52 protein-coding genes (2 of these 52 only partly in view) are annotated in these 57,671 nt (G+C 63.0%); 24 read left to right on the forward strand and 28 right to left on the reverse strand.

All coding sequences use genetic code 11. The annotated features are described in order from the left end of the window. From D3242_RS26035 to D3242_RS26045, 3 genes are all read right to left on the reverse strand, one after another. A protein-coding gene (locus D3242_RS26035; RefSeq protein ID WP_019860299.1) for a D-ribose ABC transporter substrate-binding protein crosses the window boundary here: on the reverse strand, positions 1–391 show its start. 551 nt of this gene lie to the left of the window's left edge; 391 of the gene's 942 nt are visible here — the first part of the coding sequence; its start codon is at positions 389–391; its stop codon lies off the left edge, out of view. Positions 392–665: 274 nt separating this feature from the next. Next, positions 666–1,493, reverse strand: a complete 828-nt coding sequence (locus tag D3242_RS26040; protein WP_027047227.1) for a phosphogluconate dehydrogenase C-terminal domain-containing protein — start codon at positions 1,491–1,493, stop codon at positions 666–668. Between the two features lie 278 nt (positions 1,494–1,771). Next, complete coding sequence (locus D3242_RS26045) at positions 1,772–2,890, reverse strand: NAD(P)/FAD-dependent oxidoreductase (RefSeq protein ID WP_064986208.1); 1,119 nt, start codon at positions 2,888–2,890, stop codon at positions 1,772–1,774. A gap of 113 nt (positions 2,891–3,003) precedes the next feature. Between D3242_RS26045 and D3242_RS26050 the strand changes: the two genes are divergently transcribed. The 5 genes from D3242_RS26050 to D3242_RS26070 all read left to right on the forward strand — a co-directional run bounded on the left by D3242_RS26050 (position 3,004) and on the right by D3242_RS26070 (position 9,730). Next, positions 3,004–3,909, forward strand: coding sequence for a LysR family transcriptional regulator (locus D3242_RS26050; RefSeq protein WP_064986211.1), 906 nt, complete (start codon positions 3,004–3,006; stop codon positions 3,907–3,909). A gap of 89 nt (positions 3,910–3,998) precedes the next feature. Continuing rightward, positions 3,999–6,077: a hydantoinase/oxoprolinase family protein gene (locus D3242_RS26055; protein WP_064986213.1), complete on the forward strand. Its 2,079-nt coding sequence runs from the start codon at positions 3,999–4,001 to the stop codon at positions 6,075–6,077. Between the two features lie 4 nt (positions 6,078–6,081). Further along, entirely contained in the window at positions 6,082–8,067 is a 1,986-nt protein-coding gene (locus D3242_RS26060; protein WP_064986214.1) for a hydantoinase B/oxoprolinase family protein, read from the forward strand. Beyond that, the gene (locus D3242_RS26065) at positions 8,064–8,366 is read left to right on the forward strand and encodes a (2Fe-2S)-binding protein (RefSeq protein ID WP_019860290.1); all 303 of its coding nucleotides are present in this window, start codon (positions 8,064–8,066) and stop codon (positions 8,364–8,366) included. Before D3242_RS26060 ends, D3242_RS26065 begins: the two co-directional genes overlap by 4 nt. After that, on the forward strand, positions 8,363–9,730 hold the full coding sequence (locus tag D3242_RS26070) for an FAD/NAD(P)-dependent oxidoreductase (RefSeq protein ID WP_064986482.1): 1,368 nt from the start codon (positions 8,363–8,365) through the stop codon (positions 9,728–9,730). The genes D3242_RS26065 and D3242_RS26070 overlap by 4 nt, the downstream gene beginning before the upstream one ends. 38 nt (positions 9,731–9,768) lie before the next feature. Here D3242_RS26070 and D3242_RS26075 read toward each other — a convergent pair whose 3' ends face one another. Beyond that, complete coding sequence (locus tag D3242_RS26075) at positions 9,769–11,094, reverse strand: NAD(P)/FAD-dependent oxidoreductase (protein ID WP_019860288.1); 1,326 nt, start codon at positions 11,092–11,094, stop codon at positions 9,769–9,771. 223 nt (positions 11,095–11,317) lie between these two features. Here D3242_RS26075 and D3242_RS26080 point away from each other — a divergent pair, with 223 nt between their 5' ends. Next, the gene (locus tag D3242_RS26080; RefSeq protein ID WP_038644676.1) at positions 11,318–11,794 is read left to right on the forward strand and encodes an Lrp/AsnC family transcriptional regulator; all 477 of its coding nucleotides are present in this window, start codon (positions 11,318–11,320) and stop codon (positions 11,792–11,794) included. Positions 11,795–11,837: 43 nt separating this feature from the next. Here D3242_RS26080 and D3242_RS26085 read toward each other — a convergent pair whose 3' ends face one another. Beyond that, on the reverse strand, positions 11,838–12,779 hold the full coding sequence (locus D3242_RS26085; protein WP_064986216.1) for a LysR substrate-binding domain-containing protein: 942 nt from the start codon (positions 12,777–12,779) through the stop codon (positions 11,838–11,840). 72 nt (positions 12,780–12,851) lie between these two features. Between D3242_RS26085 and D3242_RS26090 the strand changes: the two genes are divergently transcribed. After that, positions 12,852–14,927, forward strand: a complete 2,076-nt coding sequence (locus D3242_RS26090; RefSeq protein ID WP_064986218.1) for an NADH:flavin oxidoreductase — start codon at positions 12,852–12,854, stop codon at positions 14,925–14,927. A 9-nt stretch (positions 14,928–14,936) separates the two neighbouring features. Continuing rightward, positions 14,937–15,413, forward strand: coding sequence for an Lrp/AsnC family transcriptional regulator (locus D3242_RS26095; protein ID WP_019860284.1), 477 nt, complete (start codon positions 14,937–14,939; stop codon positions 15,411–15,413). Here D3242_RS26095 and D3242_RS26100 read toward each other — a convergent pair whose 3' ends face one another. The 7 genes from D3242_RS26100 to D3242_RS26130 all read right to left on the reverse strand — a co-directional run bounded on the left by D3242_RS26100 (position 15,414) and on the right by D3242_RS26130 (position 23,805). Then, positions 15,414–17,069, reverse strand: coding sequence for an ABC transporter ATP-binding protein (locus D3242_RS26100; RefSeq protein WP_064986219.1), 1,656 nt, complete (start codon positions 17,067–17,069; stop codon positions 15,414–15,416). Further along, entirely contained in the window at positions 17,066–17,911 is an 846-nt protein-coding gene (locus D3242_RS26105; RefSeq protein WP_064986221.1) for an ABC transporter permease, read from the reverse strand. Before D3242_RS26105 ends, D3242_RS26100 begins: the two co-directional genes overlap by 4 nt. 2 nt (positions 17,912–17,913) lie before the next feature. Then, the gene (locus D3242_RS26110; protein WP_019860281.1) at positions 17,914–18,864 is read right to left on the reverse strand and encodes an ABC transporter permease; all 951 of its coding nucleotides are present in this window, start codon (positions 18,862–18,864) and stop codon (positions 17,914–17,916) included. A gap of 86 nt (positions 18,865–18,950) precedes the next feature. After that, positions 18,951–20,561, reverse strand: a complete 1,611-nt coding sequence (locus D3242_RS26115; RefSeq protein WP_019860279.1) for an ABC transporter substrate-binding protein — start codon at positions 20,559–20,561, stop codon at positions 18,951–18,953. A gap of 63 nt (positions 20,562–20,624) precedes the next feature. Then, on the reverse strand, positions 20,625–21,317 hold the full coding sequence (locus D3242_RS26120) for an HAD-IA family hydrolase (RefSeq protein WP_394811854.1): 693 nt from the start codon (positions 21,315–21,317) through the stop codon (positions 20,625–20,627). Between the two features lie 264 nt (positions 21,318–21,581). Then, entirely contained in the window at positions 21,582–22,955 is a 1,374-nt protein-coding gene (locus tag D3242_RS26125; protein ID WP_019860277.1) for an aspartate aminotransferase family protein, read from the reverse strand. A gap of 10 nt (positions 22,956–22,965) precedes the next feature. After that, positions 22,966–23,805, reverse strand: a complete 840-nt coding sequence (locus D3242_RS26130; protein ID WP_064986484.1) for a GNAT family N-acetyltransferase — start codon at positions 23,803–23,805, stop codon at positions 22,966–22,968. Between the two features lie 310 nt (positions 23,806–24,115). Here D3242_RS26130 and D3242_RS26135 point away from each other — a divergent pair, with 310 nt between their 5' ends. Both D3242_RS26135 and D3242_RS26140 read left to right on the forward strand, forming a co-directional pair. Further along, on the forward strand, positions 24,116–24,784 hold the full coding sequence (locus tag D3242_RS26135) for a haloacid dehalogenase type II (protein WP_038652131.1): 669 nt from the start codon (positions 24,116–24,118) through the stop codon (positions 24,782–24,784). 16 nt (positions 24,785–24,800) lie between these two features. Next, positions 24,801–26,075, forward strand: a complete 1,275-nt coding sequence (locus tag D3242_RS26140) for an NAD(P)/FAD-dependent oxidoreductase (protein ID WP_064986224.1) — start codon at positions 24,801–24,803, stop codon at positions 26,073–26,075. An 82-nt stretch (positions 26,076–26,157) separates the two neighbouring features. Here D3242_RS26140 and D3242_RS26145 read toward each other — a convergent pair whose 3' ends face one another. The 6 genes from D3242_RS26145 to argE form a co-directional block, all read right to left on the reverse strand. After that, on the reverse strand, positions 26,158–27,615 hold the full coding sequence (locus D3242_RS26145) for an NAD-dependent succinate-semialdehyde dehydrogenase (RefSeq protein WP_064986226.1): 1,458 nt from the start codon (positions 27,613–27,615) through the stop codon (positions 26,158–26,160). 17 nt (positions 27,616–27,632) lie between these two features. After that, complete coding sequence (locus D3242_RS26150) at positions 27,633–28,676, reverse strand: tartrate dehydrogenase (RefSeq protein WP_064986228.1); 1,044 nt, start codon at positions 28,674–28,676, stop codon at positions 27,633–27,635. A 10-nt stretch (positions 28,677–28,686) separates the two neighbouring features. Continuing rightward, the gene (locus D3242_RS26155) at positions 28,687–30,150 is read right to left on the reverse strand and encodes an aldehyde dehydrogenase family protein (protein ID WP_064986230.1); all 1,464 of its coding nucleotides are present in this window, start codon (positions 30,148–30,150) and stop codon (positions 28,687–28,689) included. A gap of 149 nt (positions 30,151–30,299) precedes the next feature. Further along, positions 30,300–30,653 (reverse strand): cupin domain-containing protein, encoded by a 354-nt coding sequence (locus tag D3242_RS26160; RefSeq protein WP_027047222.1) that lies wholly within the window; start codon positions 30,651–30,653, stop codon positions 30,300–30,302. Positions 30,654–30,675: 22 nt separating this feature from the next. After that, positions 30,676–31,599 (reverse strand): 2-hydroxyacid dehydrogenase, encoded by a 924-nt coding sequence (locus tag D3242_RS26165; protein WP_064986231.1) that lies wholly within the window; start codon positions 31,597–31,599, stop codon positions 30,676–30,678. Positions 31,600–31,610: 11 nt separating this feature from the next. Then, the gene (gene argE / locus D3242_RS26170; RefSeq protein WP_064986233.1) at positions 31,611–32,735 is read right to left on the reverse strand and encodes an acetylornithine deacetylase; all 1,125 of its coding nucleotides are present in this window, start codon (positions 32,733–32,735) and stop codon (positions 31,611–31,613) included. 238 nt (positions 32,736–32,973) lie between these two features. Here argE and D3242_RS26175 point away from each other — a divergent pair, with 238 nt between their 5' ends. The 7 genes from D3242_RS26175 to D3242_RS26210 all read left to right on the forward strand — a co-directional run bounded on the left by D3242_RS26175 (position 32,974) and on the right by D3242_RS26210 (position 42,302). Continuing rightward, positions 32,974–33,876 (forward strand): GNAT family N-acetyltransferase, encoded by a 903-nt coding sequence (locus D3242_RS26175; RefSeq protein WP_064986234.1) that lies wholly within the window; start codon positions 32,974–32,976, stop codon positions 33,874–33,876. A 721-nt stretch (positions 33,877–34,597) separates the two neighbouring features. Next, positions 34,598–37,039 carry an ATP-binding response regulator gene (locus D3242_RS26185; protein WP_064986236.1) on the forward strand — a complete coding sequence of 814 codons (2,442 nt, stop codon included), beginning with the start codon at positions 34,598–34,600 and terminating at the stop codon, positions 37,037–37,039. Positions 37,040–37,044: 5 nt separating this feature from the next. Further along, complete coding sequence (locus D3242_RS26190; RefSeq protein WP_080643975.1) at positions 37,045–37,431, forward strand: response regulator; 387 nt, start codon at positions 37,045–37,047, stop codon at positions 37,429–37,431. Between the two features lie 257 nt (positions 37,432–37,688). After that, the gene (locus D3242_RS26195; protein ID WP_019860258.1) at positions 37,689–38,081 is read left to right on the forward strand and encodes a response regulator transcription factor; all 393 of its coding nucleotides are present in this window, start codon (positions 37,689–37,691) and stop codon (positions 38,079–38,081) included. Continuing rightward, positions 38,081–39,838, forward strand: a complete 1,758-nt coding sequence (locus D3242_RS26200; protein WP_064986238.1) for a YaiO family outer membrane beta-barrel protein — start codon at positions 38,081–38,083, stop codon at positions 39,836–39,838. Before D3242_RS26195 ends, D3242_RS26200 begins: the two co-directional genes overlap by 1 nt. Positions 39,839–39,840: 2 nt before the next feature. Continuing rightward, positions 39,841–40,878 (forward strand): HEAT repeat domain-containing protein, encoded by a 1,038-nt coding sequence (locus D3242_RS26205; protein WP_064986239.1) that lies wholly within the window; start codon positions 39,841–39,843, stop codon positions 40,876–40,878. Further along, entirely contained in the window at positions 40,875–42,302 is a 1,428-nt protein-coding gene (locus D3242_RS26210; protein ID WP_064986241.1) for a glycosyltransferase family 2 protein, read from the forward strand. Before D3242_RS26205 ends, D3242_RS26210 begins: the two co-directional genes overlap by 4 nt. A 15-nt stretch (positions 42,303–42,317) precedes the next feature. On the opposite strand, the gene D3242_RS26215 is transcribed toward D3242_RS26210, so the two are convergent. The 9 genes from D3242_RS26215 to D3242_RS26255 all read right to left on the reverse strand — a co-directional run bounded on the left by D3242_RS26215 (position 42,318) and on the right by D3242_RS26255 (position 52,062). Continuing rightward, positions 42,318–42,620, reverse strand: coding sequence for an Hpt domain-containing protein (locus tag D3242_RS26215; protein ID WP_080643801.1), 303 nt, complete (start codon positions 42,618–42,620; stop codon positions 42,318–42,320). 118 nt (positions 42,621–42,738) lie between these two features. Then, positions 42,739–43,380, reverse strand: a complete 642-nt coding sequence (locus tag D3242_RS26220) for an ATP-dependent DNA ligase (RefSeq protein ID WP_223217874.1) — start codon at positions 43,378–43,380, stop codon at positions 42,739–42,741. 344 nt (positions 43,381–43,724) lie between these two features. Beyond that, positions 43,725–44,063 (reverse strand): slr1659 superfamily regulator, encoded by a 339-nt coding sequence (locus D3242_RS26225; protein WP_019860251.1) that lies wholly within the window; start codon positions 44,061–44,063, stop codon positions 43,725–43,727. Positions 44,064–44,081: 18 nt separating this feature from the next. After that, positions 44,082–44,642: a slr1658 superfamily regulator gene (locus D3242_RS26230; RefSeq protein ID WP_019860250.1), complete on the reverse strand. Its 561-nt coding sequence runs from the start codon at positions 44,640–44,642 to the stop codon at positions 44,082–44,084. A gap of 2 nt (positions 44,643–44,644) precedes the next feature. After that, the gene (locus D3242_RS26235; RefSeq protein WP_064986245.1) at positions 44,645–47,011 is read right to left on the reverse strand and encodes a SpoIIE family protein phosphatase; all 2,367 of its coding nucleotides are present in this window, start codon (positions 47,009–47,011) and stop codon (positions 44,645–44,647) included. Continuing rightward, the gene (locus tag D3242_RS26240) at positions 47,008–48,186 is read right to left on the reverse strand and encodes a class I SAM-dependent methyltransferase (RefSeq protein WP_019860248.1); all 1,179 of its coding nucleotides are present in this window, start codon (positions 48,184–48,186) and stop codon (positions 47,008–47,010) included. Before D3242_RS26240 ends, D3242_RS26235 begins: the two co-directional genes overlap by 4 nt. Positions 48,187–48,188: 2 nt before the next feature. Beyond that, a complete protein-coding gene (locus D3242_RS26245; protein ID WP_027047220.1) occupies positions 48,189–48,704 on the reverse strand; it encodes a hypothetical protein in 516 nt (171 codons plus the stop codon). Between the two features lie 175 nt (positions 48,705–48,879). Then, a complete protein-coding gene (locus D3242_RS26250) occupies positions 48,880–50,619 on the reverse strand; it encodes a putative bifunctional diguanylate cyclase/phosphodiesterase (protein WP_020628984.1) in 1,740 nt (579 codons plus the stop codon). Positions 50,620–50,919: 300 nt separating this feature from the next. Continuing rightward, complete coding sequence (locus tag D3242_RS26255) at positions 50,920–52,062, reverse strand: helix-turn-helix domain-containing protein (protein ID WP_064986247.1); 1,143 nt, start codon at positions 52,060–52,062, stop codon at positions 50,920–50,922. A 230-nt stretch (positions 52,063–52,292) separates the two neighbouring features. On the opposite strand from D3242_RS26255, the gene D3242_RS33355 reads away from it, so the two are divergent. Together D3242_RS33355 and D3242_RS33360 are read left to right on the forward strand one after the other, a co-directional pair. Then, a complete protein-coding gene (locus tag D3242_RS33355) occupies positions 52,293–52,595 on the forward strand; it encodes a hypothetical protein (protein WP_069091344.1) in 303 nt (100 codons plus the stop codon). Between the two features lie 111 nt (positions 52,596–52,706). Continuing rightward, positions 52,707–52,958 (forward strand): hypothetical protein, encoded by a 252-nt coding sequence (locus tag D3242_RS33360; protein ID WP_147377491.1) that lies wholly within the window; start codon positions 52,707–52,709, stop codon positions 52,956–52,958. An 80-nt stretch (positions 52,959–53,038) separates the two neighbouring features. On the opposite strand, the gene D3242_RS26260 is transcribed toward D3242_RS33360, so the two are convergent. Further along, positions 53,039–53,797, reverse strand: a complete 759-nt coding sequence (locus D3242_RS26260; RefSeq protein WP_064986248.1) for an IclR family transcriptional regulator — start codon at positions 53,795–53,797, stop codon at positions 53,039–53,041. A 212-nt stretch (positions 53,798–54,009) separates the two neighbouring features. Here D3242_RS26260 and D3242_RS26265 point away from each other — a divergent pair, with 212 nt between their 5' ends. The 5 genes in view from D3242_RS26265 to D3242_RS26285 are tightly spaced (at most 60 nt apart) and all read left to right on the forward strand, a layout consistent with a single transcriptional unit that may run on beyond the window. Next, positions 54,010–54,849, forward strand: coding sequence for a cyclase family protein (locus tag D3242_RS26265; protein WP_064986486.1), 840 nt, complete (start codon positions 54,010–54,012; stop codon positions 54,847–54,849). After that, positions 54,849–55,232 (forward strand): cupin domain-containing protein, encoded by a 384-nt coding sequence (locus D3242_RS26270; RefSeq protein WP_064986249.1) that lies wholly within the window; start codon positions 54,849–54,851, stop codon positions 55,230–55,232. The genes D3242_RS26265 and D3242_RS26270 overlap by 1 nt, the downstream gene beginning before the upstream one ends. A 60-nt stretch (positions 55,233–55,292) precedes the next feature. Then, entirely contained in the window at positions 55,293–56,093 is an 801-nt protein-coding gene (locus D3242_RS26275; RefSeq protein WP_064986251.1) for an SDR family NAD(P)-dependent oxidoreductase, read from the forward strand. Between the two features lie 3 nt (positions 56,094–56,096). Beyond that, complete coding sequence (locus D3242_RS26280; RefSeq protein ID WP_038644723.1) at positions 56,097–57,062, forward strand: 3-hydroxyacyl-CoA dehydrogenase family protein; 966 nt, start codon at positions 56,097–56,099, stop codon at positions 57,060–57,062. Then, positions 57,025–57,671, forward strand: the 5' portion of a protein-coding gene (locus tag D3242_RS26285; RefSeq protein WP_064986254.1) for an ABC transporter substrate-binding protein. 652 nt of this gene lie beyond the right edge of the window; the window shows 647 of its 1,299 coding nt (coding positions 1–647); its start codon is at positions 57,025–57,027; its stop codon lies off the right edge, out of view. The genes D3242_RS26280 and D3242_RS26285 overlap by 38 nt, the downstream gene beginning before the upstream one ends.

The following is a 57,671-nucleotide window of genomic DNA, read 5'->3' on the forward strand; positions in this document are numbered from 1 at the left end:
TGGAGACGATTTGCGCCACGGCGACGCCCGTGGCGTTGATCTCGCGGTCGATCAGGAAGGAGGGGATGCCGGCGTCCTTGGCCTTCTGCACCGCGGCGACGGTGGCGTCGGCGCCGGCATTGTCGAGGATGATCGCCTTGGCGCCACGGCCGATCGCCGTGTCGATGAGTTCGGACTGCTTGTTGGCGTCGTCGTCATGCACCAGCACCAGCGCTTCGTAGCCGAGCTCCTTGGCCTTTGCCTCGGCGCCGACGGCCTCCGCCTTGAAGAACGGATTGTCGTGCGAGGGGGTGATGATGGCGATCAGGTCGGCCGCGAAGGCCGGTGCCGCCGTGCCAAGTGCCAGCACGCCGGCGAAAGCCGCAAGCGTCATTCTGCGAGTAAGTTTCATGAAGTCCTCCCTTTGAAAGCTCGTGCCTTTATCGAGCAAGGCTGATGCATTGAATTGGTCAGGCTGCGGATGGCGCCGGATTCAAGAGCCGCGTGCCTGCTCCTCCCCCCCGCCGTCCTCCACTCGTCCAGGTTTCCCAGCAAACCTTGTTTGATCCGAGTTCGCGGCCAGCTTAGCCAACTGGTATGATGAGTCAACCACTATTTCAGATGATCTGTATATGAGTGGTCGATGTTTCGTCCGTCTCCCGCAAGGGGAGAAGGGAAGGCGCGTTTCACGTGATCCGCTGGATGCTGGCGGCGATTTCTTCCGGTTCGAAGACGCGCTTCCAGTCGTCGCGCATCAGCACCGGCTTGCCGAACTCGATGGCCTTGTTGCAGGCATCCGAGAACACACCCTTGGTCTCGCCGAAGATGACGGCGCCGAGCACATTCATGTGGCCGAGCAGGAAATCGAGCGCGGCCTGCCGGTCGACGCCGCGCGCCACGACCTCGTCGAGGGCCTCCTTCATGACGACGAGCAGCGAGGCGCACACCGTTTCCGAAAGGCCTGGCTCGAGCAGGGCCATGTGCTCGACCGTGACGCGGTGCGAGCGCATCACCGGTGCCCAGATGATCTGGGCGATCCTCTCGCCCTTGGCGTAGTCTTCCTCCGGCCCTTGCATCAGCGCGCTGACGAAATGCTGCTTGGCCGCGACGCCTCCGAAGAAGTCCTTCTTGGCGGTCATCTCGGTCTCGTCGTTGAAGATCGGCGGATGGCAGGGATGGGTCACAAAATAGGTAAGGTCGGGACGATCGGGCAGATGCCCAGCAAAGGGCGCCGCAGCATCGAGCACGATCACCATCGTGCCAGGGGCCAGCTTGCTTTCGATGCTGGCGGCGACCTTGCCGATATGTGTGTCCGGCACCGCCAGGATCACGACCTCAGCACCATTGAGCGCCTCATCGACGCCGACCGCATCGACGCCCAGACCGGTTTTCAGCCGCTCCTTGCCGGCCTCGCTGATCTCGACATGGCGGATCGTGTAGTCCGATCCGCGAAAATTGGTCGACAGACGGTAGCCCATTTTCCCGCCCGCACCAAAAAGCGCAATCGTTGTCATCTGGCTTGCTCCTTGAACCTGGGCGATCGTCGTAGATCGTCATCTTATATACTGGTATGATCACTCTACCATAATTTGGCAAGTGGAATTGTCGGCCTGGCTGGTCACTCCAGCAACGACGTGGCCCCTTTGCCTGCGTCTTCGGCGTCGCACCCTGTTAGCTTACCTTGGGCGCGGGGTATGACGAGACACACCCGCGCAATCTCAAAATATTCAAGAGGGCATCCCGCCTTTCCCGGCCAAGGGTGCATCGTTGTGTGGATGTCCACAATTGCTCTTCAGGTGGCGCGGCCGAAGCGATCAACCCTGAAATCGTCGAGCGGTGTTTCGCAGCGGTCGGTCATGACGAGTTCGGCCATGGCGTCGCCAACGCCCGGACCAAGCTGGAAGCCATGTCCGCTGAAGCCGAAGGCATGGAACAGGCCTGGCGTCGTCGCCGAGCGTCCCATGACCGGCAGCATGTCGCGCACATAACCCTCGCAGCCGGACCAGGTGCGGATGACCGCGACCTGCGCGATTGCCGGCAGCAGTCGCGCGACCGCGCGCAATTGCAGCGGAAGGCGCGTGGGATCGGCGACCGCATGACCTGGATCGAGGTCGACCGGTACCCTTTCGGCCGCGCCGCCGAAGACGATGTTGCCCCGCTCGACCTGACGCAGATAGGCGCCATGGTCCTTGTCGCGCGTCCAGATGCCGATCACCGGCAGAATCCGGTGCGGCAGCGGCTCGGTCACGCCCATCTGCGGACCGCAGGCGTCGAGCGGAACCTCTTCGCCGAACTGCGCGGCGACGCGCGCGCCCCAGGCCCCGGCGGTATTGAGCAGACACTCGGCGGCGAATGTACCTTTGGAACATACGACAACGAACCCGGACCCCGAGCGCCTGATCGTGTCGATTTCAGCATCCTCGACGATCGCCACGCCAAGCTTGCGGGCGGCTTCGGCGAAGGCCGGCGCGATCAGTCGGGGATTGCCGCTGCCGTCATGCGGCGAGAACGACGCGGCGATCGCGTCAGGGCCGAGGCCGGGAAACCGGGAGGAGATTTCGCGCTGTCCGAGTTCCTCCAGTTCAAGCCCCCAAGGTCGCGCCGCCTCGGCATAAGCCCGCATGTCGGCAAGACTACCTTCATCAAAGATCAGCCGGATATGACCGGTGGCGCGGAATTCCACGTCACGGCCCAGCATCTGATCGGCCTCTCGCCACAGCTCAAGCGAGCGATGGGCCAGCGGAAGTTGGGACAGATGACGCCCCGTGCGCCGGATGTTGCCGAAGGAAGCGACGGTCGCTCCGGTGCCGACCCGGTTGCGCTCGATCAGCGTCACGTGCGCACCGCGCCTGGCGAGGAAATAGGCCGAAGCAGTCCCCATCAATCCACCGCCCAGCACGATCACATCCATGGTTGTTCCCTGCGCGGAGCGAATGATCTGAAGTCGCCGATCTTGTCGGCACCGCTTCATTGCGTCAAAGATGGGTTTGGACAACAGCCATAAGCCTGACCTATGGAGTGGCAATGCGGGCCCGTCAGCTCGAAGTGTTCATCGCCGTCATGCGCGCGGGCACCGTGACTGCCGCGGCGCGGATGCTGAACATCTCCCAACCCGCACTCAGCCAGATCCTGCTCCACACCGAGGACGAACTTGGCTTCACGTTATTCGAGCGCGTCAAGGGCCGGCTGCGGCCAACCCCGGAGGCGCTCGAGATATTCGCCGATGCCGAGCGTCTATCGGCGGGGTTGGAGGGCTTGCGCCGCAAGACCACTGATCTGCGTCTGGGTCGGACGGGGCTGGTCCGGGTCGCGGCCTCGCCGCCGCCGGCCCTGGCGATCTTGCCGCGCGCTTTCACCAGCTTCCGGGCGCGGCATCCCGATATTTTGCTGCGCTCCCACATGGCGCCGATCGCCGCCATCGTCGACATGCTGCGCGCCGGCGATGCCAGCCTTGGCGTGGCCTTGGACGACCGCCTGCCTCCCGACATCGAGGCGGAGGTGCTCGGCAGCGTCGGCTTCGCCTGCCTGCTGCCCATCGGGCATGCGTTGGCCGGGAAAACCGAGCTGACGCTCTCCGATCTCGCCGGAGAGGAATTGATATCCTATCGTGGAAACACCCGCCCCGCCGACGAACTGGCCCATGCCGCGCGCGCACAAGGTGTGGTGGTTTCGCCATCGCTCGAGATCGATGTCTCCATTTCGGCGGTTGGCTTCGTCCAGGCCGGTTTGGGGATCGCCCTCGTCGATGCGCTGCTGCCCTGGCACCAGTTTGCCGGGCTTGCCGTCCGGCCTCTCGCGAATGGCCCGGAATTCCCGATCGCGCTGCTCACCTCGCGCACACGGGCTCTTTCGCGGGTCGATGAGATGATGCGCGACCAGATTCGCGCGGCCTGTTCCGTTGTGCTGGGCGACGACAAGACAGGGGCATAAGTAAGACTTATATCGTTCCTCGTCATACGTCTTGGACCCTGGCCATCCTGTCGTGTCAGCTTTGGTTGGACCACAGGAAGGGACGTATCATGGATGGTTCCATCGCAGCGGACGAGGCGCGGAACGAAGCCGACTGGAAGGTCGGCGTCGATATCGGTGGCACATTCATCGATTTCTGCGCGCTCGAAGCCAATTCCGGGCACGTCGCCTCGCTGAAAGTGCTGACGACGCCGGAGGATCCGGGCGCCGAGCTGATGACGGGCCTCAGGCTTCTTGCCGAGCGCGAAGGCTTTGACCCCAACCGTATGACGCGCTTCGTGCACGGCACGACCGTCGGCATCAACACCATCATCCAGCGCAAGGGCGCGCCGCTGGCGCTGTTCACCAATGCCGGCTTCGAGGACGTGATCGAACTCGCGCGGTTGCGCATGCCGGACATGTATTCGCTGTTCTGCTCGCGGCCGGACCCGCTGATCTCGCGCGACATGGTGTTCGGCATCCCGGCTCGCATGCGTGCCGATGGGAGCGAATCCCAGGCGCCTGATATGGCGGCGGTGGCCAGGGCGGTGGCGGCGGCGAAAGCGAATGGGGCGCAGGGGATCATCGTCTCCTTCCTCCATTCATGGCGCAATGCCGCGCAGGAGGCCGCCGTCAAGGCAACGATCGCGGGTCTCGCGCCAGACCTCTTCGTCTTCTCTTCGGCCGAGGTGTGGCCTGTCATCCGCGAATATGAGCGCACCTCGACCGCCATCCTCAATGGCTATGTCCATCCCCGCGTCTCGGGCTATCTGACGGCGCTGGAAGAGCGGCTGAAGGACCGCGGCGTGCCGGCCCGTCCGATGCTGACAAAGTCGAACGGTGGGCTGATGAACGCTGCCGAAGGCAAGCGCGCCTGCGTGAACATGCTTTTGTCGGGAACGGCCTCCGGCGTCATCGGCGCCTCGTGGCTGGCGCGCCAGGCGGGCGAGGACAAGGTCCTTACCCTCGACATTGGCGGGACCTCGGCCGACTTCGCGCTCATCATCGACGGCGAGGCGCAGTTCGGCACCGGTGAACTGATCGGCGAATTTCCGCTCCATATCCCGTCCGTGTCAGTGAGCTCGATCGGCGTCGGCGGCGGCTCGATCGCCAGTGTCGACGCGCAAGGGGTGCTGCGGGTCGGGCCGGAGTCGGCCGGCTCGACGCCTGGACCAGCCTGCTATGGCCGTGGCGGCGAACGCGCGACGGTGACGGACGCCATGGTGGTGTGCGGATGGCTCGGTCACAGCGAGATGGCCTATGGCCAGCTCCGGATCGATACCCAACTGGCGCATCGCGCGGTCGGCGACCTTGCCGCCCGGCTCGGCCGCCCGATCGAGCAGACTGCGCAGGCGATCCTCGATATCGCGGTGTCGGAAATGTTCGTCGAGGTCGAGAAACTCGCCTCGCGCGCCGGCGTCGACTTGCGCGATTTCACGCTGATGCCCTTCGGCGGCGGCGGCCCCATGCTCGGCGCCTTCCTTGCCCGCGAACTCGGGATGAAGCGCGTCATGGCGCCCCGCCGCCCCGGCGTGGTGTCGGCGCTGGGCGGCCTGGTGGCGGATCTGCGCGGCGACTTCATCCGCACGGTCTTCACCCCGCTGTCGGGCGCTACGCTCCCGACAATTCGCAAGGCCTTCGAGACGCTCGCGCATGAGGGCCGCGGCTGGCTTGCGGCGCAGGGCCACTACGCGGCGGCGGAACTCACTCTCTCCTGCGACATGCGCTACTTCGGCCAAAGCTATGAGATCGAGGTCGTCCTTTCGCCGGAATGGCTGACGGGCGACGACGTAGCCCCGATCGAGCAGGCCTTCCATCTTACCCATCAGGGGCTTTACGATTTCCATGACCCGGATGGCGAGGTCGAGCTTGTGGATATCAGGCTGTCCGCTATAGGCGCTGGGCCGAAACTCTCTCTCCCGGAGACCGAAGAAGTGGACGTCGCGGCCATCCCGGCGCGCCGGCTCCCGGTCTATACGGGCCTCCGCGTCGAAACCGTCGACCTCCACGACCGCCAGGCCCTCGTGCCGGGCAGCATGTTCCACGGGCCTGCCGTGGTCGTCCAGGAAGACACTACCTTAGCCATTCCCGCCGGAGCGCAGGCACGGGTAGACCGCCATCTCAACCTTCTGCTGACCTTCGCGGAGTGACGCCATGTTTGACCGTACAAACCTCCAGGTTCTGGCCAACCATGCCCGCGCGGCCGCCGAGAACATGGCCCATACGCTGCATCGCACCGCGCACTCCGCCTTCGTCAAGGAGACGCAGGATTTTACGGTGATGCTGATGGATCGGTCGGGAGCGACCTTCGCCGTGCCGATGGAGCTTGGCGCCACCTGGTATCCGGGGCTTTCCTATCACCGCGCCATTGCGATGGTCGGCGACTACCGGCCCGGCGACATTGCCTTCACCAACGATCCCTATTCCGGCCACGTCGCTACGCACGCGCCCGACACGCATCTGTGGAAGCCGGTATTCGTCGACGGCGAGATTGTCGCCTGGACCGGTGGGCATATCCACAACACCGACATGGGTGGGGCGGTGCCGGCGTCGCTCAGCCGGGCACTGACCGAAATCCATCAGGAAGGCATCCGCTTTCCGCCGATGAAGCTGGTGCGGGAAGGTGTCTTCGACGAGATGATCCTGCGGATCATGAGCACCAATGTGCGCAAGCCCGACCTCAACATCGGCGACATCAAGGCGCTGGTCGGGGCGCTCAACACCGGCGAGCGCAAGATCCAGGCGATGGTGCGGAAGTTTGGCAAGGCCGGTTTCATCGAAGGTGTTTCGGCGCTTCTCGACCATGCCGAGGCGCAAGCGCGCGACGTGCTGCGCGCCATGCCCGACGGCACCTGGGAATTCGCCGACTACGCCGACGAGGATTCGGTCGAGGCCAATCCATGCCGGCTGAAGCTGACGCTGACGATCAAGGGCGACGAGGCGGTGCTAGACTTCACCGGCTCCGATCCGCAACTCGGTTCCTCGCTCAACGTGCCTTCGGGCGGCGATCCGCGTCACACTATGCTGCTGGTGGGTGTCTACTATGTGCTCTATACGCTGAACCCAAAGATCCTGCTCAACACAGGCCTCACCCGGCCGTTCACCTGCATCGCACCCACTGGGTCGGTGCTGAATCCGGTGCATCCCGCCGCGGTCGGCATGCGCTCGCTCACCTGCGCCCGGCTGCGGTCGGTCATCTTCGGCGCCTTCTCGCAAGCCGTGCCGGAGCGCCTGCCCGCGGCTCCGGCCGGCAACAACTGCATCGTCAACGTCATGACCACGGACGAGCGCACCAGCCGCACCGTCATCGCGGCGGTGAACCCGGTCGTGGGCGGCGGCGGCGCGATGCCGCATCGCGACGGCACCAACGGCTCTGGCGCGGATGCCGCCTACCTCAAGAACACGCCGATCGAGATCACCGAGACCGAGACCCCAATCGAATTCGTGAGATACGGGCTCGCCAGGGATAGTGGTGGCGCGGGCCGCTGGCGCGGCGGGCTGGCGACCGAGATGGCCTTTCGCGTCTTTGCCCCAGACTCCAGGATCACGGCGCGCAACCGCGACCGCAGTTTCTTCCGTCCCTGGGGTGTGCTGGGCGGCAAGGCCGCCGGACTGTCGGACATGGTCGTCAATCCGGGCACCGAGCGGGAGCGGCCGCTGGGCAATATCGACACTGCGGTCCTGCAGCCCGGCGACGTGCTCGAGATCCGCTCCGCCGGAGGCGGTGGGCGCGGCGATCCGTATGAACGCGAGCCCTGGCGGGTCGCGCAGGATGTGCGGCGCGGCTATCTTTCGCCGGGTGCGGCCGAACGCGACTATGGCGTCGTCCTCCGTGGCGACGAGGTTGACGAGCAGGCAACGGGGCAAGTGCGCGCGCATCACGAGCCGGCCACCGGCCATTTCCATTTCGGTCCGGAGCGCGAAGGCTACGAGGCGCAGTGGACGCCGCCAGCCTATGACCGGCTCACCGCCATACTAAGGGACTTGCCGATCCATTGGCGGTTCTTCGCCAAGACGGAGATCTTCCGCCGCATGAAGGGACGCTCCGGGTCGGAGGGTGTTCAGGCGGCTTTCGATGCCGTTTGCGAACGCTTCCCCGAACTGCCGCGTCCTCTCCCCGTGCGCGAGGCCGCGGAATGATCACCACCGGCCGTATCGTCCGGCTGGCCGAGCGCGACCGGGCGGGGGTGCATTTCTTTTTTGACGGGCAGATCCGTAGGGCGCTCGAGGGCGACACTGTGCTGACCGCGATGCTGGCGTCAGGGCATGCCTTGCGGATGTCCGAGTTCGGACCTGAGCCCCGCGCCGGCTTCTGCCTGATGGGGGCCTGCCAGGATTGCTGGGTGTGGCAGGAGGAGGGACCGCGCCTGCGGGCGTGCACAACCCTGATCGCCGAAGGCATGCGGTTGCGCACCACGCCGCCGGAGAATTGGCCGTGAGTGAGGCCCCGTCGACGCGGATCGCGATCGTCGGCGCTGGTCCCGCCGGCATAAGGGCGGCGGCGGCGCTGGTCGATGCGGGGCTCCATCCGGTTGTGATCGACGAAGGGCAGCGCGCCGGCGGCCAGATCTATCGTCGCCCGCCTGACGGGTTCGTCCGCACGCCGGAGCACCTCTATGGGTCGGAGGCGGCGAAGGCGCGTGCGCTGCATGCGGTCTTCGACCGGTTGGCGGCCGACGGGCGACTCACCCATTGCACGGGAAGCTCGGTCATCGCCGTGCAGGCGGGGCGGCTGCACGTGCTGGGCGAGGGCGGCGTGCAGGTGATCTTCTATGACCGTCTGATCCTCGCGACGGGCGCGTCCGATCGTGTCGCTCCAGTCCCGGGCTGGCAGAGTGCCGGTGTCTATAGCCTTGGCGCGGCGCAGATCGCGCTAAAGGCGCAGGGCGTGGCGCTCGGACGGCGGATCGTCCTGATGGGGTCGGGGCCTTTGCTGTCGCTGGTCGGTGCCCAACTCGTCAAGGCTGGAGCGGATGTGGCGGCGGTGCTCGACACCTCTCCCTGGGATCAGCAGATGCGCGGGCTCTGGAAGCTGGCCGCCCGGCCGTTCGTCGCACTGCGCGGCCTCGCCCTGCGGGCAAGGCTCGGCGGTCGCTATCACGCAGGCGTCAGTCTCGAAAAGATCGAGGCCGACGGGCAAGGTGTCACGGCGATGCGCTGGCGCGACGCCGGCGGAAGGCAGCGCCTCACTCCATGTGACACGATAGGCATGGGTTGGCACCTGCGGGCGGAGACGCACCTGGCCGATCTGGCGGGATGCGCCTTCACCTACGACGAGCAGTGGCGGCAATGGCTGCCAAAGACAGACCGGATGGGTCGCGCCGGCAACGGAGTCTATCTTGCGGGCGATGGGGTTCGTCTTCTGGGAGCGGACGGCGCGGAGATCGCTGGGCGTCTTGCGGCGTCGGCATGCCTTGCCGATCTTGGATTTCCAGCGCCCTCCACGGCGGTAGATCTACGCGAGCTTGCGCGGCTAGAGCGCTTCGCCCACGGCCTGGCTTGCGCTTTTCCCTGGCCGGCAGCGATGGTGCGGGCGCTCCCCGACGCCGCGATCGCCTGCCGCTGCGAGAACGTAACTGCCGGAGAGGTACGCCAGAGTCTGGATTTCGGCGGCGGCGAGGCCAACCGGGTGAAGTCGCTGTCGCGCGTAGGCATGGGCCGCTGCCAAGGGCGCTACTGCCAGTTGGCGGCCGTCGAACTCGCAGCGGCGCACGCCGGCTGCACGCCCGACGCCGTCGGCCGGTTTCGCGGGCAGGCCCCTGCGCGGCCTGCGCCTGTCGACGCCTTTCTCCGGAAAGGCTGATGCCATTGCGAAAGGCGCGCCTCGGCATCGGTCACGTCTTAGAAATCGGCGACCTTTCCCCAGGCCGAAACATCGAAGCGCTGCGGATCGTAGGATTTCGGATCGACGATCGGTTGCGACCCGATCATCAGATCGGCGATGAGGTGACCGGCGCCGGGCCCAATGCCGAAGCCGTGTCCTGAAAACCCGGCGGCCAGGAAGAAGCCCGGAACGCTTTGAATCTCGCCGATGGCGGGAACACCGTCCGGCGTGCTGTCGATGTAGCCGGCCCAGGCCGCGCTGATCCTGGTCTTTTGAAGGTCGGGCAGAAGTTCAAGCGCCCGGGCATGGGTCAAGCGGATTGTTGCCTGGTCCGGAACCGGATCGAGAATGCGCATCCGCTCCATCGGCGTCGGCTGGTCGAGTCGCCAGTGCCGAAGCGTTTCGTGGCCCGAGCGCGCGCCCTGCAGCCCGCCGGGCGCGAGGCTTCGCCACCGCTTCAGGAACATCGGCAGGAACTGCGAGGAGAAACGCAATTGCTGCGGCGTCACGTCCACGCGGCCACGTCCACTTATGGCGAGCGTGTAGCCGCCATCGCCGCGGCGCGTGGCCGAGATCCTTGCCGTGTGCAGCGCATCCGGCAGACCTTCCGCGCCTGGCGAGACGGACAGGATGGAGGAGCGGATCGATGCTTGCGGAAAGCGGAAGCCAAACTGCCGGCAAAAGGACGAAGCCCAGGCGCCGCCGGCGAGCACTGCCACCTTCGTCCTGATCGTTCCGCTTTCGGTGACCACCCCACTCAGGCGCCCGCTTTCGGTCTCGATGCCGCGCGCGGCGCAATTCTGATGCACGGTGCTCCCGAGCTTGAGGATGGCCCGGGCGACAGAGGGGGCAGCTCGCGACGGGTCGGCGGTGCCGTCGGTCGGGGAGAAGACACCGCCCTTCCAGGCCCGGCCGGTGGCACGGCCCCGCTCGCTGGCCTCGGCGCCGTCGAGCATCTGCGTGGTGACGCCGGCCGTTTTGGCGAAGTCACGCCAGCGTGCCCAGCCGGCCAGTTCTGCCTCGTCATTGCTGAGATAAAGCAAACCGCATCGGCGAAAGCCGGTGTCTTCGCCGGTTTCCGTGGCAAAGCTGTCCCACAAATCGAGGCTGCGTGTCGCCATCGGTAACTCGCGGGCGTCGCGATTCTGCTGGCGGCACCATCCCCAGTTCCTGGAGGACTGCTCGGCGCCGATGCGCCCTTTTTCGACAAGCGCGACCCGCATGCCGCGCCTGGCCAGATAATAGGCCGCGAAGACACCCACGATGCCGCCGCCAATCACCACCGCGTCCGCGGATCGCGGCAGTTCGCCAGATGTCTCGATTTGCTGTAGCGGCGCGCGCATGGTCTCTCTGCCTTGAAGCGCCAATCTACCGTGTTGCGCAGGCAGCCGCTGCCGCAGTTGAAGCCGAAGCAGAATTTTATTTCGGCAGCTCGGTCAAAATCGGGAGCGACTGCGTTTCAAAGCGCTGTCCGCTTGGATGGACAGGCCAACGGGCTGTGGTAGTGTCAATGCCTATATGCAAGGCAGCATTTTGTGCTGTGGCGTGCGTTCTGCGGAGACGACCATGAAGCTGGATCGGATCGATATCAAGATTCTTCACGAATTGCAGAAGAACGGCCGCATCACCAATGTGGAATTGGCCGACCTGGTGCATCTGTCGCCAAGCCCGTGCCTGATGCGGGTCAAGAAGCTCCAGTCGGAGGGCTACATTGAGGGCTATTCCGCACAGGTCAATATCGGCAAGCTTGGCCAGACGCTGACCGTGTTCACCGAAATCACCTTGAAGAACCATCGCCAGGTGGACTTCGCCCGCTTTCTCGCCGTGGTGGAGAAGATCGATCAGGTCATCGAATGCCACCTCGTGTCGGGCGGCTACGACTATTTGATGAAATTCGTGACCGCCGGCATAGCCGAGTACCAGACGATCATGGAGCGGCTGACCGACATGGATATCGGCATCGACAAGTATTTCAGCTTCGTCGTGCTGAAGTCCCCCATCGTCAAGGCGCACATGCCGCTGCCCAGCCTGTTTCCGAGGTAGTCGGCGGTGGCAGCGCCGCGCTACATCTGTCGCCTGCGGCTCGCTACGCGATGTCCAGCCGCAAGATCGGCTGCAGTGCTTTCAATTCGACTTGCATCTCGGCGATCATCCAGGCCTGGATATCGGAGACCACAGGCCGCACCGGCCGTGAGCGCGGTGCAATCAGCTGATGGATCCGGCCCGTGTTGATCTGCCTGTCTGAGGCTGGGACCAGGGTTCCCTGAAGCAACGCCCTTGAAACGTTGCTGAGCCAGCCGAGCGCCACGCCCTCCCCGTTCATCGCGGCCTGCAGCACGACCGCGTAGTCCGAGAATTCGAGCCATTTTGCCATGCTGGTCTTGCGCTCGGCCACCTTGCCCCAGGCGTCCAGCCACTGCTCCTTGGCGTCGGTCAGGTGCAGCAGGACATGACCTTCCCCGGTTCCGGCGTGGATCAGCCGACCGTGGGCCGCCAGATAGGCTGGGCTGCACACCGGAACGATGACTTCCGGCGAGAATGGCCAATGATGATAGTGCGTATCGTCATCGGCCAGGATTCTCGTGGCAAGGTCGACATTCTCGGCGGGGCCTCTCAGAACGCCCGCGATCAGCTCGAACCTCAGGTCCACATCGGGAAACCTGGTGTTGAAAGCCCCTAACCTGGGAACGAACCAATACGTCGCCAGAGAACTCGAAAGGGAAAGGGTAACCACCGGCTTTGCCGCATCGTTCTGCTTGATTCTCCGGATCACCTCCTCGATGCCGTCAAATCCCTCCCGCACGGCCGAGTAAAGGGCACGCCCTTCCGCGGTCGGCGCCAACCCGGTTGGCCCCCGCGTGAAAAGAGCGATGCCAAAATCGGCCTCGAGCTGGGCGATGCTGCGGCTGATGGATGGTTGCGTGACGTTGAATTCGCGCGCGGCGGCGGTGAAACTGCCCGACCGGGCAGCCGCTTCGAAGACCAGCAGTCCGCGTGCGGAAGGAACGAGTTTTGCGAAACCAGCCATACGCTCAGCGTATAGCAACCCCAACAATTTTCAAGCTTTCTCCGGCTCCGCAAATGACGAACTATAAGCTTCATGAATGGGGTGGAGCAGGGCGTGAAGACAGCGGCATCTCAAGCGGACGGCACATCCGGCGATCCCCTGCTGCAGCCGTTTCGGCTCAAGGGCCTGAGGCTCCGCAACCGTGTCGTCAGCACCAGTCATGCTTCGATGCTGGACGATGGCGGCCTGCCGCTCGAGCGCTACCAGCGCTACCATGAGGAGAAAGCGCGCGGCGGCCTGGCGATGAGCATGGCGGGCGGCTCGGCCATGACCTCGCCCGACTCCAGTTGGGGCGGCGGTCAGCTGGACCTCTCCAGCGATCGTATCGTGCCTCATCTCCAGTCGCTGTCGCAGCGCGTTCATCGCCATGGCGCCGCCGTCATGTGCCAGGTCTCGCATCTTGGACGGCGCGCCACCGCCTATGCCGGAAACTGGCTGCCGCCAGTGGCGCCATCGCGCATTCGCGAGACGCGAAACCGAAATTTCCCGAAGGAGATGGACGCCGCCGACATCGACAGGATCATCAAGGATTACGCCACAGCGGCAAGGCGCTGCGTGGACGGCGGTCTGGATGGCGTCGAGACGGTCACCGGCGGCCATCTGATCGGGCAATTCCTCTCACGCAGAACCAACAGGCGCACGGATGGCTTCGGCGGCTCGCTGGAAGACCGCGCGCGCTTCGGCCTGATGGTTCACGAGGCAATACGCCGCGCGGTGGGTGACGACTTCGCTGTCGGCATCCGGTTGGTGATCGACGAGGCGGTCGACGACGGGTCGGATTTCGAGGAATGCCTAGCCTTCGCCAGGCTGTTCGAGCGGGAAGGCCATGTCGATTTCTTCAATTGCATCTTCGGCCGCATGGACACCGACCTGTCGCTGGCCGAGCAGAACATGCCCGGCATGTTCAGCCCGAGCGCGCCGTTTCTGCCGCTGGTCGGGCAGTTCAAACGGGAAACCAAACTGCCCGTCATCCACGCCGCAGCGATCAGGGATGTCGCCACGGCTCGTCATGCGATCCGCGAAAACCTTGTCGACCTGGTCGGCATGACGCGCGCGCATATCGCCGACCCGCACATCGTCAACAAGGTGATGCGCGGAGAGGAAGAACGCATCCGCCCCTGCGTCGGCGCGTCCTACTGCCTGTACAAGAAGGTGCAGTGCATCCACAACCCGGCCAGCGGCCATGAGACCCTCGTCAACCACATCATCGACCGGGCGGAGACGCCGAAACGGGTGGTCGTGGTCGGCGGTGGTCCGGGTGGGATGGAAGCGGCAAGGGTCGCCGCCGAGCGCGGACACAGAGTGAGCCTGCTCGAAGCCGCGGCACGGCTCGGCGGGCAGGTGCTCGTCGCGGCCGCAGCGTCCGACCGCAAGGATCTCATCGGCATAGTCGACTGGCGCGTCGACGAACTCGCTCGGCTTGGAGTGGAAGTCCGTCTCAACACCTATGCGGACGCAGAAATCGTCCTTGCCGCAAAACCGGACGCGGTCATCGTGGCCACCGGCGGCATTCCTGATATGGAATGGCTGGAGGGTGCCGAACATTGCGATAGCGTCTGGGACGTCCTGACCGGGGTCGTGCCGGCAAAGGACGACGTGCTCATCTACGACGAGACCGGACGCCAGGCGGCAATTTCCTGCGCCCTGCATCTGGCCCGTCCGGGGCGCGTGGTCAGCCTGGCCATAGCCGACGACACTTTGGCGATCGAGACGCCCTATCCGGACCGGGTGAGTTTTCGCAAACGCGCCACGGAACGCGGCATCCGCGTTGTCAGCGATGTGCGTCTGGTCAAGGCGGTACGCCAGGGCAACGGCATCGCCGCCACGTTTCGGCATGAACTCACCGGTGCGGAAACGGAAATGACGGCGGCCCAACTCATTGTCGAGCGCGGCACGGTGCCGATGGAGGACACTTACCAGGAATTGCGCGCGCGCTCAGCCAATAACGGCGTCACCGACATAGCACTGATGACGGGAACGGAAACGAACGGGGACAAAGGTCCCCAAGCTGCCGGATCTTTCGTCCTGCACCGCATCGGCGACGCCGTTGCCAGCAGGGACATCTACTCGTCGATCTACGAGGCCTACCGGCTCTGCTCGCAATTGTAGGCAGGGCCTATGAAACTCGATCGGATCGACATCAAGATTTTGTACGAGCTGCAGAAGAACGGCCGCATCACAAATGTGGAGCTGGCGGAATTGGTCAATCTCTCCCCCAGCCCCTGCCTGATGCGGGTAAAGAAGCTGCAGGCCGAACGCTATATCGTCCGCTATTCGGCGCAGATCGACATCGCCAAGCTGGGGCGCACGCTCACCGTCTTCACGGAAATCACGCTGAAGAACCATCGTCAGATCGACTTCGCGCGCTTCCTTGCCGCCGTCGACAAGGTTGATGCCGCCGTCGAATGCCACCGCGTGTCCGCCCGTTATGACTATCTCTTGAAATTCGTCACGGGTGGGATTGCCGAATATCAGGCGATCGTCGAGCGGCTCACCGACATGGATATCGGCATCGACAAGTGTTTCAGCTTCGTGGTGCTGAAGTCACCCATCATCAAGGCGCATATGCCGCTGCCCAGCCTGTTTCCGATGTAATCAGCGATGGCCGTACTGGCTGACGAGCTCCGGGTCGCGGACGAGGCCATCGAGCCACGTCGGATCGAGCTTGGGCACGGAGGAGAACAGAAGCTTCGAATAGGGGTGGCTTGGCGCTTGCAGCCTGTCGGGCGTGATCTGTTCAACCCGCTGCCCATTATACATGACCATGATCTCGTCGCAGATCGCTTCGACGACGGAGAGATCGTGGCTGATGAAAATGTAGGAAAGGCCCAGCTCGCGCTGCAGCTCCTTGAGCAGGTCGATCACGGCGGCCGCCACCACCGTGTCGAGCGCCGAGGTGATTTCGTCGCAGATGATGAGCTTGGGTCCGGCCGCCAGGGCGCGCGCGAAGTTCACGCGCTGCTTCTGGCCGCCCGAGAGCTCCGACGGCCGACGGTAGCGCAGCGTCCTGGGCAGGCGAACCATGTCGAGCAGTTCATCGACGCGCTTCGAGCGCGCCTGCCTGTCGAGTTGGTGATAGAAGGCCAGCGGCCGGGCAATGATGTCCTCCACAGGCTTGGCCGGGTTGAGCGCGGTATCGGCATACTGGAACACGATCTGCATCTCGCGCAACTGGTCCTGGCCGCGTTTCCCCGCGGCGCGCTGCAGTTCTTTGCCGTCGAATATGATGTCGCCGGCCGCCGCCGGATGGATGCCGGCGATGACTCGCGCCAGCGTCGATTTTCCGCAGCCGGATTCGCCGATAATGCCGAGGTTGCGTCCCTTCTCGACGACCAGGCTGACGGAATCGACGGCCCGGATGAGTGGCAGCCCGTTATCCCGCACCGCGCCATAGCCGGCGGTCACATTGTCGATACGCAGCAACGGCTTCGCGCCGGCATCCGTGTCCGCGTGCGCTTGCCGCGGCCTCGGCTCGAAGGCAGCCAAAAGTTCGCGCGTATAGGGGTGCTGGGCGGCCGAAAGAATCTGAGCGGTGGTGCCGGTCTCCTGCACTTCGCCGCCCTTCAGCACAACGATGTGGTCGGCGATCTGGGCGACGACGGCGAGGTCGTGCGAAACATAGACCCCCGCTATCCCACCCGCCCGCATGACCGCCTTGAATGCTTTCAGCACGTCGATCTGCGTGGTCACGTCGAGCGCGGTGGTCGGCTCGTCGAAGATGACCAGCTTGGGATCGCCGATAAGCGCCATGGCCGCCGACAGCCGCTGCAATTGCCCGCCTGAAACCTGGTGCGGGTAGCGCGCGCCAATCCCTTCCGGATCCGGCAGCGACAAAGCCCGGAACAGTTCGACCGCGCGCTTTCGCGCCTGCTCGGGCGGCATAAGGCCGTGGATGCGCGTGACCTCGATCACTTGCTCCATGATCGTCGACGAGGGGTTGAAGGAGGCGGCGGCACTTTGCGGAACATAGGCAATGTCGGTGCCGCGCAATTTGGCGCGCTGCTTTTCGGACAGTGCCGCCATGTTCTTGCCGTTCACATTGATCTCGCCGCCGGTGATCCGGCAGCCGGGCCGCGCATAGCCCATGAGGGAGAGCGCCACCGTTGTCTTGCCGGAGCCGCTCTCCCCGATCAGGGCGACGATCTCGCCGTCGGCGATGTCGATGCTGACGCCCTTGATGATTTCGACGATGCGTCCGGCGTCCGTCGTCGCCTCGATCCTCAGGTTCCTGACCTCGACGAGATTGGTCATGTGTCCCTGTCCCTGATCTTCTGCGGCAGGTTGTCGATCAGCAGGTTGACGCTGATGGTGAGACTGGCGATCGCGAGCGAGGGAATGATGACGGCGGGAGCCGCGAAGGGCAGGCCGCCGATGTTCTCGCGTACCAGGGCGCCCCAGTCGGCGAGCGGCGGCTGCAGGCCGAGTCCGAGGAAGGACAGGCCTGAGAGCAAGAGCACGATGAAGACGAAGCGCAGGCCAAAATCGGCCAGAACCGGGCGGATGATGTTGGGCAGGATCTCGGACCCGATGAGATAGGCGGTGCTTTCGCCGCGGACGCGGGCGACGGTCATGAAGTCCATGGTATTGATGTTGACGGCGAGCGCCCGTGCGAAGCGGTAGGCGCCGGGTATGTAGATGACGGCGAGCGTCAGGATCAGCGCCGGGATCGACGAGCCCACCGCGGCGACGACCACAAGGCCGAACAGCTTGCTGGGGATGGAGTTCATGGCGTCAAGGAATCGGCTTAGGCAGGTGTCGAGCCAGCCGCCGGTGACGGCCGCGACCATCCCCAGCACCACGCCCGAAAAGCAGGCGATGGCGACGGCGGCGAGCGATATGCCGACAGTGTAGCGCGCGCCCATGAGCACCCGTGAGAGCATGTCGCGCCCCAGATAGTCGGAGCCGAGCCATAGACCCTGACGCATCGGGCCGAAATAGTCGTCGTCGACTATGTCGCCGATCGAATGGGGAATGATGGCGGGCGCGAAGATGGCGATCAGCGTCCACGCCAGGATGACCAGCGCGGCCACGACGCCCACGAGATTGTAGCTGTGGCCCAGCAAGGACCGTGGGGAAGCTGCCACACGCGCCATTGTCACCTGAGCCTCGGGTTGGACATGATGGCGATAATGTCGGCGACGGTGATGAGCAAGAGATAGCCGAGGCAGAAGATCATTGCGCAGCTTTGGATCAACGGCAGGTCGCGGGTCGCAACCGCATCGACCATCAGCTTGGCGATGCCGGGATAGTTGAAGATCGTCTCAACGATGATGACGCCGCCGACCAGATAGGACAAAGACAGCGCAACCGCGTTGACGATCGGCCCGAGCGCATTGGGAAGCGCGTGCTTGAGCACCATGCGGCCGCGTGAAGCGCCCTTGAGAAGCGCCATCTCGACATAAGGCGTGGAGAGCGTTTCGATCACAGCCGCACGGGTCATGCGGATCATCTGTGCGGAGATGACGAAGGTGAGTGTGATCACGGGCATTGCATAGATGCGCACGAGGTCGGTCAGCGTGTGCGCCTCATTGACCGAGGAAAGTGCCGGCAGCCATTTGAGATAGACAGCGAAAAGCAGGACCGCGAGGGTCGCGACCATGAATTCCGGCACCGAGATGACGCCGATCGAAAGGATGGTGACGGTTCGGTCGTAGAGGGAGCCACGCAGCATGGCGGCGGTGATGCCGAGCGTCAGCGCCAGCGGCACCGAGAGCAGGGTGGTGATGCCGGCGAGCTCCATTGTGTTGACAAAGCGCCCGCCGATCAGCGCCGCGACAGGCATCTCATTGGCATAGGAGGTGCCGAGGTCACCGTGGAGCAGGCCGAGAAGCCAGCGCAGGAAGCGCAGGATTGCCGGATCGTTGAGATGCATGGCTTCGCGCAGGCCGGCGACCGCCTCCGGGGTGGCTGCCTGGCCGAGCAGGATCGACGCGGTATCGCCAGGCAACATGCTGGTGGCGAAAAAAACCGCGAATAGCACTATCAGAAGCGTGACGACCGCGATCGCCAGCCGCTTCAGCACGAGGTTTAGAACCCCAGACGTCATTGAAGCGCTCCTGCGGTTGCGTTCGGCCAAGCCATGTTGCGCAATAGGTGCCGGGGACCGGCTGTCCGGTCCCCGGCAGGCGCCTCTCAGGCCTCGAGCCAGAGATATTCCGCCATTGCGTAGCCCATCATGCCACCGAGCGGGTTCGCCTCCAAACCCTTCACCTTGCTGGAGAGAGCATCAACGTTGGAAATGTAGGCCGGGATGATGGTGCCGGCCTCCTCTGAGACCATGCCCTGCATCTGGTTGTAGATTTCCTTGCGCTTGGCCTGATCAAGCGAGCCGCGCGCCTCGACGAGCAGCTTGTCGAACTTCTCGGACTTGTACTGGCTTTCGTTCCAGGGCGCGTTGGAGGCGTAGAGGAGCGAGAACAGGATGTCCGGCGTCGGGCGCGGATTGATGTTGCCGAAATGGATCGGCGCCTTGAGCCAGTAATTGTCCCAGTAGCCGTCCGACGGAACGCGCTGGACGTCCAGCTTCATGCCGATATCGGCGCCGGCGGCCTGGATGATAACAGCCATGTCGATCGACGAGGTCGCGGCGTCGGAAGCAATCACGGGGATGGACTGGCCGAGCAAGCCTGACTTCTGGAAGTGGAACTTGGCCTTGTCCGGGTCGAAAGCCTTCGGCTTGATGTCGGGATTGTGGAAGATGTTTGCCGGGGAGACAGGCTGGTCGTTGCCAATCTCGCCAAGTCCACGCAACGCCGATTTGACGATCTGCTCGCGGTTTACCAGATACTTCATGCCAGCCACGAAGTCGGCCTTGTTGCCCGGATCCATGTCGAGCCGGATGTTGAGGTCGGTGTAGTTGCCCGAGGTCGTCTTCGACAACTCGAAGCCCTGCTGCCCGCCAATGAGCTTCATCGCGCGTGGATTGATCGAAGCCGCAAAATTGATGTCACCAGAAAGCAGGGCGTTGACGCGGGCGCTGTCGTCGCTGATGGCGATGAACTCGAAGGAGTCGAGATAGGGCTTGCCTGATTTCCAATAATTCTTGTTCTTGGTGACGACCGACCGCACGCCCGGCTCGAACGTTTGCAGCACGAAGGCGCCGGTGCCGTTGCCCTTGGAGAAGTCCGTGGTGCCGTCCTGGACGATCATGAAGTGGTGTAGCGCCAGGATGGTCGGAAGGTCGGCATTCGGGTCGGCGAGCGTGATCTCCACGGTCGACTTGTCGACCGCCTTGAAGCCGGTCATCTGCGCTGCGATCTTGGCGACCTTGGAACCGACCGCCGGATCGAGATGGCGCTTCAGCGAGAACACCACGTCATCGGCGGTGAGAGCCTTTCCATCGTGGAAGGTGACACCCTTGCGCAGCTTCACCGTCCAGGTCTTGGCGTCCTTGCTGTCGAAGCTTTCAGCCAGCTCCATCTGCGTGACGCCGTCCTTGTCGAGGAAAGTCAGGCGGTTGTAGAGCGAGCAGCAGCGGACATAGTCGGTCGACAGCGACGCCTTTGCCGGATCGAGCGTGTCGGCGGTCGAGGACGACCAGCCGGCGGCCTTGAACGTTCCGCCGGAAACCGGTTCGGCGGCGACCGCATTGGTGGCACGGCCAAGCACTATGCTGCCCGCGGCGACTGCGGCGCCGCCGGCCAGCAGCATCTTGAGGAGTTCGCGGCGGCTCGCGCCCCGCCGGATGGCATTTTCGACCATGGCATCGTCTGCGCTGGTCCAGTTCGTGATCTTGTCGGTCATATCATTCCCCTTTCTGTTTGTTTTCCGGCTTGCTCGTCTTGCTGCGGCTTTCCGGGTTTGGGCTCAGGTTCGTTCCTTCAGGCTTTCCCGCACGGCTGCGGCAAGGGCGGCCATTGACGTGAAGTGGTAGTTCGGCGCGGTGAAGCGATCTGGCTCGATCGTGCCGCCATAGCCCTTCTGGGCGTGCCGGCGCTCGATCCAGCAATTGGTCACGCCAAGCGCTCGGGATATGCCGATGTCGTGGTACTGACTTTGCGCGACGTGCAGGATGTCATCCTTGCTGTCGCCCCGGCAGGCCACGAAATCGAAGACCTTCTGGAAGAAGGCCGGGTCCGGTTTCTCCGTGCCTGTATCATCGGCCGTGAAGGTGGCGAAAAAGGGCGAACCGAGCTGCTTTTCGAAATGATCTAGTGCCCAACGTCTTGCATTGGTCATGGCGATCAGCCTGTGCGACTTCGCAAGGTCCGCCAATGCCGCCGCGCTGTCGGGGAAGCCTTGCCAGACGCTGGCCGAGTCCCGCAGCTGGATGCCGTATTTCTCCTCGGCCGGCAGGCCGAGTTGCGGCGCGATGGCTGTGTAGACACGCACGAGATCGTCGGGAAACAGGCCGGCATCGGGCATGTAACGGGCCTGCCGGTAGAGGCTCAGCGCTTCCTCGCCATCGATCGAAACGCCGGCCTCGGCGGCAATTCCCGCCAGGCAGGTCGTGATCCCGCCTTCGAAGTCGATCAGCGTACCAACCACGTCGAAGGTCATATATTTGAATTCGCTAAAGCCCCTGGCCAAGACTGGCTCTCCTCTGCGTTCGGCCGAATTGCATGTGTTGAACAGAACAAAATTCCGTGCTGCCTGGGGCGTGGCCTTTCGAAGGCCCGGAGATCCAAGCTTTCTGGCCTTGTCTTATGAGCAGTCTGGCACTTCCCCCGCGCTGGATTCGCCGAAAAGGCGTGAAGGGGCGGCACAAAATTGCGAAATCATCCGCCCCGGCGATATTTCGAGACGCGACATATTCCGCCGCCTTCATGCCACAGCCTGGCGGACATCGGGATCGGCCAGCGTCTGGTCGAGCGTCCGGCGTGTGCGCTCGATGACCGCGTCGATGTCGGCGTCGGTGCAGCAGAGCGGGGGAGCATAGCCGAGAACCCCATTGGCAAACGCACGGATGATGAGGCCGTTGTCCCACGCCCTGTCGAAGATACGCCGTGCCGGCATTGCCGACGCCGGAAGCGGCGTCTTCTTGTCCTTGTCGACCACCAGTTCGATGGCGGCAAGCATGCCGCGACCGCGTACATCGCCGACAAGCGGATGGCCCCTCAAGCCCTCCAATCCCGCCATCAGGCGGGCACCGGCCTTGATGCCATTGTCCAGAAGGCCGTCTTCATAGAGCTTCAACACTTCGAGCGCGACGGCAGCGCTGACGGGATGGGCGGAATAGGTATAGCCGTGGCCGACGGCCGAACTGCCCGCGCCATCGGCAATGACATTGTAGACATGATCGGCCATGAACACGGCGCCCATGGGAACATAACCCGAGGTCAGCCCCTTGGCGGTCGTCATGAAATCGGGGACGATCTCCTCGTCGGTGCAGGCGAACAGCGGTCCCGTGCGGCCGAAACCGGTGATCACCTCGTCGGCGATGAACAGGATGCCGTACTCCCGGCAGAGTCCGCGCATGGCCTTGATCCAGCCTTTTGGCGGAACGATGACGCCGCCCGAGCCCTGTATCGGCTCGGCATAGAAGGCGGCGACCCGTTCCGGCCCGATCGCCTCGATCTTGGCCTTCACCGCGGCGAGCGATGCGGCGATGATCGCGTTGCCGTCCTCGCCGACCGGGTTGCGATAGGGATAGGGTGAAGGAATCTTGTGCTGCCATTCGAAGGGAATGCCGAAACCGGCGTGAAAGGCGGGCAGGGCGGTCAGGCCCGCGCCGACCACCGACGACCCATGGTAACCCTGTTCGATGGAAATGAACTGGTCGCGTTGCGGCTCGCCTTTGGCATTCCAGTAGTAGCGGACGAAACGGATCGTGCTGTCGACCGCGTCCGACCCGCCAAGCGTGAAAAAGACGTGATTGAGGTCGCCCGGCGCCCGCTCGGCCAGTTCTGAGGCGAGCCGGATGGCGGGCTCCGAACCGAGATCGAAATAGGCAGTGGCGTAGGGAAGCTCGCGCATCTGCCGGGCCGCCGCCTCGACGATGCTGTCATGGCCGTAGCCGGCATTGACGCACCACAGCCCGGCGAAGCCATCGACGAGTTGCTTGCCGGACGCGTCGGTCACGGTCGCCCCTTTCGCCGATTTCAGCACACGCACGCCAAGCGCCTCGTGGCCACGATATGAAGCGACCGGGTGGATGAGATGGGCGCGGTCGAGTTCGATCAGCGAATTGGCGAGCATTGTTATCCTCCTAGCCGAGCGCCTGGTTGGCGAGCGCGTAAACTTTCGGCCTGATCCGGTCCGCGCCCGTCCTGGGTGGACGGTCCATGGCCACACCGCCGCCGACATGGGTGAGGCCGATTTCCTCGAGCCAGCTGGCGATGCCGGTCACGCTGCCGGTATCCACGCGCAGGAAGGCGCCGGGACGCGGCGCGGCAAAGAAGCCGATCAGGGCCTTCGCCTCGTTGGCGCTTCCCGCGATGACCGGACCGATCACCTCGCCGCGTCCGAACGGGCGGATCGCGGCATAGGCCTCGATGGCGCCGTTGCGGCGGAAGACGGCGAACTGGCCGCGCTCCGCCAGCGCATCGATCAGAGCTTCGCGGTCGGCGCCATAGGCGTCGCGGTCCAGCGCCTTGATTTTAGGGAGATCGTCGATGCCTGCGGCTGCCACGCCACCGGGCGCACCAAGCTCCGCAACCTTGCCCTGATGCTGCAGGATGATGCCGGACGGCACGAAGCCCAATTTCTCATAGAGAGGCATGCCGTCTGCCGTCGCGACGAGCCGCAGCGGACGGTTCCCGGCCAAGGCGAAGGCCTGATCCATAAGCTGGCGTCCAAGCCCCTTGCCGCGCGCGTTCCTGTCGACGATCACCATGTTGATCATGGCGCAATCCATGCCGTAGGGCGTGACCAGGATGGTTCCGGTGACGCGGCCCTGACCATCGAGCGCGACCGCGCCGCTCGAAAGCTGCAACGCCATCTGCCAATCCTGCGGGCGATGCGGCCAATTCTCCTGGCGAGAAAGCGCCACGGCGCCCTCGATATGGTGCGGCCCGAAGGCCTGGAGTTCGATCTCGCCCTGCGGCATGAGGCATCCTTCCGTATGATGCCAAGTTTCGACCATCAGCGCGCCGCAGATCGTCTGAAGGCCCTGGCTTCGACGGTATCTTTCGCCGTAGCGCAGGCGGTGCGCCGCATCTTGTGCTGGCGGTGCAGGCGCCTCACGCCGCGGGCGGCACCACAATCGGCACGCCAGATGCTACAGCGTGCCAAACCGGACCGCGGATACGGAACTTTCTGCTTTCGAGAGGGTGATTTCGGTCAGGTGGGCCGCTGCCTGCCGTCCTATGATGAAATACATCCCAACGCGGATGTGCTTCCACCGGAGATCGACGGACATGGCTTCCTTCAGGCCCAAATACATCACCTTCGACTGCTACGGCACGTTGATCCATTTCCAGATGGCGGAAGCGGCGCGCGACCTCTACGGCAGCCGCCTCGACGAGCCGCGCATGCAGGAGTTCATCAAGAATTTCTCGGCGTATCGGCTCGACGAGATCATGGGCGACTGGAAGCCCTATGCCGACGTCGTCCATAGCGCGCTCGAGCGTACCTGCAAGCGCAACGGCGTCGCCTTCAGCGACGACGACGCCAGGATGGTCTATGAGCGCGTTCCGACCTGGGGGCCGCACGCCGACGTTCCGGCGGGCCTGGCGAAGGTCGCCAAGGAAATTCCGCTGGTCATCCTCTCCAACGCCATGAACGCGCAGATCATGTCCAATGTCGAGAAGCTCGGCGCGCCGTTCCATGCAGTCTACACGGCCGAGCAGGCGCAGGCCTACAAGCCCCGTTTCAAGGCCTTCGAATACATGTTCGACAGGTTGGGTTGCGGCCCGGAGGATGTGCTTCACTGCTCGTCTTCGTTCCGCTACGACCTGATGTCCGCGCACGATCTCGGCATCAAGAACAAGGTCTGGGTCAATCGCGGCCACGAACCGGCCAACCCGTACTACGGCTATGTCGAGATATCGGACATTTCCGGTCTGGCGGGCGTCGTTGGGCTCTGAAACAGGCGGATTGCCGATGAAGTTCGTCTCCTACTGGCACGATACCGCCCCGGTCTTTTCCGGCGGGGCGCAAGGCCCGGTCGAGGGGCACTATGATGCCGCCATCATCGGGGGCGGCTTCACCGGCCTTGCCGCCGCGCACCAGCTGGCGAAGGCCGGTGCCAAGGTGGCCGTGCTGGAGGCGGAGCGTGTTGGCTGGGGCGCGTCCGGGCGCAATGGCGGACACCTCAACAACGGCCTCGCCCACAGCTATCTCTCGGCCAAGGCGGAGCTCGGCAAGGAGCGGGCAATCGCGCTCTACCGGGCGCTCGACAGTTCCGTCGACACCATCGAGGCGCTGGTTGCCGAAGAGGGCATCGACTGCAATTTCCGCCGCGCCGGCAAGCTGAAGCTCGCCTCGAAGCCAAAGCATTTCGAAGCGATCGCCCGCAACTTCGAAGCCCTCCATGCCGAGGTGGACCCGGATACGGCGCTGCTGTCGGCGGCCGATCTGGAATCCGAGATCGGCTCGCCCTTCCATGGCGCGATGCTGTCGAAGAAGAGTGCCATGATGCATATGGGCCGCTATGTGGCGGGTCTCGCCACTTCTGCCACCCGCCATGGCGCCGTCATCCATGAGAACACGGCGGTGGCCGATCGCAAGCAGGCCGGCAGCAGGCATGAGCTGACCACTTCGCGCGGCCGCATCAGCGCCGACAACGTGCTGGTGGCGACCGGCGCCTACACCACGCCTGACTTCAGCTATTTCCGCCGCAGGATCATTTCCGTCGGCAGCTTCATCATCGCCACGCGGCCGCTAAGCGACGCCGAGATCACTGCCACCATGCCCGGCAACCGGACATGCGTGACCTCGATGAACATCGGTAACTACTTCCGGCTCTCGCCGGACAATCGTCTGATCTTCGGCGGCCGCGCACGCTTTTCGGCGACATCGGATCAGCGCTCCGACGCAAGGAGCGGACAGATCTTGCGGGCGGGCCTCGCGGCGATCTTTCCGCAGCTTGCCAAGGTTGAGATCGACTATTGCTGGGGCGGGCTGGTCGACATGACCAAGGACCGCTTTCCCCGCGCCGGTTACCATGACGGTGTCTGGTACGCGATGGGCTATTCCGGCCACGGTGCGCAGCTTTCCACCCATCTCGGCATGATCCTGGCCGATGCCATGCTCGGCCGCGAGGACCGCAATCCGCTCAAGGGCCTCGAATGGCCATCCATTCCCGGCTATTCCGGCAAACCCTGGTTCCTGCCGATGGTAGGCCTCTACTACAAGGCGCTCGACCGGGTGAGGTAGGGCAGTAGGGCAGTAGGGCAGGGCAGTAGGGTGCTGTCTTCCGTACTGCCGTATTGCCTTACTCCCTTACTCCCTTACTCCCTTACTGCCCTATTCCCATGTGGAAGCTCTTCATCTCGAGATATTCCTCGATGCCGGCCTGCGCGCCCTCGCGGCCGAGGCCGGACAGCTTGACGCCGCCGAAGGGGGCGACTTCGATTGAGACCGAACCGGTGTTCAAGCCCACCATGCCGAACTCCAGCGCCTCGCCGACGCGCCAGGCGCGTTTCAAATTCTCGGTGTAGAAATAGGAGGCAAGTCCGTAGGGCGTGCCATTGGCCAGCGTGATCGCTTCCTCTTCCGTCTCGAACCGGAAGAGCGGCGCGACCGGACCGAACGTCTCTTCACCGGCAAGCTGCATGTCCTTTGTGGCGCCGCTCAGCACCAGCGGCGCGACATACTGAGGGCCCTCCGGCAGCACCGGTTTCTCGGTGATGATGGCAGCACCCTTGGCGAGCGCGTCCTCGACGTGGCGGTTGATCTTCTCGACCGCCGCCATGTTGATCATCGGCCCGATAGCGACGCCGGGCTGCGTGCCCGGTCCCACCGTCATGGCGTTGACGCGAGCCGAAAGCTTGGCGGCGAAGGTTTCGTAGACACCGGCCTGGACGAGGATGCGGTTGGCGCAGACGCAGGTCTGGCCACCATTGCGGAATTTTGACACCAGCGCGCCCTCGACGGCGAGGTCGAGATCGGCGTCGTCAAAGACGATGAAGGGCGCGTTGCCGCCGAGTTCGAGGCTGAGCCGCTTCACGCTGTCGGCCGCACCGCGCATCAGCAGCGAGCCGACGCGCGTCGAACCGGTAAAGGAGATTTTTCGGACGGTTTCGTTCGCCATGATCTCGTTGCCGATCTCCGTGGGCATGCCGGTGACGATGTTGATGACGCCGGCGGGAATACCAGCCCGTTCGGCAAGCACGCCGAGCGCCAGCGCCGAATAGGGCGTGAACTCGGACGGCTTGATCACCACGGTGCAGCCGGCGGCCAATGCCGGCGCGACCTTGCGAGTGATCATCGCATTGGGGAAATTCCACGGCGTGATGATGCCGCAAACGCCCACCGGCTCCTTCAGCACGATGATGCGACGGTCTTGCGTCGGCGAGGGGATGGTGTGGCCGTTGATGCGGCGCGCCTCCTCCGCGAACCATTTGACGAAGGAGGCGCCGTAACGGATCTCGCCTTTGGCCTCGTCCAGCGGCTTGCCTTGTTCCGTCGTCAGGATCAGCGCGAGATCGTCCAGATGCGCCAGCATCAGGCCGTGCCATGCCTCGAGGAGGCCAGCACGCTCGGCGTTGGTTTTCTTCTTCCAGTCGCCATAGGCGGAGGAGGCGGCGTCTGTGGCCGCGCGGGTCTCCGGGCCGGCCATGTCCGGTACGGTGCCGATGGCAACCTGCGTCGCCGGATCGATGACATTGACGGTCTTGCCGGAGCCGGCAGCGACCCATTCGCCGCCGATCAGGCCGGCTTCGCGGAAGAGATATTTGTCTTTCAGGTTTTTCATCGAAAACGACCTTGCAATCAGGTGAGCGCCGCGACGACCGCGGCGGTGATGGCTTCCGTGCGGTCCTTGCCGGCAACGGTGCCTATGCCTCTGGCGGTTGCGGCTTCGACCGCCTTCATGACGCGGTCGGCCGCGGCCTTTTCGCCGAGATGATCGAGCATCATGGCGCCGGACCAGATGGTGGCGATCGGATTGGCGATGCCCAGATGCGCGATGTCGGGCGCCGAGCCATGCACCGGCTCGAACATGGACGGCGCCGAGCGGTCGGGATTGATGTTGGCGGAGGCGGCGTAACCGAGCCCGCCCTGGATCGCTGCGCCGATGTCGGTGAGGATGTCGCCAAACAGATTGGAGGCGACGACCACGTCGAGGCTCTCCGGCGCCATGATCATGCGCGCGGCGAGCGCATCGACATGATAGCTGGTCACTTCGACGTCAGGGTAATCCGCAGCCAGCTTTCGCGCGATCTCGTCCCAGAACACCATCGAGTATTTCTGCGCGTTGGACTTGGTGACGGAGGCCAGCTTGCCCCGCCGCGACCGCGCCTGTTCGAAGCCGAAGCGCAGGATGCGCTCGACACCGGCGCGGGTGAAGATCGAGGTCTCCACCGCAACCTCGTCCAGCGTGCCTTGATGCACGCGCCCGCCGGCGCCCGAATATTCGCCTTCGGTGTTCTCGCGGATGCACAATATGTCGAAACCTTCCGCCCGCAGCGGCCCTGTCACGCCCGGCAGCAGCCGGTGCGGCCGGATGTTGGCGTACTGCACGAATGCCTTGCGGATCGGCAGCAGCAGGCCGTGCAGCGAAACGGAATCCGGCACCTCCGCCGGCCAGCCGACCGCGCCGAGAAGGATGGCGTCGAAGCCGCGCAAGGTCTCGATGCCGTCCTGCGGCATCATGCGGCCGGTCTCCTTGTAGAATTTGCAGGACCAGGGGAACTCGGTTTTGGTCAAGGCAAAGCCCGCGTGTTTGGTTGCGGTCTCCAGCACTGACCAGGCGGCGGCGGTCACATCGCGGCCAATGCCGTCACCGGGGATCAGGGCGATCGAATAGGACTTCATCGGCATCTCTCTAGAGGCTGATCAGGACGCTCTTGGTCCTGCGGTTGGCGAGATAGGCCTCGCGGCCGAGATCCTTGCCGATGCCGGAGCGCTTGTAGCCGCCGGTCGGCAGGATATGGTCGCGCGAGCGGCTGTAGCGGTTGACCCAGACGGTGCCCGCTTCGAGCTTGCGCGCGAAGCGGATGGTGCGGGACAGGTCTGAAGTGAACAGGCCGGAAGCCAGTCCGTAGGTCGGGTGGCTGGACAGCGCCAGCGCCTCCTCCTCGGTCTCGAAGGTCTGGACGGTCAAGACCGGGCCAAAGATTTCCTCGACGATCGCCGGATTGGCCTGGTCTACATCTGCGATCAGCGTCGGCTCGTAGAAATAGCCTGGGCTGTCCATGACCCCGCCGCCGGTCAGGCATTGGCCGCCGGCTTCGACCGCGGCCCGCACGATGCCGTCGACACGCGCCCGCTGCCGCTCCGAGATTATGGGCGAATACTGCGTCGCCTCGTCCCAGGTCGGGCCGGGCCGTACCGCCTTCATCTTCTCCAGGATCGCGGCCGTCAGCCTGTCGGCCACACTCTTCTCGACGATCAGGCGCGTACCGGCCACACAGGCCTGGCCGGCGTTGAAGGTGACGCTGCCGGCAATCGCGGTCGCCGCCTTGTCCAGATCGGCATCGGCAAAGACGATCTGCGGGCTCTTGCCGCCGAGTTCCAGCGTCATCGGCTTGACGCCGGTGCGGGCGACATTCTCCATGATGGCCGAGCCGGCGCGGGTCGAGCCGGTGAAGCTGACCTTGGCGATCTCGGGATGTCCGGTCAGTGCCGTGCCGGTCGTCGGACCGTCGCCCAGCACCACGTTTATGAGCCCCGCCGGCAAGCCTGCTCTGACGGCGAGTTGTGCCATGTAGACTGCCGAAAAGGGCGTCATTTCCGACGGCTTCAGCACGACCGCATTGCCCGCCGCCAGCGCCGGACCAAGCTTCCACCCGGCCATCGAGATCGGAAAATTCCAGGGCGTGATCGCGCCGACCACACCATAGGGCTGGCTCATGATCATGCCGAGAGTGGTGTCGTCGGTCGGCACCAGCTCGCTGCCTTCCTTGTCGGCGAATTCGGCAAAGAAGCGAATCTGCTCGGCAGTCACGCCGATGTCGCCTGCGACGAGCTGGCCGACGGGCCGGGTCGAGCACAGCGCCTCGATTTTTGCCAGCGTTTCGGCTTCCGCCTCGATCAGGCCGGCCCAAGCCTGGAGTGCCCTGGTGCGCTCGCGCGGCCGGACGCCGCCCCAGTTGCTGGCCTTTAGCGCCGCCTTGGCGCTCGCCACCGCGCGGTCGACCATATCAACGTCCGCCACCGGGCTGGCGGCGTATGCCTTGCCATCCGACGGTCGGCGCATCTCGAGCGCACCCTCGGTCGCGATGAGTTCTCCGCCGATGAAATGGCCGACGGGAAGGGAGACGGTATCCGGGTCGAAGCTCAGGCCCATGGGCGCCTACTTTCAGCTATTCTGGACGACCCTAGCGCGGGCAGGAGCGCAGCATGCGCCGTTCGGCGATCGGTCGCGGATGATTGTTGCGTGCTGGCAATGAGGGACGGCAAAATCTGTTGCGGAGGCCAGCGCCTCAGGCGGAGCCGTTACCCTACTGTGACGTAGATTTTGCGCACCGTTTCGATGGTCTTCCAGACACCGGTGAAGCCAGGCTTCATCACGAAGCTGTCGCCGGTGCGGTAAGTCACCGCCTCGCCGCCATCGGGCGTGATCTCAATCACGCCGGTGAGGATATGGCAAAACTCGAAGGTCTCCCCCTTGATCGAGCGCGTCTCGCCGGGCGTCGCTTCCCAGACACCGGTATGGACGAGATCGCCCTTGGCCGTGTCCTGCGCCCAGGTCTTGAAGGCGGGGTTGCCGGCAATCAGCCGTTCGGGCAGCGCCTGGGATTCACGCGGCGGGAAGGCGGGGCTGGTGTCGACGGTCTTGAGCAGGGACAAGGGATGGCCTTTCAGGTTGGATTCAATAGCCGCGCGACCGGTCGACGAGCCCGATGGGGTCGAGGCCGGCGCGGTGGCGTCGGATGTTTTCGATGACGGCCCGCGCGGCTGTCGCGGGCTGGGTGACGCTGGCGACATGCGGGGTCAGGATGATCTTCGGATGCCGCCAGAAGGGATGGCCCACAGGCAGCGGTTCGGGATCCGTGACGTCAATCATCGCCGCCGAAAGGTGGCCGTGGTCGAGCGCGGCGACAAGCGCCTCGTGGTCGAGCTGTGGTCCCCGGCCCGTGTGAACGAGCGCCGCGCCCTTGCGCAGTTTCGCGAACAGGTCGGCATCGAGGAAACCACGCGTATCCCTGGTCAGCGGAAGCAGGCAAACGAGTATGTCGCTGGCCGCGAGCATCTCCTTCAGTCCAAGCTCGCCATGATGACAGGAGACGCCCTCGATCTGCCGTGGCGAGCGGCTCCAGCCGGCGAGCGGAAAGCCGAAGGGTTTCAGGCGATCGAGGACGGCCTGCCCGAGTTGCCCGAGGCCGAGCACGCCGATCCGGCGCGACCCGGCTTGGAGTTGCGTGATGTCGCGCCATTGGCCGGCGCGCTGCTGCGCGAGATAGGCCGGCAGGTTGCGGTGCAGGGCGAGCACGGCAAGCGTCACATACTCCTGCATCATGCGCACGATGCCTGCCTCGATCGTCCGCACGATCTTCACCTGTTCCGGTACGGTATCGAGGTGGAACTGGTCCGCGCCGGCGCCAATGGAAAACAGGATCTCCAGGTTCCTGTAGCGCGCGAGGTCTTCTGGTGCAGTCCAGGCAATGAGATAACGCACCGCGTCGGGATCGACCGTTGCGGCATCCATCGTGAAGGGTACGTCCGGCAGTTCTTTGGCGAAGGCTTCGGCGAAGATCGCCCCGCGCCGCGCGTCGGAATTGAACAGGAATGTCATTCCGGTTCCCTTCAAGCCGCGCAGCGGGCGCCCAGCGCCTCGGTCAACCGCTGGCAGGCGGCGAGTTCACTCGCGAGAATGTATTCGTCAGGCTTGTGGGCGCGATCGATGTCGCCTGGTCCGCAGATGATCGCATCGAACCCGGCGTCCTGGTAAAGTCCGGCCTCTGTGCCGTAGCTGACGGCGGCAAGCGGCACCTCGCCTGTCAACTCGCGCAGAAGTGCCGCCAGTGCCGCGTCTTGTGGGAGCGACAGCGCCGGATAGGCGCTCATCGGTTTCCACTCGACCCGAAAGCCTTGGGCCGCAAGCGCCTCTGCCCGTGCCTTGACGGGCGCGAGCAGGCTGGCAGGGTCGACGCCGGGTACGGCGCGCGCCTCAAGGTCCAGCGTGCAGGTGTCGGGAATGATGTTGACCTGATGTCCACCCGCCACCACGCCGGCCTGCAGCGAGGAGTAGGGCGGCTCGAAATCAGGGTCGAACGGACCGTTCGTCAGCCGCTCCGCTTCGCTCACGGCCGCACTTAGCGCGCCGGCCATGGCGTGGATGGCGTTGAGGCCGAGATCGGGCCGCGACGAATGGCCGGAGCGCCCATTGATCATCAAGCGGGCGGCTGCCTTGCCCTTGTGGCCGCGCACGGCGCGCAAGCCGCTCGGCTCGCCGACGATCACGCCGAGCGGCTTGGCGCAGAGTTCGGGAAGGCGGGCGATCAAATGCGGCACGCCGCGGCATCCCACCTCCTCGTCATAGGAGAAGGCGAATTGGATCGGCCTGGCAAGGCGCAGTCTCGCCAGCGTGGGCACGGCGGCGAGCACTGCGGCCAGAAACCCCTTCATGTCCGTGGTGCCGCGTCCGTAGAGCCGTTCGCCCTCCTTGCGCAGCGCGAAAGGGCTCGAACTCCATTGCGGCTCGCTAGCGGGAACGACATCCATATGGCCGGACAGGATATAGCCCGGGACATCACAGGGGCCGATCGTCGCGAAAAGATTGGAACGATCGCCTTCCGGCCCTGGAAGCAGCGTGACCTGCGTCGCGTGTTTTGCGAGATAGGCTTCGATCCAGCCAGCGATGTCGCCGTTCGGTTTGCCGGCGACCGATGGAAAGGCGACGAGACGGTCGAGGATGTCGAAGACGTCCATTCCTGCCCTCAAAACGTTCGGGTTCGCCGGGATCAGTGCCGTCGACCATATGCTGCTAGATTTCCGGAGAGAGTGTGTGCATTCTTGCGCTATTGCGTGCCGAAAGCTGAAATGTTTCAGTTGAATCTTGCGTTGCTGCACGGCTTTCGAGCTAATCGTACCGGTCCGCTCGTTTAGCGTTGGCGGGCAGAGGGTGGCCATCGGTGTGCGGCGCTCAGGACGACAATCTTTTAGGGGCATGGACTTGAAGCCGTCGGGAAGCTTGAAGATCGACACTTTCTCGATGCGGATCGGCGACATCGAAGGCGTCGAACTGGACCGCTTGCACGCGCACTCGCTCGCTGTGGGATGGCCGCATCGCGCCGAGGACTGGCAATTTCTGCGTGAATCGGGAGAGGGGGTCGTGGCCCTCGACGAGATCGGCAGGGTTCTAGGTTCGGCTATGTGGTTCGCGCATGGTGACGATTTCGCCACCGTGGGGATGGTCATCACATCGCCGCGACTCCAAACGCTGGGAGCGGGGCAATGGCTGATGAAGCGGGTCTTCGACAAGGTGGTCGGTCGCGATCTGCGCCTCAATGCAACGCGCGCGGCAAAGCGGCTCTATCTCTCGCTCGACTTCCAGCCGGAGAAGACCGTTTATCAATGCCAGGGCATCGCCCGGATGCAGACGATGGCTGGGCCGGCAAATGCGCGAGGCGATGTCCGGACTTTGGACGCAAGGGATATTCCCGCGGCAATCGCGCTCGACGCGGCAGGATTTGGCGTGAGGCGGGCGGCGCTCATTGAAAAGCTTTTCGCGCATTCGGTCGGCTATGGTCTTTTCAAGGGTGACAAGCTGAACGCGTTCGCGCTTTGTCGGCCGTTCGGGCGGGGCCATGTCGTGGGACCGGTCGTGGCGGAAAGCGACGCCGACGCCGTGGCGATCGTCCGGCCGCACGTGGCCGACCATTCGGGGTCTTTCCTGCGGATCGACACCCACATGGACACTGGCGAGTTCGCCGACTTTCTGTCGCACAGCGGAATGCCGGTTTTCGACACGGTGCTCACTATGTCCATGGGCAAACGCCTCAACGATTTTGCCATCGGCGACGCCGTTGCACCGGTGACCTATGCACTCGCCAGTCAAACTCTCGGGTAGTTGACCCAGGACCCGTACCGTCGCGGCTGCCCCACCTCGCGTCACTCTAGCGGCGCTAGCCAACGGTACCATAAATTTCTCGGTAAATAATTGATTTTGCTGCATAAATTTCAAATTTTTTAGCTGTCAATTTTCGCTTCCTTCTACTCATTTGTGTTACCTATTGTGCTACTTAGCGGACAAATTTGAGGGCTGAGCGAAACGACTTTGGGCCTCTTCGTCAATTTTCTCCGTCTCGTTGATGGCGCTCGTCACACGTAGCTCGGCCCTGCCGGTTTCGAAAGACCTTGCAACGACACGTGCGGTAATCGGCGGCAACGATGTGCAATTGGGCCGCTCCTGATTCGGCAGCAGGCATCAAAAATGCTCGAAGACGAGGTGCCGATCCAGCCGTCGTGCGGAGGAGCCCCTCTCGGCATTCAGCGGAGCGGGGCGTCCAGAAAAAAGGTGCCGGCTGTAGTAGTCCGTGAGCCCGTAGGGGGCTTGGACGTATCAACCGTCACGGCGGCGCGGCCGAGCACGTCGGGGCCATCGTCAGTACGCGGCGATGCCCGTGCCGAAGATCAGGCTTCGACTTGATGCTCGATAAGCGCGCTGTACCAAGACGCCTGCCATGTGGCTGCCCATGTCGCCTTTGCTCGGGGTGCCACCGGTCCGGCCCTGCGGACTGGTGCGCAGCTTCTTTAGCCGATATTCATCGGAAAAAAGGAGTCGGAAAATCATGACCGAGATCTGGCAATCACTCCTCGCCAATCTTGCCCTGGTCTCCGTCCTGGTCGTCGCCTGGGACCTTGTCGCCGATTTCACCGGGCGTCTCTCGCCGCGGATACAGTCGCTGCTTCTCGGCGCGGTCATGTGCGTGGGGGCGGTCATTTCAATGGCGACCGCCTTGTCTGTCTCCGGCTTCGTGGTCGATCTGCGCGCCGCTTTTATCGGCGCCGCGGCGTTCTTCGGCGGATGGCCGGCAATGATCGTTGCCACGACCGGCTCCATTGCCTATCGCCTCTATCTTGGCGGGCAGGGGGCCAATGTCGGCGTCATGGGCATCCTGATCACCGCCGTCGTCGGCCTGGCATGGCACCACATTGTCGCGGCCCGGTCGCGCACGATGCTCGACATATTCGGCTTCGGCGTGTCAGTTGCACTCGCCGGGCTGATCACGCTCCTGGTCATACCCCCGCAAGTCATCACAGGCCTGATCCAGCAGAGCACGTTCCCGTCCCTCCTGTTCCGCTTCCTCAGTACCATGGTGATCGGCATCCTGCTCGACCGGCAACAGCGGCGGCGCGATCTCTCCATGTCCAACATGATCTATCGGGCCATGGTTCGTGAACTGCCGGACTGCCTGAACATAAAGGATGTGGACGGCCGCTTCATCGCCGCCAATCCCGCCACCGCCGAAATGCTGGGGGCCGCTTCAGTCGAGGAGCTCATCGGCAAGACCGATTTCGACTTCTATTCGAAGGACGTGGCCGAGCGCTTCAGGCAGGACGAGGTGGGCGCACTGAAGGCGGGGCAGACATTGCGCATCGAACAGCCGGCGGTCTTTCCGGATGGCAAACAGGGTTGGCTTTACACGCTCAAGGCGCCGTTCCGCGACGAGGCCGGCAAGATCACCGGTGTCATCACCTACAATCGCGAGATTACCGAGCAGAAGCGAAACGCTCAACTCAAGAACGATTTCATTTCGACGGTCAGTCATGAGCTGCGCACCCCTCTGACATCCATCCGCGGCTCGCTGGGCCTGATCGCGGCGGGCGTGGCGGGTGAATTGCCGCCGAAGGCCGCCAACCTCGTCAATATCGCCCACACCAATAGCGAGAGACTGGTTCTTCTCATCAACGACATCCTCGACATGGAGAAGATCGAGTCAGGTGTGATCGCCTTCAAGATCAAGCAGATGCCTGTGCGCCCGATCATGGAGCAGGCCATTGCCGCTAGTTCCAATTACATGGCCGAGAGCCGGATACGCATCGTCCTGGTCGACGATGCACCGCGCGCCGAAGCCAACATCGATCCGGACCGCCTGCACCAGGTGATGGCCAACCTTCTGTCGAACGCGATCAAGTTCTCGCACGCCGACGGCACCGTGATGGTGAAGCTACAGCGTCGCGATCGCGACATGTTGCGCATCTCGGTGATCGATCAGGGGACGGGTATCCCCGAGGCGTTTCGTAGCCGTATATTCGGCAAGTTCGAACAGGCCGACGCGTCCAGCACCCGCAAGAAAGGCGGCACCGGCCTCGGCCTCAGCATCGTCAAGGCCATCGTGGAGAAGCTGGGCGGCGCCGTTTCCTTCGAAACCGAGGAAGAGAAAGGAACCTCGTTCCACGTCGACCTTGCCGAAGCCCGCAGGCTCCACCCGAGGCCGTATCCGCCACCGCGCCCGCCGCGGGAGCCCGATGGCCGCCTACGGGTTCTGATCTGCGAAGACGAGACCGACATCGCCACGGTGATTGCGGCACTCCTGGACTCGGAAGGCTTTTCCAGCGACGTGGCCCCGGACATCGCCACCGCGAAGGCGCTGCTGCAGTCCCGCGATTATGCGGCACTGACACTCGACATCAAGCTGGCAGAAGAATCGGGTATCAAGCTCTTCCATGACATCAGGGCGTCACCAGTGAATTCCGACATTGCGGTCATCGTCATCTCCGCCGTCGCCGATGAGGCCAGGCGCTCACTGAACGGCACCGCCGTCGGCATTGTCGACTGGTTGGAGAAGCCGGTGGATTCGGGGCGGCTTCACGCCGCTCTTGCCAAGATCGTCGCCAGCAGGAATGAGCAGAGGCCGAAGATCCTCCATGTCGAAGACGACGAGGGTGTGCTAGCCGTGATGTCGGCGGGGCTGGGCTCCGACGTCTCGATCATCTCGGCGAAAACGCTGCAGGAGGCACGGCGGGCGGTTGCGAAGCGTCACTTCGACCTGGTCATCCTCGACATAGTGCTTCCAGACGGATCGGGACTGGACCTGCTCGCCGATCTGCCGCTGGAGACCGGAGTCATCGTGTTCTCGGCGGCCGAACCGGACCAGAAACTCGGCGATCGGGTGCAAGCGATGATGACCAAGACCAGGGCGTCGGAGATCGATGTGGCAAAGCTGGTCAGAACCATGTTGGCCTCATCGCGAGATGGCACCAGACCCGCCGCCCGTGCCAAGGAGTGACGATCATGCCGGCAAGAATCCTCTACGTGGATGACGAGGACGATATCCGCGAAATCGCTCAGATGTCGCTGGAACTCGAGCCGGAATTCGAGGTGCGGTCCTGCTCTTCGGGCGCCGCGGCGCTGACCGATGCCGCCGCATGGCATCCCGACCTCATCTTGCTCGACGTGATGATGCCGGACATGGACGGGCCGGAGACGCTGAAGCGCCTGGCTGCTTCACCGCTGACGGCGTCGATACCCGTGGCCTTTATCACCGCGCGCACCCAGACGCATCAGGTCGAGCGCTATCTCGCCATGGGAGCGATCGGCGTCATCGCCAAACCCTTCGATCCGCTGGCCCTCGCCGGCGAAGTCAGGAAGCTGCTCTCGGAGCATCCCGGGCGCGCGTAGCCGCTGGGTCGAAGGCAGCGGCAAGAAGCCTGTCAGCAAGCTCCGTTTGCCGTTTAGGGCACCTATACCATACCCCAATATTCATCTACTGATTGTATCGAAATACGGCCGTCGCGAATCGGTTTTATTTATGATTGCGCGGCATCGGCCGGCGCGGGAGACCCGCACCGGCCTTGTTTGCATGGACCGCATTGGCGGATGTCGGTTCATGGGTTGATCACTCCGGGGGGCACGAGGCGTGAACCGGAGCAGCACTGGTGAATGGAGCGAAGGCAAGAGTTCTGATCTGCGATGATGACCCCTTGTTGCTTGAACTGATGGAATTCAGGCTGAGGGCGAAGGGATACGAGGTCATCACGGCAGTGGACGGTGCCGAGGCACTGGCGAAGGCGGAACAGGAGGGACCCGACATCATCGTGCTCGACGCGATGATGCCCAAGGCCGACGGCCTGGAGGTGCTGGCTCGCCTCAAGAGCGACCCGGCCCTGTCAGACACGCCGGTGGTGATGCTGACCGCCCGCAAGGCCGAAAGGGACATCGTCTCGGCCCTCGAGAAGGGCGCTGACGACTATCTGGTAAAGCCATTCATCCCCGAGGAACTGCTGGCCCGGCTGGCGCGTTTGATCGCGCGCAAGAATGGGAAACGCTGATGAGGCGCAGCCGGCGCACAGCGCTTGCCGCATGCCTGATCCTGGCCATCGCGGCCACTCCTGGTGCGGTGCTTGCGCAGACGGTCGATGAGCTCTACGCGTCCGCCGTGAAAGCCAGGCAGGCCCGGCATTTCGACGAGGCGGTGGATCTGCTTCGGCGCGCACTCGCGCTCAAACCCGACAACGCCGATGCCCTGGTTCAGCTCGGCTTCGCCGAGCTCGGCCGCAACGATCTGGCGGCGGCGCGCGACGCCTTTTCCAAGGCGCTTTCCCTTGCTCCGACCTATCAAGATGCCAGCTTCGGCCTGGCCGAGATCGAGTTCCGTTCGGGCAATCTGGATGCCGCGCTGCCGCTCGCCGAATCGGTGGCGCGCGCCCAGCCCGGCAACGCCGACGTCGCCGCGCTTGTAGAGAACATCCGCAAGGCCGTAGAGGCCGCCGGCAGTGAAGCGAGGAAGGCGTCGGTGGCGGCCCCGGCGCCGAGGGCGAAACCGCCCCTCCGGCGGCACGATCCCGTCGCCGGCCTGATGGAGCAAGGTCGGCGGTTGCGAACAACGGGAAAGCTGCCCGAAGCGGAGAAGGTTTATCGCCGCGCGCTTGGGCTGGCGCCGAAGAACACCGACATCTTGGTCGCCCTTGGCCTTATCGTGGGCTCCAGCCAGCGGTTCGACGAAGCCGGGCATTTCTTCGACCGGGCGCTGGCCATAAAGCCCGGCCTTCTCGACGCGCGGATCGGCAAGATCCGCCTGGCGATTTGGCAGGGCGACGTGCCGGGCGCCCGCGCGCTGGTCGATGATGTGTTGGCCTCGTCGCCGGACAATGTGGAGGCGCTCGACCTCGATGCCAAGATCGCCCTGCTCGAGGCCGACTACACGCGGGCCGGGCAGTCGTTCCAGCGCGTGCTTGCGATCGATCCGCGCAATGCCGAGGCGCTGGTGGGGATCGGCGATGTGCGCCGCGCCCAAGGCGACGACGATGCAGCGCGGCAGGCCTACAGAGAGGCGCTCGCCATCGAGCCCGGCTCTTCCGACATCGAGAAAAGACTGGCCGTGCCACCCCCGCGCAAATGGCGGCTCGACCTCGGCACCGAGGTGAGCGATCTCACCAACGGGCTGGGAGACTGGACCGACAGCTCGGCTGGCCTTGCTTATCGGCTGTCGCCGCGCACGACGATTTCGGGCCGCACCCGCGTGGCAACCCGCTTCGGCCGCACCGACGTTCAGATCGAGGGCCGCATCGACGAGGCCTTCTCGCCTGCCTTCTCCGCCTATGCGCTCGCCGCGGTGACGCCGGACGCCGATTTCCTGGCGCGCTATTCGATCGGCGCCGGCGCGTCCTTGCAGGTTATGGCGGCGGCGAAGGCGTTCGGCCCCTTGTCGCTCAACATCGACACCCGCTACGACAATTTCACCGACACAGACGTCACCAGTGTCTCGCCCTGGGTGCAGGCCTATATCTTCGACGGCCGGCTGGGGCTTTCCGCCCGCTGGGTGCATGCGGCCGACGATATCGGCACGCGCGCGGACGGCTATGTGCTTAGGGCCGACCTTGCGATGACGCAGCGCTTCAACCTGTTCGGCGGCTATGCGGACGCCCCCGAAATCTCCGACGGCACGCTGGTGCCGACGCGCACCGTCTTCGGCGGCATCTCCTGGGACGTCAACGATCCGCTGACGCTCCGCGCCAGTATCGCACATGAGCAACGCCCGACATTCGACCGAAGCACATTCGGGCTCGGCTTGACCGCGCGGTTCTGATCATGTGGTACATCTGGGATCTTTCCATTTTGCTCAGCGCCCTTTCCCTGGTGATCATGCTGTTCCTGATCGCGCGCCGGGTGCTGCAGGAACGCCGAGGCAGGGCCCAGATCGATCAGCGGCGCCAGCTTCACACGGCACTGATCGCCTTCACGGAAAACCGGGACCGCGAGGCCTTGAAGGTGGTGTTGCTCGCGGTGCCGGCGGGCGTGGCGATCGATGCCGGCTTCGAGTTCATTTCGCTGCTTCGCGGCGAGGAGTATGACGACGTCCTTGCCGCCTTCGACGAATGCGGCCTGCCGGCGCTTGTCGGCAAGCAGCTGGAAAAAGGCAACAGCGCCGAGCGCATGCACGCGGCCGAGATGCTTGCTGCGCTGCGTTCGGAAAACGCGGTGGCGAGCCTGCTCTCGGCGCTCGACCGTGATCGTTCGCGCGAGGTGAGGATCGCCGCCGCCATCGCGCTCTGCGATCTCGGCAGCCTGCCGCCGCTCGATATCGCGCTGGGCAAGGTCGGCGTGGCGGGACAGCGCTCGCGGCGCCTGATCGAGCTGTTCAGGCGCTTTCCGCCGGCGCGCTTCGAGGAGCTCAGGGATCATGCCGCGCGCACCGACGCGATACCCTTCATCCGGGCCGCCGCGATCGACGCGCTGGCTCATGCCGCCGGGTTCCATTTCGCCGATTTCTTCGCCCGCGCCACCGGTGATCAATCGCCCGAGGTCGCCGCCGCGGCGCTACGCGCGCTGGGCCTCACCGGGCACGCCGAGGCGCCTGCCATCCTGGCGAGCGCGATGGCCAACGGCGACTGGGACGTGCGCGCTGCCGCCGCTGATGCGGCCGGGCGCCTCGGGCTCGCCGGGCTCGCCGCGCCGCTCTCTGCGCTGATGGACGATGAGGCATGGACAGTGCGCTATGCCGCCGCCAACGCGCTGCGCTCGTTTGGCCAGCCGGGAGAACGGCTGCTGCGTGACATCGCTGCGAGCGAGGTCTCGCGCAGCCAGCGCACCGCCTCGCTCATCCTTGCCGAGGGGCCGGCCGCATGATGTCCGACTGGAGCCACGAGATCGTTCTGGCCGCCTCCATTCTGTCCTGGTTCATCATCGGGGCAGGGCTGGCGCAGACCACGATCTATCTGTTGCAGCTCATTATTGCGGCCTACGCGCTTTCCAGGCGCCCGCCGGTCGCGCGCTCGGCGCTGCTGTGGCACCGCTATGGCGATGTCGCGCCGCCGATCGCGCTCCTCGTACCCGCCTATAATGAGGAAGTGAACGTGGTCGAGAGCGTCCATTCGATGCTGGCGCTCGAGTATCCGAATTTCGAGGTGATCGTCATCAACGACGGTTCCAAGGACCACACGCTGCAGCGCCTGATCGAGGCCTTCAAGCTGGTGAAATTCCGCCGGCCTTATGAGGAGGCGCTGGCGCACGAGCCGATCCGCGGCCTCTATTCCTCGCCGATGACCGAGCGGCTGTTCGTGGTCGACAAGGAAAACGGCGGCAAGGCCGATGCCCAGAATGCCGGCATCAATGTCTGCCGCGCGCCGCTTTTCTGCGTGATCGACGGCGATTCCATCCTCGAGCCCGATGCGCTGATGCGCGCCGCCCAGCCCTTCATCGACGACCCCGAGCGCACCATCGCCGTCGGCGGCACGATCCGCATCGCCAACGGATCGAGGATCGAAGCCGGCAGGGTGCGCGAGATCCACCTGTCCAACCGCTTGCTGCCGTTGCTCCAGGTCGTCGAATATCTAAGGGCCTTTCTCATGGCCCGGCTGGCCTGGAGCCGCATCAACACGCTGATGCTGGTGTCCGGCGCCTTCGGCATGTTCCGCCGCACGGAGGTGGTGGCGGTGGGGGGCTTCACCAAGGGCTCGATGGGCGAGGACCTCGACCTCGTCATCAAGCTGCACCGCCACATGAGAGATGCCGGGCGCAAATACCGCATCCAGTTCATTCCGGAGCCGGTGTGCTGGACCGAGGCGCCGGAGACGCTGGGCGTGCTTGCCAGGCAGCGAACGCGCTGGCAGCGCGGCGCGCTCGAATGCTTCTTCCGTTACCGCTCCATGCTGTTCAATCCGCGCTATGGCCGCGTCGGCTTCCTCGGCTTCGGTCACATATTGGTTGTCGACGTGCTAGGGCCGGTAGCGGAGGTGCTGGGCTACATCCTGATCCCGGCATTCTGGCTGCTCGGCATCCTGTCGACCGAGTATCTGCTGGCTTTCACCTCGCTCATCTTCACCTACGGCGTCTGCGTCAGCGTGTGTTCCCTGGTTCTCGAAGAGGCCGAATTGCAGCGTTTTCCACGCGCCAGGGACCTCGCCGTGCTGACGGCCGTCGCCGTGATCGAGAATTTCGGCTACCGCCAGCTCAACAATTTCTGGCGCGTGAAGGGCTGGTGGCAATATTTGCGCGGCAACCAGGGGTGGGGCGAGATGACTAGAACCGGCCTGACCGGCGCCAAGAAATGAGCCCGGCCGGCCGCGTCATTCCAGAGTGCGCTCGATCTCCGCGATAAGCGTCTCGAGCGCGGCGCGGGCGGCGTGCGGCTGCTCGATCAGCAGCGTCTCCAGCTCGGACGCTCGTGCGCTGATACCCGGAAAGCCGAACGTTCCGGCAGCACCCGCCAGCGAGTGCGCTATCCTGACCAGCGGATCGCCCGCCTCCCGGGGCAAAGGGCCGCCCTCACATGCGATGGCCTTCAGCTGCCCGAGCTGATCGGCGCACCGGATAAGGAAGCGTTGCCGCAGGGGGGCGAAAGGATCGTTTGAGATGGGTGGTGCTCCAATGGGATGTCGAAACTATTCAAGCAGAAAGCGGGGTAGGTTTGAACTGGCTGCTTGTCGCGCACGACCTCTGCCCGAGGACTGCCCGAGGCCGCGGTTGCGCCAGAAGCGTCGTCGATGCTCAGAAATCGGCCTCCTCGAAGTATTTGGCCTTCAACCATGTGTTCGACGGTCCGCTCGTGTAGCTGCTGTCGGCGCGCTTCGAGATGATGCTCTTGAGCCCCACCTTCTCGATGGCGCGAAAGATCGCTGGCGCACTGCTCTCGAAATGCTCGCTGTACTGGATCTTGCCGAGGCCGTGCTCAACCAGTTGCCGTAGCGCCTGCTTGCGCTGCAGGAGGGGCAAGGAGACTAGATTGCGACCGTCGAGATGGAGGATGTCGAACGCGACGAACGCGAGCCGGCTCGGTTCGTTCCAGATCGCGGCTTCCAGCGAAGGGCAATCGTGGGCGCCCTCCTCGTCTGGCACAATGACATCGCCGTCGATAATGGCGGCCTGGCATGGCAGCTCGACAGCCAGCGCGATGGGCCAATATTTGGTGGTCCAGTCACGGCCGTTCTTGCTGTAGAGGCGCACGCCGCCTTTATCGATGATGATCTGCGTTCGGTAGCCGTCAAGATTGACCTCGTGAACCCATCCCTCATCTCCGGGCGGCTCCTCGACGCAAGTCGGGATCTGCGGCGGAATGAACTCCAGCCGGCGGCCGGTCGCCTTGGCACGCTTACTCAATGACGCCACCTTTGATCGCGCAACGGCGGCCAATCGGCACAGGCAGCCCGACATCCCCCCAACATGGACGCCTGCCGCCTGTGCCGAGCCCCCGCCGAGCCATTGCCAGCATCTGCGCACCAGGCCGAATTGTCGTTACCTTCGCATCCAAATACTTGTCATGGAGTACATATCTCACTCGGTGCGTCACTCTTGTAGTACGCAGTCCGTAGGCTGATTTCGGGCGACCAGGTTAAGGTCCGTTGAGATTCAGGTCAGGCCGAGCCGAGAATGGCGGGTTCCGAGAACCGGAACGGAGCGTACGTTTAGCTACTTGAGTACAGGAAGCGCGGGAAGTCGCCGTTCGCAGGCCGACCTCACCTGAATGTCAACAGACCTTAGTCCATCAAAAGCACCAGGGCGGGATGCAGCTTCTTCAGATTCGGCAAGGATTTCGATTGCCAGGGTATGTCGGGCGTTCCACGCACGACGAACCGAACATCGGGATGCTTGCGCACCTCGATGGTAAATTTCGCCAGCAGGTTGATGCCAGAAGAGTTGAGAAAGTGAAGGTCCTTTAAGTTGAGCGTCATGGAAGAGGGATTTGAGGCAAGAACACTGGTCGCCAGGGCCATGATAGGCGCGCCGGCTTCGGAACTGGCAAGCCGCATGACACCGTCGAAAAAAATATCGCTTCCTTCAAGCCACACGCGGTAGTCGTCTGTTTTGATTTCCATAGACTGGCTTCGCCTCAGCTAGTTGTGAGTTTGCGAGATCGGAATGGAGGCATATGTCTCCAGGCAAATCCGATCGCTTTCGTCGGCGGTGCTGAATATCCAAGCCATGCGTGCGCCATAGTCGCTCATCAACGTCAGCAATCCGAGTCCGGAGCCTGCCATGTCGGGGTTCGCGGCATTCGCTTCGATTCGCTGTATCAGCAGGTCCTTGGGGTCGCCAACCGTGATGTTCGCCAGGAGACTTTGGAACTCGGACACGTCATCACCATCGACGTCATTCAACACCTTGAGCTTGAAGTGCTCCGAATCCATCGATGCCTCGATCACGATCTCACCTTGTGCGCGAAACTTGACGGCATTTTCGATGAGCTCGTTGACCAGATATCCGATGCTATGGTGCACTTCCCTGTAGTCATTGCGGGACGCCTGAAAGCGCAACGCAAAAAGATCGGCGAAGAAGTCCGAGGTCGTGGCACAATGACGCCAACTCAAGTCGAGTGGTCCGTCGAACAGCCGCACACGACTGACACCTTCCATCGTCCCGATAGCAAGCTCAGATGTGCCGAACAGCGTGGTCATTTCTATGTGTGCCTTATGATCACGAGGGTGATGTCGTCATGGATCTTCTGGATTCCGATATGGGCCATCAGATCCTCGACGATTCCGGTTTTGATTTCCTCTGCGCTCCCGCCTTGACGTTTTCGTGCGCTCTGGCAAAGGCGCTCGAACCCGAACAGCCTTCTGTCCTGGTCTTCCGCCTCGGTCACACCGTCGGTGTGCAGCACGATCACGTCGCCGGTCCCGAACTTGATGTCATACGTATCAATGAACGGCGAGATGTCACTCTCCAGACCAACCGGCAGACCCAGATCAAGCGTGTCGATACGTTCGACTTCCCCGCCCGCACGGACGACAAGAACGTCCTCATGTTGGCCGGATAGCGTTACCCGTCCATCCTCAAAGTCAAGGAAGGCCAGCGAGAGATGCTTGTCGGTGTTCGTCCGCTCAATGTTCTTGTAGATCGCTCTGTTCAACCGATCCAGAAACTGGTGCGGATCCGCTTCGTTGGTCTCCTGCAACGCGCGTGCGACGGATTGGACCATCAGCATCAGCACGCCGCTTTCGAGACCATGACCGGTCACGTCGCCAATGCCGACCTTGACCCGTGAACCGTTCTGCAGAACGTCGTAGTAGTCGCCGCCGACCTCGTCTGCCGGCCGCATATACGCTGCGATCTCCAGCCCCGGAATCGCTTCGAGTTCGATTGGTTTCGGCAGGACCATCATCTGGATGTGTCTGGCAACCGCGAGTTCGGCACCGAGGCGGACGTTCTCGTCCCGCAACTTTTCGTTGAGTGCGGAAATCTCCTGATTGGCGTCCCCCAACTCCTTGGTTCGTTCGTCGACGAGTTGCTCGAGGTTTTCAGTGTGAAAGCTGATCTCCTCAGCCATCCGGTTGAAGGCAATCCCTGCCGCTCCAACCTCGTCGCGCGTTGGAATGCTCACGCGCACTGAATAATCTTTGGACTGGAGCTTCTGGGCGGCACTGGCAAGCGCCCTCAGGCCCGCTGTGATCCGCTTCGAAATTCCGAGCACGGCCGCAAAGACAATCAGAAGCGAAACGATGATCGCACCGACCTGAAACAGCAGGATGCGATTGGTTGCGCGCGAAATACTCTCCTGCGCGGCGAACAGGGACGCATAGATCTCCCGTTCGGGAACGACGATCCCGACCGACATCGTTTCGGACTTAATCGGTCCCGAACTCCACAGATTGGTCGGCTTCAATCTCTTGAGGACAACGATGTAGGGAACGTGTTCGCCCTTGTTGTCGAGCATGATGTGCTGGATGACACCGTCATTGTTCTGGTCGAGAGGCAGCGACGCGATAGCCGGCTGCGTACTTCCCCGCAGAGACCTTTCCAAGCCGGTGACGCCCTGCGTGCCGGCATCGCTCGATGAAGTCAGGCCGATGATCGTCTGGCCAGACGGATTGATCGCCACCACATTGCCGGTCGACATCGTGAGAAAGCCGAATCCGGTTTGAGCGATCTTCACCCTTTCGACGACTTCCGCCAGCTGATCGAGCGTAATGTCTGCTCCCGCCGTGCCGGCGATACCGGTGCGATCAAGCGTCCACAGCGGGTGGAAAAAGCTGACGATCAGCTTTCCCGTGATCGCATCCGTGTAAGGCGCTGTCTGGGTAATGTCGTCAGGAACCGGACGGGAGGCAGGATCCTTGGCCCATTGCTGCCATGAACCATAGATACCCGGAAAGAAGAATTCCCAGAACTCCGCCTTGTTGTGGCCCGGATAGAGCTTGTCGAAGGTCTGCGCCTGGTCCGTATACGGAACCGTCCTGAAGATGGGCCGTTCTTTTGGACCAATATAGTACATCTGCAATTTGGACGACCCGCTGGCCATGAGGGTCGGCGCGACGAGATCGATCACGGTACTGTCTTCTATCTCCTTCTGAACGCCCGGTAGCGGGGTATGGTCGGCACCCAGCAGGTAGCCCCAGACGCTCACCACGGAAGGCGCGCCCGGCAGATTCTGCGCCCAATTGCCCTGCGCGTCGTAGACGATCTTCACGGAGCCGGGCGCCTGATGCGAAAGCGTCGCTCCGACCTGTTGCTGCCTACTCGGATCGTCGATCTGGGCCTGCAGCACGCCGGCCAGCGCCTTGACGTCGCCATGAACCCGATCGAGCAACAGGTCGACGCTCAACGCCGTCGATTGCGCATAGGAACGAATGTATTCCTGGTTTGCGGTCGTCAGGCCCTCACCGACTTCGGATGTGGCATCGCGCGACAGCTTTTGAACGTTCCAAAGCGCCAGACCGCCGCTCAGCAGGAGGTCGAACAGGACGGCGCCGCCAACGACCAATACGAATTTCGCTCGAAAGGAGCGCAGGCCGAAGCGCGGTGTGGGCTCATTGTCGGCTTTCATTGTGGCCGTTGCCCCGATGCGACCCAGATCGGCCAACCCGCGTAACCCTTGGGGTGGAGTGCAGCGAAAATGTGGTCCTGGAAGCCCTGCCGGAACCGTGCGATGAACTCCGGTCCGTCGCCGCGTCGGGTCGCCATCTCGCCCGCATAGACATCCGCCCAGGCCACAATGACATCGGCGAAGTCCTGCGGATCGCCGTCAAGGTTAGTGACCATGAACGACTCCACACGTATATCTTCGAACCCGGCTTCGACCAGGTATCGCCGACTCTTGGGCCCGAGCTCGACGTCCATCTCGAAATGCCTGAACAGCTTCGCCACCTCGTTGTAGGTCCAACGAATGCTTTCGGCGCGCGGCTCGCCGAGGCAATGCGAATTCTTCTCGTTGGTAATGTAGACCCGCCCGCCCGGCTTGCATATGCGGTAGAGCTCCTTGAGGATGAGTTCAGGCCGATTGAAGATTTGAAGGGAATGCCGGCAGGTGACCAGGTCGAACTGCGCCTCGTCGAGCAGCATCTCCGATGCATCGCCATAGGTATACTCGATGCCCCGGATATCGAACTCCTTCATCACGCGTCGAGCATAGCTGAGGCTTGACATGGAGTGGTCGAGGGCGACGATCCGCGACGGCTGGAACTCCTTCTGCACGAGCACGGCGAAATCTCCGATCCCACAACAGATGTCGGCCATGACGATCCCGGGCCTCATGCCGTGTCGCGGCAAGATTGCGCGCTCGTGGCGCCAGGTCATCTTTGTTTGCGTGCGCAGGATCGGAACGAACGCGCCTTCCTCGAGGAAGCCCTGCCCCGGATAGAATTGACTGTCATACTCCTCGACCGTGATGTTCGGTTCGATTCCGCTCAAGCGACGGAATTTTCGCGAACTCCATCCGACGACGCTTGACGTGATGACGACGAATTTGAGATCAGGGCGAGCGCGGCAGGCATCGATGATGATCCTCGAAAAGGCGTGAAACGCAGCGCTGTTCATCTGCGTCAGGCGTCTGACATTGACATAGAGAACGCCGCGCACACGACCGATCGCATCGCGAAGCAATGCTATGCTGGGGCCAAGCTCATCGATCGCCTGAGGCCGGACCACCCCCGATATGGAGAACTCCTGGTTGTTCGCGTCGTATTGCGCCTTGAAGCGCGGGAGAAGGTCGTACGGGCCCAATTTTACTGGCCCTCAAGCGGAAGATCCACGACAAGCTTGATTGCATCGCCGTCGGCTTCCTCGACCCAGAGTGTCGCGTTGTAGTCGACAGCCAGTTCCAGGAGGACCATCTCCCGGCTGGGCGCAAGATCCCCAGACACCGAGTTAAGGTATCGCTCCTTGGCCTCGAATGCTGCGACTTGCGACAGGGCCTCTTGGTAGAATTGGCGCTCCCCTGGCAGGCAAGGGAATGTCAGCTCGATCCTATCCGTGGCGCCATGGCGAGACACCCTGCACGCCAATTCGCCGTCGGCAAGGCGCGTGCGAAAGGCGACTTCCAGCAGTTCGTTAAAGGCAGAGGAAAAGAGATTTGAATGCCGGACCGAGTCTGATCTATTTTGACTGATCATCCGCGCCATGTATGTCGAGACATAGTCGCAGTGTCTCCAAGCGGAGACGAAAGCCTTGATTTCCATGTCGACCTGGATCATGGGCTCAAACGTCGGCTCGCCAGCCAGGTCATGTTGAACAGGTCCCATCGGCATATTCCCTTGTTTCGTCGATATGAGCCCTGGTTGAGCCATGACCTCCGAGATGGAAAATTTCACCGCGCCCATCATGAGCCAGTCTCGCACCGACTCGAAGAATTGTGCGGTATCTGCCTCGATCGTTTCTACAAATCTCCATTTCACCGTTAACAAAGAGTGCAAGGCGCTAGACCGCCCGATTTGCCTCCATCGCGCGTACCACTCTCAGCGGGGACCGCCTGATGAAATCGCTGGTCGCCTCGGCTCCGAGCGGCCGACCCAGGAAATTGCCCTGCAGGCAATCGCAGTTCTCCTTGATCAGCCACCGTGCCTGTACCGACGTCTCGACCCCCTCGGCGGTGACGCTTATTCCCAGGCCGTGCGCCAGACTTATGATCGATCGCACGATCGTCTGGCTCTTGAGGTCGGTGTCTAGGTCTGCAATGAAGTATTGGTCTATCTTCAATGTGTCGAATGGAAAGTTCTTGAGGTAACTCAACGACGAATAGTATGTTCCGAAATCGTCGAGCGAAATTCGTATTCCTAAGACATTCAGAGTATTTAACGTGTCGATATTGTCGATCGTCTTCTCAAGAAGAACCGTCTCCGTTATCTCAAGTTCAAGTCTGTCTGCCCGGATTCCAACTGCATCGATGATCTGAGCGACCGTGTCTGTCAGCGTGCCGCTAAGGAACTGAGCCGGCGAGAGGTTGACTGCGACTGTCAGCGAGGAAGGCCAGGTCAATGCCTGGCGACAGGCTTCCTCGAGCACCCATCGTCCAATCTGATCCATCAGGCCGTCGGCTTCGGCGATCGGTATGAACACGCCGGGAGGAATGATTCCGACCTCGGGGTGCCGCCACCGCAACAGCGCTTCGAAACCGATTACCGACGCGGGAGGGCGAATGAGCGGCTGATACTCCAGATAAAGCTCGCCCCGCTCCAGCGCGGTTCGAAGGCTGCGCCTCAGATTCTCGCGTTGCTCGAGTAAGAGCAGCATCGAGCGGTTGAATGTTCGAGCGCAACCGCGTCCATCTGTCTTGGCTGCGTAAAGAGCAATGTCAGCGGCTTTCATCAACTGCTCGCCATCGGTCCCGTGTTCCGGCCCGAAAGCAATTCCGATGCTCGAGCCGACGAAGACGGGGATGCCGTTGATGACGAAGGGGATCTTGAAGGCGTCGACCAGCGACCCGGCGAGGCGCTCAGCCTCTGCTGGCTGCTCCCTTCCCAATTGGATGACAGCGAACTCATCGCCGGCATACCGGTACGCGGATTCGCCGTCCTGCAGCGCGTCGCGGATACGGCCCGCAGCCAGCTGAAGAAGCGTATCGCCCGCTCCATGGCCGAGCGTATCGTTGACCGATTTGAAATCGTCAAGGTCGATCTGCAGCAGGGCGGCTTTCGGCTTTGGTTCACCGAGGGTCGCCAGGGCCTGCTGCAACTGCTCGCCGAATCGCCGCCGATTCTGCAGTCCAGTCAGCACGTCATGCGTCGCCAGATGGAGCAGAATTCCATGCTCCTGCTCCTCCGCCGCGCTTCGCCCGCCATGCTTCCTTGATTCGATGATCCCCACACCATTTGCGGTGCCGAAGACGAAAACGGACCGGGGCGCTTCGCCCGATGATGGCGGCAAGTCGATGCTTGCCGGAGAGCCGCCCTGGAACACCCGAAGAAATTCGTCGCGGCACCTCGCATCGAGGAAGCTCGGGTAGATCGCCCAGATGGCGGCGCCCGTCGCCACCACGCCTCCGTATACGCCTTTGAGCTTGGTTGCGTAGTGTGTGAGACAGAAGTCGCGGTCATAGAACGACAAGAGTTCGGTCGTGTTCGCCAAAAGGTCAGCGAGAAGCGCTTCGCCCGGACGCGGAGCATCGCTTGAGGAAGGCCCCTCACTCTCCGAGCCGACGCCTGATGCCTCTGGGTGCAAGAACCACCTCGGTGCGAATCCACGTCCCCCAAATGTAGAAATAGCATAACCGCCAGACTTGGCAAACTTTCCACTTGCAGTCTTAACAAGTGCCGACGCGGCGTAGTTGCAATGTATGCTCCGCTGCGGTTGGCGGCGACAACGATGAACAGTCCAGTTGGTTACTAAATCGAAAATTGGCGGGAATTGGCTATATGATTGACGGCGTGGTGGACGGGACACGAAATATTCTCGCCCATGACACGGCTGGCTCGGCCCTGTGTTGAGCCCGCTCAATCTCGATCATCGCCGGTCCTGCACTCAGCTTCCGAGCGCTTTGAGCCAACCTTCAAAGGAAGAGGTCTTCTCGCGTTCAGCAAGCGAAACAGAGTGGGCGGGGCGCGGCAACATCATGGTACTGCGGCCTTCTCGGGGGCTGTAACCGAATTCCTTGCTGAATGCCCGGCTGAAATTAGCCGCTGAACTAAACCCGAAGGTCTCAGCAATATCAACAATTCGCCGACTGTCCGCCGGGTCGCTGAGCGCAACATGGGCTGCCAGAAGTCGGCGACTTTGTATGTAGTGGAGAACACCCCCGCTCGGTTCGAACAATTGATAGAGACGGGAGCGTGATACGCCGAGAGCCCTGCACATTGAATCCGGCGTCAAATGAGCCGCATCCAGATTGTTTTGGACGTATCGACGCGCTCGCTCCATCAGCCCGACGCTCGCCAATTGTTCGGCGGCCGCAGCATGGTCCGCCGGAGGCGCGAGGCAGGCAATGATCATGCTGCGGGTTGCGTGTACGATGCGGGGCAGATCTTCAGCCGTGAGACTGCGCAGTCTTGCTTCGACGCTATTGACGTAGTCGGCCAAGAGGTCGGCAAAGTTGCCGGACAGAATTGAATTGTTCTTTGCGTCGAGGGTTGATGCCGCATCAGAGAACAAATCGCGCGGCAGATAGAGGAAGAGACTTTCCGAGTCCGTTACCCTCCCTCGAAACGGGTAGCCAAGCGATCTGATCTCCAATTTGCCTGACTGGGTCTCCGCAACGCGGCGATCGACCTCCGTCCACGACCGGCCAGTGCGTGACAAGACGATATACCAATGATCGATTGAACTGGATCGGAGCTTGGCGGCCGAACGGATGTAGCTATGTGCCGGCGCGCGCTGCTGAACGATCAGCATTCCACCGAGATTCCAAGCTGTGTGGGAGGCGGGAAAGCCATCGTCCGGCGATTTGTCATCCGGCAATCTGACATCGACAAGCGGCGCCATATGCAGTTGCCAAGCGGCGAATTGATCGCGTGGCGCCAGTTCGAGCGTTGAGAAGGCCAGAGGTTCGAGCACTGGCACGAGCGATGGAGCGGCCTCATCGTGGGGTTGACCTTCGCGCGGCCAGCGACGCCTATCACGGTCCCGCGGCTGCCTCGCTGGGGCCTCGTCTTGCCTCTTAGTATCCATCGCGTGGTGCCATATCCGAATCGGGTATGCCCATGCCCCTCTCAATCATGTGGTGTATTTCAGCCATCTGGCAAGACTGGCGGAACTCGAGTCGACCGAAACGGCGATCCGCTGGATTGCAGTAAGAAATGCATTCCGAGATAAGTTTATGGATGCGAAGCTAACGACACTCTTCAACTCGATGCATATAGAATCTGGCATCGTGAACTAGGAGTTGAGGAAGCCGCGAAATGAACACAAAACTCAACAGCGAAGCTCGGCGCAAGATAATTCTTGATGGATACGGTAACAACGAGCCGTTGAAGGTTATTGCGGAAAGGATCGGATGCTCACTGGCGAGTCTGAAAGTCACCGCCAGTAAGCTCGGATGCACTCGAACTCCGAAAGAGGCGGCGGAATTTCGGCGCGGTTTTCACGTCCCGGAAAACAAACGGCGAGATTACTACCAGCTTATGATTGCTGGGCAGTATAGAGCTCGCGAGTGTGCGGTGATTTTGGGACTCCTAACAGAGGAATCATCAGGCAACAGGTAACTGATTCCAATACACTGTGGACGATATTTTCGCTTGAGAATTGCATCGCGTCAGCGGTTCATCAGCAAAGCCCGCCGCAAGTAAGGGGCGGGCCCTGAAAGGTTCGCACAGATGCTGCGTCGACGTTTCAATCGCACCTGCCTGAGCCCTCACGATCTGGCTATTTGCGAACGCGTGTTCGAACAGGTCTGCTCGGATGAGAAGCTCGACCCTTTGGACCCGGACGCCGAAATCTTGGCGGTGATGGTTGTGTCCATTTTTCGAAATGCTCGCACCAGCGAGCGCGAGCTGCTGGAGGCGGTCAGGTCTCGTCGGCAAAGGCTCCGGCAACCGGGCACCCGAGCAATTTCAGGAAAAGTGTGAAGCGGCTTGGCTTGTCGCGGCGGCGTGACGGTATGATCGGAATTGGTCACGGCGGGCTCGGGGTGGCCCCAGCGCACAAATCATCCCCCGGTCAGCGCTTCTATGTCGTGGCGCAGTTTCAGGATAGCCGCCGTGAGGCCGGCCTCGCCTTGTTTGAAGCGCGTCGACGGCGTCGGGATCGACACGCCGTAGAAGTCCCCCTTCCAGTCCTTGAAGGCGATACCGACCGCCGAAATGCCTGATGTATGTTCATCGCGGTCGAAGGCGACACCGTGCTGTCGGACTTGCGCAATTTCTTCGATGAAGCCACGCATGTCGCGCTTGATGCCCGCGCGCGCCCATTCGCCGCGCGCGAAGCGCTCCACCGCGTCGTCATCCATCAGCGCCAGGCAGGCCTTGCCGTTCGCGGTTGTCGTCAGCGGGAACGTTTCCCCGACTGAGGAAACCGCGCGCAACCTTTGCGTGCCAGCGATCTGGTCGATGAAGATCAGGATGTTGCCACGCAGGATCGACAGGTCGACGGTCTCCTCGGTATCGCGCGACAGGTCCTGAAGCAGCGGCCGGATGGTTTCCGCGATGTTGTAGTGGGCGGATTCTGCGAGCGAATGCAACTCGGGCCCGAGCCTTATGCCTGAGCCGGCGCTCGAAGCGATCACCAGCCGCTCGGCTTGAAGCGCGCCGACGATGCGCTGCACGGTCGATCTCGGCAGGTCGACCCGTTCGGCGATCTGGCCGAGGCTCATCCCGGTCTGCGAACCCTTCAGCGCCCGCAGCACCGATGCCGCGCGCGCGATGACTTGAATGCCGTTCCTCGCCTCGGCTGTATCGGCTTCCGACATCGTCCTGCTCCAACTCTCCGAAGTCTGGCGTTTGCCACGGAAACCCTGGGCGCGCCAGCCTCATTGTGGGTTTCGTAAACCGTATCATGATACAGCTTGACTGCGATACGGTACATATGTATCAAATTGCAGTACAGGAAACTCGGGAGGAGCTTTCCATATTTCAATCTGCAGACCTGGCCCTGCCTCGGTGGGGGATGGAGGATTTTGTCATGACGATCACGGTTCGCGGCATCGAATTCCAGAGCAATCTGGACAATCCGATGGGCATCGAATTCTACAATCTGTCGCATCGTTTCGGCTACCAGTGCCCGAACTGGCCCTATTTCCGCGACGTCCGCATCGAGCGCATGGACTACATGGCCAAGTCCGGCGTGCTGTCGCAGACCATCACCACGACCATGCATGTGACGACGCATATCGACGCGCCGGCGCATGTCGTGCAGGGCACCCCCTTCATCGACGAAGTGCCGCTGCCGCATTTCTTCGGCTCCGGCATCGTCGTGTCGCTGCCGAAGAACAAGTGGGAACAGATCACCGCAGACGACCTCGAAAAGGCCTGCGGCAAGGCAATCCGCAAGGGCGACGTGCTGATCATCAACACCGGCTGGCACAAGGTCTACGAAGACGGCGATTATTTCCCCTACTGCCCGGGCTTCGTGCCCTCGGCCGCCGACTGGATGATCGAGAAGGGCGTCAAGGTGGTGGGGCACGACACCCAGGCCAATGACCATCCGCTGGCCACCGCCATCGGGCCGCAGCGCAACGGTCCGCTGCTGCCGCATCTGGCGGAGGAGTACAAGCAGTGGTCGGGCGGCATCGACTGGAAAGATGCTTTCCCCGAATGGGAGCCGGTGCACCAGAAGATATTCAAGGCGGGCATCCTCGGCATCGAGAATGTCGGCGGCGATCTCGATGCCGTCACCGGCAAGCGCTGCACCTTCGCCTTCTTCCCGATCAACTGGGACCGCGGCGATGGCTGCATTATCCGCCTAGTGGCGATGATCGACAAAGGCCAGAAATACCGCATCGAGCCCGGCGAGGCGTTCTGATGCTTGCCAAACGCTTTGCCGACGCAAAGCCCTACTTGGCGCCCAACCATCGCGACGTTGTTGGGCTTCGTCTCCAGGGCTTCGAGGCAGGCGGCCCGGAGAACCAGTGGGTCGGCCTGTCGCAATTCCTTCCGTGGGGTGGAGCAGGGCCGGACTCGACGCCGTTCGAAAAAGTCTACGTCGTCCTCGAGGGGCAAATGACGGTGATCGCTAATGGCGTCGAGACGGTCCTGCAGAAATATGATTCCTGCACCATCGCACCAGGCGAAGTGCGCGAGATCGTCAATCGCACGAACCATGTCTGCACGATGCTGGTCGTCATTTCCCTATCCGCCCGGAGCGAAGCCATGAGCGACCTGAAGACCAGGAATGCGAAGCCATGAGCGACCTGAAGACCAGGAATGCGAAGCCATGAGCGACCTGAAGACCAGAGGTGGGAAGCCATGAGCGACTTTCTAAAGAAACCACTGTCGCTGTTCGACATTGCCGGCGAGGTTGCAATCATCACGGGCGCATCCGGCGCCTTCGGCGCACTGGCCTCGCAGGTCCTTGCCGGAGCGGGAGCAAAACTCGCCATTGTTGCGGGCAGCGCAAAGGCCCTGGAGGACACGGCGGCAGCGTGTCGTGAACTCGGCGCCGAGGTCGAAGCGATCAATGCTCGCCCGTCCGATGAGGCCGCCTGCGAGGCGATCATATCGAAGACGGTCGAACGTTTCGGCCGAGTCGACATTCTCGTCGTTGCGTCAGGCAAGAACGACGTCGCGAAAATCACCGAGATGGCGCCGGCCCGGTTCCTGGACGTGATGGATGCCAACGTCACGCAATCCTGGCTGATGGCGCGCGCCGCCGGCAAGCAGATGCTGGCGCAAGGCGAGGGCGGCAAGATGGTGCTGATGTCCTCGGCGCGCGGCCTGCTCGGCCATCCCGCCGGATACACCGCCTATTGCGCGTCGAAGGCCGCCGTCGACGGCATCACCAGGGCGCTCGGCTGCGAGTGGGGGGCGACCGGCATCACAGTCAACGCCATCGCGCCGACCGTCTTCCGCTCGCCGCTGACAGCCTGGATGTTCGAGGATACGGAAAACGCCCAAACTGTCCGCAAGGGGTTTCTGGCGCGCGTACCCAAGGGCCGCCTCGGCGAGCCTCAGGACCTGGCCGGGCCCCTGCTGTTTCTGGTCTCGAAGGCGTCGGATTTCTACACCGGCCACACGCTTTACGCCGATGGCGGCTATACGGCAGGCTGAGGCATGACCCGAGCCAAGCAAACCATCGCGATCGTCGGCGCCGGCCTCATGGGCCATGGCATCGCTCAGGTCTTTGCAAGGGCCGGCCATCGCGTCCGCGTCTTCGACGCGCAAGCGATGGCTCTTGATACGCTGCAGTCGCGCATCGCGAAAAACCTCGCTGACCTGGGTTTCGGGATCGGCTCGGAACGCAACGTGTCCGGCCACGCCGATCTCGCCGAGGCCGTCGCCGTTGCCGATATCGTCATCGAGGCGGCGCCGGAAAAGCTTGAGCTGAAACGCTCGATCTTTGCCGAGTTGGTTCGGCTGGCGCCGAAATCGGCGCTGCTTGCCTCCAACACATCGGTCATTCCGATCGGCCAGATCGCCGAAGGGCTGGAAACACGCGCGCGTATTCTCGGTACACATTGGTGGAATCCGCCCTTCCTGGTGCCGCTGGTCGAAGTGGTGGGATCCCCCGATACATCACCCGAGGCGATCGCCGCGATGATCGCCCTCTTGTCGTCGGTGGGCAAAACACCGGTGCATGTGAGGAAGGATGTTCCAGGCTTTGTCGGCAACCGGCTTCAGCACGCGCTGTGGCGCGAGGCAATCGCCATCGTTGCGGAGGGCATCGCCGATGCAGAGACCGTCGACACGGTCGTCAAGGCCAGTTTCGGCCGGCGGCTCGCGGTGCTCGGTCCGCTCGAGAATGCCGATCTCGTCGGCACCGATCTGACGCTCGACATCCACAATGTGGTTCTCCAGCATTTGAACCGCTCGCCTGAGCCGTCGCCTTACCTTAGCGATCTCGTCGCGTCGGGCAGGCTCGGCATGAAGTCGGGCGAAGGGTTTCGCAACTGGACCGACGAACAGGCCGGTGGGCTGCGGGGCACGGTATTTTCCTATCTGAGAAATTTCGCATCAACGCCAACAGGCTCGGGAGGAGACCATGGTGAAGACGATGAAAGCAGCCGGCGCGGAGCATAAGGTCACGCGCCGCAACTTTTTGAAGACTGCGGCCGGGACGGCGCTTGCCGCACCGGCAATCCTCAGCATGACGCGCGCCTATGCCGACACGCCGACCATCAAGGTCGGCTATGTCAGCCCGAAGACCGGACCGCTTGCCGGTTTCGCGGAAGCCGACGATTACATCGTCGGCGGCATCAACAAGGCCTTCGCCGGCGGACTGCAGAACAATGGCAAGTCGTGGGCGGTCGAAATCATCGTCCGCGACAGTCAGTCGAACCCGAACCGCGCCGCCGAGGTCGCTTCGCAGTTGATCCTCAAGGACGAGGTCGACATCCTGCTGGGCGCCGCGACGCCCGACACGACCAATCCGGTTTCCGACCAGGCGGAGATCAACGGCAAGCCATGCATCACCACGGATTGCCCCTGGCAGCCCTACTTCTTCGGCCGCGGCGGCAAGCCGGACAAGGGCTTCGAGTCGACCTATCATTTCTTCTGGGGGCTGGAAGACGTCATCGCCAATTTTACCGCGCTGTGGAACCATCCCGGCGTCGAGAAGAAAGTCGGCGGGCTGTTCCCCAACGATGCCGATGGCAATGCCTGGGGCGACGCCGAGCTCGGCTTCCCCAA

The sequence above is a fragment of the Mesorhizobium jarvisii genome, assembly GCF_003601985.1.
In the GTDB taxonomy this organism is placed as follows: Bacteria; Pseudomonadota; Alphaproteobacteria; order Rhizobiales; family Rhizobiaceae; genus Mesorhizobium; species Mesorhizobium jarvisii.

Coding starts and splice junctions, on each gene's coding strand:
- D3242_RS26175 (WP_064986234.1), top strand. CDS start 32,974: ATGGACTTGAAGCCGTCGGGAAGCTTGAAGATCGACACTTTCTCGATG.
- D3242_RS26205 (WP_064986239.1), top strand. CDS start 39,841: ATGTGGTACATCTGGGATCTTTCCATTTTGCTCAGCGCCCTTTCCCTG.
- D3242_RS26045 (WP_064986208.1), bottom strand. CDS start 2,890: ATGGATGTGATCGTGCTGGGCGGTGGATTGATGGGGACTGCTTCGGCC.
- D3242_RS26150 (WP_064986228.1), bottom strand. CDS start 28,676: ATGAAGTCCTATTCGATCGCCCTGATCCCCGGTGACGGCATTGGCCGC.
- D3242_RS26100 (WP_064986219.1), bottom strand. CDS start 17,069: ATGACCAATCTCGTCGAGGTCAGGAACCTGAGGATCGAGGCGACGACG.
- D3242_RS26225 (WP_019860251.1), bottom strand. CDS start 44,063: ATGGAAATCAAAACAGACGACTACCGCGTGTGGCTTGAAGGAAGCGAT.
- D3242_RS26140 (WP_064986224.1), top strand. CDS start 24,801: ATGAAGTTCGTCTCCTACTGGCACGATACCGCCCCGGTCTTTTCCGGC.
- D3242_RS26085 (WP_064986216.1), bottom strand. CDS start 12,779: ATGGCTGGTTTCGCAAAACTCGTTCCTTCCGCACGCGGACTGCTGGTC.
- D3242_RS26060 (WP_064986214.1), top strand. CDS start 6,082: ATGTTTGACCGTACAAACCTCCAGGTTCTGGCCAACCATGCCCGCGCG.
- D3242_RS26165 (WP_064986231.1), bottom strand. CDS start 31,599: ATGACATTCCTGTTCAATTCCGACGCGCGGCGCGGGGCGATCTTCGCC.
- D3242_RS26095 (WP_019860284.1), top strand. CDS start 14,937: ATGAAACTCGATCGGATCGACATCAAGATTTTGTACGAGCTGCAGAAG.
- D3242_RS26130 (WP_064986484.1), bottom strand. CDS start 23,805: ATGCCGCAGGGCGAGATCGAACTCCAGGCCTTCGGGCCGCACCATATC.
- D3242_RS26275 (WP_064986251.1), top strand. CDS start 55,293: ATGAGCGACTTTCTAAAGAAACCACTGTCGCTGTTCGACATTGCCGGC.
- D3242_RS26090 (WP_064986218.1), top strand. CDS start 12,852: ATGAATGGGGTGGAGCAGGGCGTGAAGACAGCGGCATCTCAAGCGGAC.
- D3242_RS26105 (WP_064986221.1), bottom strand. CDS start 17,911: ATGGCGCGTGTGGCAGCTTCCCCACGGTCCTTGCTGGGCCACAGCTAC.
- D3242_RS26115 (WP_019860279.1), bottom strand. CDS start 20,561: ATGACCGACAAGATCACGAACTGGACCAGCGCAGACGATGCCATGGTC.
- D3242_RS26125 (WP_019860277.1), bottom strand. CDS start 22,955: ATGCTCGCCAATTCGCTGATCGAACTCGACCGCGCCCATCTCATCCAC.
- D3242_RS26040 (WP_027047227.1), bottom strand. CDS start 1,493: ATGACAACGATTGCGCTTTTTGGTGCGGGCGGGAAAATGGGCTACCGT.
- D3242_RS26075 (WP_019860288.1), bottom strand. CDS start 11,094: ATGCGCGCGCCGCTACAGCAAATCGAGACATCTGGCGAACTGCCGCGA.
- D3242_RS26190 (WP_080643975.1), top strand. CDS start 37,045: ATGCCGGCAAGAATCCTCTACGTGGATGACGAGGACGATATCCGCGAA.
- D3242_RS26135 (WP_038652131.1), top strand. CDS start 24,116: ATGGCTTCCTTCAGGCCCAAATACATCACCTTCGACTGCTACGGCACG.
- D3242_RS26230 (WP_019860250.1), bottom strand. CDS start 44,642: ATGACCACGCTGTTCGGCACATCTGAGCTTGCTATCGGGACGATGGAA.
- D3242_RS26055 (WP_064986213.1), top strand. CDS start 3,999: ATGGATGGTTCCATCGCAGCGGACGAGGCGCGGAACGAAGCCGACTGG.
- D3242_RS26260 (WP_064986248.1), bottom strand. CDS start 53,797: ATGTCGGAAGCCGATACAGCCGAGGCGAGGAACGGCATTCAAGTCATC.
- D3242_RS26280 (WP_038644723.1), top strand. CDS start 56,097: ATGACCCGAGCCAAGCAAACCATCGCGATCGTCGGCGCCGGCCTCATG.
- argE (WP_064986233.1), bottom strand. CDS start 32,735: ATGGACGTCTTCGACATCCTCGACCGTCTCGTCGCCTTTCCATCGGTC.
- D3242_RS26145 (WP_064986226.1), bottom strand. CDS start 27,615: ATGAAAAACCTGAAAGACAAATATCTCTTCCGCGAAGCCGGCCTGATC.
- D3242_RS26155 (WP_064986230.1), bottom strand. CDS start 30,150: ATGGGCCTGAGCTTCGACCCGGATACCGTCTCCCTTCCCGTCGGCCAT.
- D3242_RS26210 (WP_064986241.1), top strand. CDS start 40,875: ATGATGTCCGACTGGAGCCACGAGATCGTTCTGGCCGCCTCCATTCTG.
- D3242_RS26245 (WP_027047220.1), bottom strand. CDS start 48,704: ATGGGACCTGTTCAACATGACCTGGCTGGCGAGCCGACGTTTGAGCCC.
- D3242_RS26235 (WP_064986245.1), bottom strand. CDS start 47,011: ATGAAAGCCGACAATGAGCCCACACCGCGCTTCGGCCTGCGCTCCTTT.
- D3242_RS33355 (WP_069091344.1), top strand. CDS start 52,293: ATGAACACAAAACTCAACAGCGAAGCTCGGCGCAAGATAATTCTTGAT.
- D3242_RS26080 (WP_038644676.1), top strand. CDS start 11,318: ATGAAGCTGGATCGGATCGATATCAAGATTCTTCACGAATTGCAGAAG.
- D3242_RS26050 (WP_064986211.1), top strand. CDS start 3,004: ATGCGGGCCCGTCAGCTCGAAGTGTTCATCGCCGTCATGCGCGCGGGC.
- D3242_RS26255 (WP_064986247.1), bottom strand. CDS start 52,062: ATGGATACTAAGAGGCAAGACGAGGCCCCAGCGAGGCAGCCGCGGGAC.
- D3242_RS26200 (WP_064986238.1), top strand. CDS start 38,081: ATGAGGCGCAGCCGGCGCACAGCGCTTGCCGCATGCCTGATCCTGGCC.
- D3242_RS26110 (WP_019860281.1), bottom strand. CDS start 18,864: ATGACGTCTGGGGTTCTAAACCTCGTGCTGAAGCGGCTGGCGATCGCG.
- D3242_RS26265 (WP_064986486.1), top strand. CDS start 54,010: ATGACGATCACGGTTCGCGGCATCGAATTCCAGAGCAATCTGGACAAT.
- D3242_RS26065 (WP_019860290.1), top strand. CDS start 8,064: ATGATCACCACCGGCCGTATCGTCCGGCTGGCCGAGCGCGACCGGGCG.
- D3242_RS33360 (WP_147377491.1), top strand. CDS start 52,707: ATGCTGCGTCGACGTTTCAATCGCACCTGCCTGAGCCCTCACGATCTG.
- D3242_RS26185 (WP_064986236.1), top strand. CDS start 34,598: ATGACCGAGATCTGGCAATCACTCCTCGCCAATCTTGCCCTGGTCTCC.
- D3242_RS26270 (WP_064986249.1), top strand. CDS start 54,849: ATGCTTGCCAAACGCTTTGCCGACGCAAAGCCCTACTTGGCGCCCAAC.
- D3242_RS26120 (WP_394811854.1), bottom strand. CDS start 21,317: ATGACCTTCGACGTGGTTGGTACGCTGATCGACTTCGAAGGCGGGATC.